General features: G+C 61.1%; 52 protein-coding genes, 2 pseudogenes and 1 riboswitch. Of the genes and pseudogenes, 11 read left to right on the top strand and 43 right to left on the bottom strand.

The genetic code is table 11. The features are described from left to right. The coding region (locus tag C1I89_RS31010) for an LLM class flavin-dependent oxidoreductase (protein ID WP_146196961.1) at positions 1-390 on the bottom strand (390 nt) is incomplete at its 3' end. Between the two features lie 126 nt (positions 391-516). Next, positions 517-622: riboswitch (TPP riboswitch) on the top strand. 53 nt (positions 623-675) lie between these two features. On the opposite strand from C1I89_RS31010, the gene C1I89_RS31005 reads away from it, so the two are divergent. Beyond that, the gene (locus tag C1I89_RS31005; RefSeq protein ID WP_102776099.1) at positions 676-2,127 is read left to right on the top strand and encodes a sodium:solute symporter family protein; all 1,452 of its coding nucleotides are present in this window, start codon (positions 676-678) and stop codon (positions 2,125-2,127) included. A 13-nt stretch (positions 2,128-2,140) separates the two neighbouring features. On the opposite strand, the gene C1I89_RS31000 is transcribed toward C1I89_RS31005, so the two are convergent. After that, positions 2,141-2,569, bottom strand: a complete 429-nt coding sequence (locus C1I89_RS31000) for a VOC family protein (protein ID WP_102776098.1) — start codon at positions 2,567-2,569, stop codon at positions 2,141-2,143. A gap of 184 nt (positions 2,570-2,753) precedes the next feature. Here C1I89_RS31000 and C1I89_RS30995 point away from each other — a divergent pair, with 184 nt between their 5' ends. Further along, entirely contained in the window at positions 2,754-3,431 is a 678-nt protein-coding gene (locus C1I89_RS30995; RefSeq protein WP_102776097.1) for a metallophosphoesterase, read from the top strand. A gap of 29 nt (positions 3,432-3,460) precedes the next feature. Here the strand turns inward: C1I89_RS30995 and C1I89_RS30990 are convergent, their stop codons facing one another. Then, positions 3,461-3,901 carry a type II toxin-antitoxin system VapC family toxin gene (locus tag C1I89_RS30990; protein WP_102776096.1) on the bottom strand — a complete coding sequence of 147 codons (441 nt, stop codon included), beginning with the start codon at positions 3,899-3,901 and terminating at the stop codon, positions 3,461-3,463. Next, entirely contained in the window at positions 3,898-4,155 is a 258-nt protein-coding gene (locus tag C1I89_RS30985; RefSeq protein ID WP_102776095.1) for a FitA-like ribbon-helix-helix domain-containing protein, read from the bottom strand. Before C1I89_RS30985 ends, C1I89_RS30990 begins: the two co-directional genes overlap by 4 nt. Positions 4,156-4,351: 196 nt before the next feature. On the opposite strand from C1I89_RS30985, the pseudogene C1I89_RS30980 reads away from it, so the two are divergent. The 3 genes and pseudogenes from C1I89_RS30980 (at position 4,352) to C1I89_RS30970 (ending at position 5,318) form a co-directional block, all read left to right on the top strand. After that, positions 4,352-4,632, top strand: a pseudogene (locus C1I89_RS30980) (type II toxin-antitoxin system MqsR family toxin). 2 nt (positions 4,633-4,634) lie between these two features. Next, the gene (locus C1I89_RS30975) at positions 4,635-5,036 is read left to right on the top strand and encodes a type II toxin-antitoxin system MqsA family antitoxin (protein WP_102776094.1); all 402 of its coding nucleotides are present in this window, start codon (positions 4,635-4,637) and stop codon (positions 5,034-5,036) included. 69 nt (positions 5,037-5,105) lie between these two features. Further along, positions 5,106-5,318: an AbrB/MazE/SpoVT family DNA-binding domain-containing protein gene (locus tag C1I89_RS30970; RefSeq protein WP_102776093.1), complete on the top strand. Its 213-nt coding sequence runs from the start codon at positions 5,106-5,108 to the stop codon at positions 5,316-5,318. A gap of 219 nt (positions 5,319-5,537) precedes the next feature. On the opposite strand, the gene tnpC is transcribed toward C1I89_RS30970, so the two are convergent. From tnpC to cysQ, 6 genes are all read right to left on the bottom strand, one after another. Further along, on the bottom strand, positions 5,538-7,109 hold the full coding sequence (gene tnpC / locus C1I89_RS30965) for an IS66 family transposase (protein ID WP_026385305.1): 1,572 nt from the start codon (positions 7,107-7,109) through the stop codon (positions 5,538-5,540). A gap of 62 nt (positions 7,110-7,171) precedes the next feature. Next, on the bottom strand, positions 7,172-7,528 hold the full coding sequence (gene tnpB, locus C1I89_RS30960; RefSeq protein ID WP_158218705.1) for an IS66 family insertion sequence element accessory protein TnpB: 357 nt from the start codon (positions 7,526-7,528) through the stop codon (positions 7,172-7,174). Then, positions 7,504-7,842 carry an IS66-like element accessory protein TnpA gene (tnpA, locus tag C1I89_RS30955; RefSeq protein WP_050729651.1) on the bottom strand — a complete coding sequence of 113 codons (339 nt, stop codon included), beginning with the start codon at positions 7,840-7,842 and terminating at the stop codon, positions 7,504-7,506. The genes tnpB and tnpA overlap by 25 nt, the downstream gene beginning before the upstream one ends. 242 nt (positions 7,843-8,084) lie before the next feature. Continuing rightward, a complete protein-coding gene (locus C1I89_RS30950) occupies positions 8,085-8,678 on the bottom strand; it encodes a hypothetical protein (RefSeq protein WP_102776091.1) in 594 nt (197 codons plus the stop codon). Next, entirely contained in the window at positions 8,675-9,454 is a 780-nt protein-coding gene (locus C1I89_RS30945; RefSeq protein ID WP_102776090.1) for a sulfite exporter TauE/SafE family protein, read from the bottom strand. Before C1I89_RS30945 ends, C1I89_RS30950 begins: the two co-directional genes overlap by 4 nt. Next, entirely contained in the window at positions 9,451-10,239 is a 789-nt protein-coding gene (gene cysQ, locus C1I89_RS30940; RefSeq protein WP_181391095.1) for a 3'(2'),5'-bisphosphate nucleotidase CysQ, read from the bottom strand. The genes C1I89_RS30945 and cysQ overlap by 4 nt, the downstream gene beginning before the upstream one ends. 601 nt (positions 10,240-10,840) lie before the next feature. Here cysQ and cysD point away from each other — a divergent pair. The 4 genes from cysD (at position 10,841) to C1I89_RS30920 (ending at position 16,339) form a co-directional block, all read left to right on the top strand. Continuing rightward, positions 10,841-11,767: a sulfate adenylyltransferase subunit CysD gene (cysD, locus tag C1I89_RS34955; protein WP_219929625.1), complete on the top strand. Its 927-nt coding sequence runs from the start codon at positions 10,841-10,843 to the stop codon at positions 11,765-11,767. Further along, positions 11,767-13,143 carry an FAD/NAD(P)-binding protein gene (locus tag C1I89_RS30930; protein ID WP_102776089.1) on the top strand — a complete coding sequence of 459 codons (1,377 nt, stop codon included), beginning with the start codon at positions 11,767-11,769 and terminating at the stop codon, positions 13,141-13,143. Before cysD ends, C1I89_RS30930 begins: the two co-directional genes overlap by 1 nt. Then, entirely contained in the window at positions 13,140-15,092 is a 1,953-nt protein-coding gene (gene cysN, locus C1I89_RS30925; protein ID WP_102776088.1) for a sulfate adenylyltransferase subunit CysN, read from the top strand. The genes C1I89_RS30930 and cysN overlap by 4 nt, the downstream gene beginning before the upstream one ends. Before the next feature lie 78 nt (positions 15,093-15,170). Beyond that, positions 15,171-16,339, top strand: a protein-coding gene (locus C1I89_RS30920) for an IS3 family transposase (protein ID WP_102770881.1) whose coding sequence is annotated in 2 segments (ribosomal slippage) — positions 15,171-15,435 and positions 15,435-16,339 — 1,170 coding nt in all. Because the reading frame shifts where the segments join, the coding sequence is not laid out codon by codon here. 18 nt (positions 16,340-16,357) lie between these two features. On the opposite strand, the gene C1I89_RS30915 is transcribed toward C1I89_RS30920, so the two are convergent. The 18 genes and pseudogenes from C1I89_RS30915 to C1I89_RS30825 all read right to left on the bottom strand — a co-directional run bounded on the left by C1I89_RS30915 (position 16,358) and on the right by C1I89_RS30825 (position 33,387). Next, positions 16,358-19,099, bottom strand: a complete 2,742-nt coding sequence (locus tag C1I89_RS30915; RefSeq protein WP_102776087.1) for a glycosyltransferase — start codon at positions 19,097-19,099, stop codon at positions 16,358-16,360. After that, on the bottom strand, positions 19,077-20,039 hold the full coding sequence (locus C1I89_RS30910; RefSeq protein ID WP_440130677.1) for a Wzt carbohydrate-binding domain-containing protein: 963 nt from the start codon (positions 20,037-20,039) through the stop codon (positions 19,077-19,079). Before C1I89_RS30910 ends, C1I89_RS30915 begins: the two co-directional genes overlap by 23 nt. Positions 20,040-20,288: 249 nt before the next feature. After that, entirely contained in the window at positions 20,289-21,254 is a 966-nt protein-coding gene (locus tag C1I89_RS30905) for an IS5 family transposase (RefSeq protein ID WP_102770808.1), read from the bottom strand. A gap of 73 nt (positions 21,255-21,327) precedes the next feature. Beyond that, positions 21,328-21,699 (bottom strand): annotated as a pseudogene (locus C1I89_RS30900) (ABC transporter ATP-binding protein); the annotation flags it as partial. After that, a complete protein-coding gene (locus C1I89_RS30895) occupies positions 21,689-22,507 on the bottom strand; it encodes an ABC transporter permease (protein WP_102776085.1) in 819 nt (272 codons plus the stop codon). The pseudogene C1I89_RS30900 and the gene C1I89_RS30895, both read right to left, overlap by 11 nt. After that, entirely contained in the window at positions 22,507-23,052 is a 546-nt protein-coding gene (gene rfbC, locus C1I89_RS30890) for a dTDP-4-dehydrorhamnose 3,5-epimerase (RefSeq protein WP_102776084.1), read from the bottom strand. The genes C1I89_RS30895 and rfbC overlap by 1 nt, the downstream gene beginning before the upstream one ends. Continuing rightward, positions 23,049-23,936, bottom strand: a complete 888-nt coding sequence (rfbA, locus tag C1I89_RS30885) for a glucose-1-phosphate thymidylyltransferase RfbA (protein WP_102776083.1) — start codon at positions 23,934-23,936, stop codon at positions 23,049-23,051. Before rfbA ends, rfbC begins: the two co-directional genes overlap by 4 nt. Before the next feature lie 20 nt (positions 23,937-23,956). Next, positions 23,957-24,919 carry a dTDP-4-dehydrorhamnose reductase gene (rfbD, locus tag C1I89_RS30880; RefSeq protein ID WP_102776082.1) on the bottom strand — a complete coding sequence of 321 codons (963 nt, stop codon included), beginning with the start codon at positions 24,917-24,919 and terminating at the stop codon, positions 23,957-23,959. Continuing rightward, positions 24,916-26,493, bottom strand: coding sequence for a glucose-6-phosphate isomerase (pgi, locus tag C1I89_RS30875; RefSeq protein WP_102776081.1), 1,578 nt, complete (start codon positions 26,491-26,493; stop codon positions 24,916-24,918). The genes rfbD and pgi overlap by 4 nt, the downstream gene beginning before the upstream one ends. Further along, positions 26,486-27,544 carry a dTDP-glucose 4,6-dehydratase gene (gene rfbB / locus C1I89_RS30870; RefSeq protein ID WP_102776080.1) on the bottom strand — a complete coding sequence of 353 codons (1,059 nt, stop codon included), beginning with the start codon at positions 27,542-27,544 and terminating at the stop codon, positions 26,486-26,488. The genes pgi and rfbB overlap by 8 nt, the downstream gene beginning before the upstream one ends. Before the next feature lie 3 nt (positions 27,545-27,547). Continuing rightward, positions 27,548-27,856 carry a hypothetical protein gene (locus C1I89_RS30865; RefSeq protein WP_181391093.1) on the bottom strand — a complete coding sequence of 103 codons (309 nt, stop codon included), beginning with the start codon at positions 27,854-27,856 and terminating at the stop codon, positions 27,548-27,550. A gap of 127 nt (positions 27,857-27,983) precedes the next feature. After that, the gene (locus C1I89_RS30860; RefSeq protein WP_102770808.1) at positions 27,984-28,949 is read right to left on the bottom strand and encodes an IS5 family transposase; all 966 of its coding nucleotides are present in this window, start codon (positions 28,947-28,949) and stop codon (positions 27,984-27,986) included. 62 nt (positions 28,950-29,011) lie between these two features. Continuing rightward, positions 29,012-29,806 (bottom strand): glycosyltransferase family 2 protein, encoded by a 795-nt coding sequence (locus C1I89_RS30855; RefSeq protein ID WP_258231556.1) that lies wholly within the window; start codon positions 29,804-29,806, stop codon positions 29,012-29,014. A gap of 298 nt (positions 29,807-30,104) precedes the next feature. Further along, positions 30,105-30,533: a holin family protein gene (locus C1I89_RS30850; RefSeq protein WP_102776079.1), complete on the bottom strand. Its 429-nt coding sequence runs from the start codon at positions 30,531-30,533 to the stop codon at positions 30,105-30,107. Continuing rightward, positions 30,530-30,820, bottom strand: coding sequence for a DUF6127 family protein (locus tag C1I89_RS30845; RefSeq protein ID WP_019484518.1), 291 nt, complete (start codon positions 30,818-30,820; stop codon positions 30,530-30,532). The genes C1I89_RS30850 and C1I89_RS30845 overlap by 4 nt, the downstream gene beginning before the upstream one ends. Before the next feature lie 118 nt (positions 30,821-30,938). After that, positions 30,939-31,739 (bottom strand): host specificity factor TipJ family phage tail protein, encoded by an 801-nt coding sequence (locus C1I89_RS34950; protein WP_219929623.1) that lies wholly within the window; start codon positions 31,737-31,739, stop codon positions 30,939-30,941. Beyond that, positions 31,736-32,536 carry a TipJ family phage tail tip protein gene (gpJ, locus tag C1I89_RS36060; RefSeq protein ID WP_440130676.1) on the bottom strand — a complete coding sequence of 267 codons (801 nt, stop codon included), beginning with the start codon at positions 32,534-32,536 and terminating at the stop codon, positions 31,736-31,738. The genes C1I89_RS34950 and gpJ overlap by 4 nt, the downstream gene beginning before the upstream one ends. 434 nt (positions 32,537-32,970) lie before the next feature. Next, positions 32,971-33,387, bottom strand: a complete 417-nt coding sequence (locus C1I89_RS30825; RefSeq protein WP_102776119.1) for an NlpC/P60 family protein — start codon at positions 33,385-33,387, stop codon at positions 32,971-32,973. Positions 33,388-33,439: 52 nt separating this feature from the next. Between C1I89_RS30825 and C1I89_RS30820 the strand changes: the two genes are divergently transcribed. Together C1I89_RS30820 and C1I89_RS30815 are read left to right on the top strand one after the other, a co-directional pair. Further along, positions 33,440-33,763 carry a type II toxin-antitoxin system RelE/ParE family toxin gene (locus C1I89_RS30820; protein WP_102776078.1) on the top strand — a complete coding sequence of 108 codons (324 nt, stop codon included), beginning with the start codon at positions 33,440-33,442 and terminating at the stop codon, positions 33,761-33,763. Continuing rightward, entirely contained in the window at positions 33,760-34,080 is a 321-nt protein-coding gene (locus C1I89_RS30815; RefSeq protein WP_102776077.1) for a helix-turn-helix domain-containing protein, read from the top strand. Before C1I89_RS30820 ends, C1I89_RS30815 begins: the two co-directional genes overlap by 4 nt. 27 nt (positions 34,081-34,107) lie before the next feature. On the opposite strand, the gene C1I89_RS30810 is transcribed toward C1I89_RS30815, so the two are convergent. The 15 genes from C1I89_RS30810 to C1I89_RS30740 form a co-directional block, all read right to left on the bottom strand. Beyond that, a complete protein-coding gene (locus tag C1I89_RS30810) occupies positions 34,108-34,650 on the bottom strand; it encodes a DUF1833 family protein (RefSeq protein ID WP_102776076.1) in 543 nt (180 codons plus the stop codon). Between the two features lie 2 nt (positions 34,651-34,652). Further along, entirely contained in the window at positions 34,653-36,299 is a 1,647-nt protein-coding gene (locus C1I89_RS30805; RefSeq protein WP_102776075.1) for an RCC1 domain-containing protein, read from the bottom strand. Between the two features lie 56 nt (positions 36,300-36,355). Continuing rightward, positions 36,356-38,008, bottom strand: coding sequence for an RCC1 domain-containing protein (locus C1I89_RS30800; protein WP_146196958.1), 1,653 nt, complete (start codon positions 38,006-38,008; stop codon positions 36,356-36,358). After that, complete coding sequence (locus C1I89_RS30795; protein ID WP_102776073.1) at positions 38,005-38,643, bottom strand: hypothetical protein; 639 nt, start codon at positions 38,641-38,643, stop codon at positions 38,005-38,007. Before C1I89_RS30795 ends, C1I89_RS30800 begins: the two co-directional genes overlap by 4 nt. 40 nt (positions 38,644-38,683) lie before the next feature. After that, positions 38,684-39,163 carry a hypothetical protein gene (locus C1I89_RS30790; RefSeq protein ID WP_102776072.1) on the bottom strand — a complete coding sequence of 160 codons (480 nt, stop codon included), beginning with the start codon at positions 39,161-39,163 and terminating at the stop codon, positions 38,684-38,686. After that, entirely contained in the window at positions 39,160-41,787 is a 2,628-nt protein-coding gene (locus tag C1I89_RS30785) for a phage tail tape measure C-terminal domain-containing protein (protein WP_102776071.1), read from the bottom strand. The genes C1I89_RS30790 and C1I89_RS30785 overlap by 4 nt, the downstream gene beginning before the upstream one ends. Positions 41,788-41,823: 36 nt before the next feature. Then, positions 41,824-42,039 carry a hypothetical protein gene (locus tag C1I89_RS30780; protein ID WP_011886378.1) on the bottom strand — a complete coding sequence of 72 codons (216 nt, stop codon included), beginning with the start codon at positions 42,037-42,039 and terminating at the stop codon, positions 41,824-41,826. Positions 42,040-42,122: 83 nt separating this feature from the next. Then, complete coding sequence (locus C1I89_RS30775) at positions 42,123-42,473, bottom strand: hypothetical protein (protein ID WP_102776070.1); 351 nt, start codon at positions 42,471-42,473, stop codon at positions 42,123-42,125. Between the two features lie 20 nt (positions 42,474-42,493). Next, positions 42,494-43,432 (bottom strand): phage tail tube protein, encoded by a 939-nt coding sequence (locus C1I89_RS30770; protein WP_102776069.1) that lies wholly within the window; start codon positions 43,430-43,432, stop codon positions 42,494-42,496. Between the two features lie 36 nt (positions 43,433-43,468). Beyond that, complete coding sequence (locus tag C1I89_RS30765; protein WP_146196957.1) at positions 43,469-43,909, bottom strand: acyl-CoA transferase; 441 nt, start codon at positions 43,907-43,909, stop codon at positions 43,469-43,471. Next, entirely contained in the window at positions 43,906-44,568 is a 663-nt protein-coding gene (locus C1I89_RS30760) for a DUF6441 family protein (protein WP_102776067.1), read from the bottom strand. The genes C1I89_RS30765 and C1I89_RS30760 overlap by 4 nt, the downstream gene beginning before the upstream one ends. Further along, the gene (locus C1I89_RS30755) at positions 44,565-44,873 is read right to left on the bottom strand and encodes a head-tail joining protein (RefSeq protein ID WP_102776066.1); all 309 of its coding nucleotides are present in this window, start codon (positions 44,871-44,873) and stop codon (positions 44,565-44,567) included. The genes C1I89_RS30760 and C1I89_RS30755 overlap by 4 nt, the downstream gene beginning before the upstream one ends. 4 nt (positions 44,874-44,877) lie before the next feature. Continuing rightward, on the bottom strand, positions 44,878-45,891 hold the full coding sequence (locus C1I89_RS30750) for a major capsid protein (RefSeq protein WP_102776065.1): 1,014 nt from the start codon (positions 45,889-45,891) through the stop codon (positions 44,878-44,880). Between the two features lie 78 nt (positions 45,892-45,969). After that, entirely contained in the window at positions 45,970-46,347 is a 378-nt protein-coding gene (locus C1I89_RS30745) for a head decoration protein (RefSeq protein ID WP_102776064.1), read from the bottom strand. 27 nt (positions 46,348-46,374) lie between these two features. Beyond that, on the bottom strand, positions 46,375-47,269 hold an 895-nt coding region (locus tag C1I89_RS30740), incomplete at its 5' end, for a S49 family peptidase (RefSeq protein ID WP_102776063.1).

The raw sequence follows: 47,269 nt of genomic DNA, 5'->3' as shown, positions 1-47,269 counted from the left end.
GTTGCGCGCTTCGGCGTCGAACATCGAGGTCACCACGTTCCAGCCCATGCGCCCGCCCGAGATATGGTCCAGCGAGGCCACCATGCGGGCTGCATGAAACGGCGTGGAGAAGGTGCTCGAGACCGTGCTGATCAGGCCGATGCGCTCGGTGGCGCGCGCCAGCGCGGCCATGGTGGTGAGCGGCTCCAGGTACCAGCGCGGCCCGTCGCCGATGTTGTCGACCGACTGGCCGTCGGCGAAGAATACGGCGTCGAGCTTGCCGCGCTCGGCGGTGCGGGCAAGCTCCTCGTAATAGCGGATGTCGCCCAGGCGTTCGACCGGGGAGCCGGGGTGGCGCCAGGCGGCGCGATGGTGGCCGCAACCAAAAATGAACAGATTCAGGTGCAACATGGCGGTCGTTTCCGGCGGACCGGAAGGCAGGAAAGGCGGTGGAAGGAGCGGGCGCGCTCCGCAAGCGGCCGAACTTAGCACATAGTCCGCCGCGTTGACATCGCCGCGCCGCTCTCCTAATCTTGCGGCACTTCCTGGGGGAGCCCTGACGGGCTGAGATTCCGCGCCACCGCGGTAACCCTTTGAACCTGATCCGGGTAATGCCGGCGAAGGGAAGGACATCGCAAGACTCGCGCGCCCCTCCCCGGATTTTCCCTATATAGCGGCGCGAGAGGAACGACCCCCATGCTTACCCAACCGATCGCCCTGATGTGGCTGCTGCTGTTTGCGGGCGGCTTCGCCGTGGCGAGCATTCTGTACGCCCGGCGCAAGCGCGGCACGCTGGAAGACTACATCGTCGCCCGCAACAGCCAGGGGCCGGTCGGCACCATTCTGACGCTGATGGCGTCGACGCTGGGCGCATGGATTCTGTTTTCGCCCGCGCAGGCGGCGACCTGGGGCGGACTGGCCGCGGTGGTCGGCTATGCGCTGGGCTCGATGTCGCCGCGGCTGGTGATGATTCCGCTGGGACGACGCATGCGCGAACTGATCCCGCACGGCCACACCCTCACCGAATTCCTGATGGCCCGCTACGGCCGTCCGATGTACGGGCTGGCGCTCTTCATCATGCTGTTCTACCTCTTCATCGCGCTGTCGGCCGAAGTCACCGCCATCGCCAAGCTGGTCGCGATGCTGGCGCCCGTGCCGCTGTGGACGACGGCCGCCATCGTGATGGGCACCACCTTGCTCTACACCAGCTACGGCGGCCTGCGCTCGTCCATCTTCACCGACCAGGTGCAGATGATGGTGATCGTGCCGCTGCTGGTGGTGCTGTGCGTGGTCGGCTGGCAGGCCGCGGGCGGGGCGCTGCCCACCATCGAGGCGCTGCAGGCCAAGGCGCCCCAGCTGCTGGACCTGACCGACCCGATGGGCGTGAAGGCCGGGCTGACGTTCTTCGTCGCCATCCTGCTGACCGGCGTGTTCCACCAGGGCAACTGGCAGCGCATCTACGCCGCGCGCGACGCCCGCTCCATGCGCAACGGCTTTCTGCTGGGCGGCCTGCTGGTCGCGCCGTTCATCTTCCTGATGGGCCTGTTCGGGCTGGCCTTCGTCGGGCTGGCCCCGCAAGGCGACAGCTCCATCGCGCTCTTCAGCGTCATCATGCCGCACGCGCCCGCGTGGTTCGTGATCGCGCTGATCCCGCTGGGCCTGTCGCTGGTCATGAGCACCGCCGACACCGCCATCAGCGCCGTGTCCAGCATCATCGCGGTCGACTTGCGCCGCCTCATGCCCAACGCCAGCTCGCTCACCATGAAACGCCTGGCGCGCTGGCTGGTGCTGCTCATGGCCATCCCGGTGATGGTGGTGGCCTCGCAGGGCTACAGCGTGCTGTATCTGTTCCTGCTGGCCGACCTGCTGTGCTCGGCGGCCGCCTTCCCGGTGTTCTACGGCCTGTTCAGCCGCAAGCACGACGGCTTCACGGCCACCGTGGCCACGGTCAGCGGCCTGGTCGCCGGCCTCTACTACTTCCCCGCGCCGGGCGACAAGCCGACTTTCCTGCTGGAGTCGTTCCTGCTGGCCGCGCTGGTGCCGGTCGCGGCCACGGCGCTGATGCGCTGCCTGCTGCGCGGGCGCAAGGAATTCGACCTCTCGACCCTGAGCGCCGCCGTGCGCCGGCTGGACCAGGACGTCGTCTGAAACCCTGGCCGGTTTAGCGGACGATGCGCACCGAAGCCGCGCTGCGCACGGATACGCCGTGGAACACGGCCTCGATGTTGTTGCCGTCCGGGTCCAGCACGAAGGCCGCGTAATAGCCCGGATGGTAGCCGCGCTCGCCGGGCGCGCCGTTGTCCCGCCCGCCGTGGGCCAGGGCGGCGCGATAGAAGGCGTCCACCATGGCCCGGTCCCGGGCCTGGAACGCCAGATGATGGCGCCCGGTCAACGGCCCCTGTACCTCCTCGCTGTCGGCCGTCGAAACGTACAGCTCGTCCGCCCAGAAATTGCGCTCGTCGGAGCCCCCCAACGGAATCTGCAAGGCCTCGAACACGGCGAAATAAAAAGCCTTGCTGGCGGGCAGGTCCCGCACCACCATCCCGATGTGGTCAATCAGGCGGCCGCGATGCAGTTCTCGTGTTGCCATGAAATGTCCTCGGAGATGGCGGGAGTGATGGAATTTACCAGCGGAGGGCTCCGGCGGCTTTCAATCGCGGTCTGGCCGATGAAATCGGGGCTGGCTTGGCTGGTACAGTGACAGGTACGCAACGAGATCCGCTGTCGCGCTTGCCGATCGCGGTTTCCGCCAAAAGTCCAGGGAATCCAGGCCGATGTCCGCCAGCCCCCGAGTCCAACGCTTTTCCCTCAACACCGCCGGCCGCGATTTCGCCGTGGGCGACGTCCATGGCCATTTCAGCCGGCTCGAATCCGCACTTGCCGCCATCGGGTTCGCGCCCGAGCGCGACCGGTTGTTCGCAGTCGGAGACCTGGTGGACCGCGGGCCGGAATCCGCCGAGGTGCTGGCCTGGCTGGAACGCCCATGGTTTCACGCCATCTGCGGCAATCATGAGCTGATGACCTGGCGGCGGGCGGTGAAGCATCCGCTGCCCGACGTCGATCATCTCGCGCATGGCGGCGCCTGGCTGGACGCCTGCGATCGCGACACGCAGGCGCGCATCGCGACTTGCCTGCAGGCCTTGCCGCTGGCCATCGAAGTCGAAACGCCGGACGGCCTGGTCGGCCTGGTCCATGCGGATTTTCCGTATGACGACTGGCAAGCCATACACGAAGACCGTTTCAGTTCGGAAGACGAAGAGGACTGCCTGTGGTCCATCGAGCGCTACCGCATGCGGTACGCCCAGCCCGTGCGCAACATACGGGCGGTGGTTCACGGGCACATGACGCTGCGCAAGCCGGCGCAGCTCGGCAACGTGCATTACATCGATACAGGCGGCTGGCGGGCGGAAGGGAAGTTCACGCTGCTGGATCTACATACGCTCAAGGCTTGAGCGGACCGGGACTCGGCGCGCTGCGGCGTTTACGGTTGGCCTGGGCTGTGAGGTTCATTCCACGGATTGATGACGGCAAGACCGGCGGTCTCGAACGGCGCGACATCGCGCGTGGCCACGATCAGGCCGTGCGCCATCGCCGACGCGGCGATGTAGCCATCCGCCAAGCCGATAGTTTTGCCGGCCTTGCGTGCACGCACCATAAGTTCGGCATAGGCGCGCGATGCGTCCAGATCGAACGGGACGATGCGGCCGGCGAAAAGCGGCAGCAGCTCGTGTTCCAGGCGCTCTAGAAATATCGTTCGCCGTTTGCTATCCGGCATGACGCGGAGGCCGAACCGCAGTTCAGCGACCGTGATGGCAGAAAGATGGAGCGTTTCGATCGCCTGGGCGTCCATCCAGGCCAACACCTGCGCAGCGGGGCTGGCCTTCCACAATTCCGAAATCACGTTGGTATCGAGAACAATCATTCAAAGCGCAGCGGGTCGGCGGGCGTCTTGTCGCGGACGCGATTGATGGCCTCCGCCTCGACATCGTTCAAGCCGCCGGCTTCGCGCGCGATTGACGCCAACAGAGAACCGAGCTTTACGCGTCCTTCGGGCCGGGCCGCTTGCTCCAGAATGCTGCGAACCTCGGCCTCGGTGCTGCGGCCATGCGTAGTCGCGCGAGTACGAAGGGCGCGGTGCACCTCGTCGGGGATGTTGCGGATGGTGATAGAGGCCACGGCAGGGATCCTCCATAAAGACGTCGGTGATGTCATTTTAGGAATTTGACATCATCGCGGCAAGGCAGCTAGCCCAGTGCGGCTTGTCCGTATCGGCAGGTAATGGACGAAGCGCAGGCGCTGATCGATCGGAGGCGCCGTTACATAGCTCATTAACCAACTTGCTAAAATAAACCTACTAGGTTAGGATCGGTCTATGGAGAAAGGAAGCCCACATTGCAAGCTGCCGGTCGTCAAAGCTTTGGTGGCTGCTGGCAAGGTTCGCACCACGTATTCGGCAGTGAGCGGTGCGGCGCAAATGGGGCTTGGGACGTGGTGATGGCACTCACGCCAGCGGACTTCTATAAGAGCATGACCACCCATGCCGATTACAAAGTATGGCAGGACGTCTACCGGCCGAGCACGCAGGCGGGCGACGTGTACCTGAAGCTGACGGTCATTGATGACGTGCTGATCGTGTCCTTCAAGGAGCTATGACTATGAAATGTCCTGCTTGCGGCGCGGCAGAACTGATCCACGACACCCGCGACCTACCCTATACCTACAAGGGTGAAACCACCGTTATTTCAGCGATCACGGGCGACTTTTGCCCGGTATGCGGCGAGGCGATTTTGGGAATGGACGAATCGGCACGCACCAGCGAATTGATGTTGCAATTCAATAAGCAGGTGAATGCTTCCATCGTTGATCCCAACTTCATTGCTCGTGTGCGCAAGAAATTGCACCTTGACCAGCGTGAGGCTGCTGAAATCTTTGGCGGTGGCGTTAATGCCTTCTCACGCTATGAGAACGGTAAGACCAAACCGCCGCTGGCTTTGGTCAAGTTGCTCAAGCTGCTGGATCAGCACCCTGATCTGCTTAACGAAGTTAGAGCGGCTTGATCTTTTATGTGATCATGTTGCCGGCCTGCTGTCTGGATATACAATTTTTTGTATATCTAAGAAAGGAGTCTGGCGGTTCGTCTCCCCGCCAGCATCGTTGAGGCGTTGGAGTTGCGCGAGGGAGACGATATCGAAATCGAGATTGCCGTGGACGCGCCCCGGACCTTCGGGATCCGCAAGAAGCCCGGCGCCGAAGCGCTGCTCGAGCGGCTGCCCGCCTTTCGCGGCAAGCTGCCCGCCGATTTCAGGTTCGACCGAAATGAAGCCAACGAACGCGGCTAAGGGCAGGGACTTTCTGGACAGCAATGTTGTGCTGTGCTTGCTGTCGGCCGATACCGCCAAAGCCGATCGGGCGGAAGGCCTGCTTCGTCGGCGGCCATCGGAGCGGGATGCCAGACGCTTTATACCGTAGACATGAACCACGGCTAGGTCTTCGAAAACCGCCTTTCCTTTGCGAAACCCGTTGTAAGCGCCTGCTGAACACACCCTTGACGGTTCTGCTTATGCAGCAGGTTGCCACCGATGCGGCAGCAGCTCAGCGATCTGGCTGTTTTTCTGCGTGGGCAGGCGCGTGAGCACGTCCTTCAGATAGGCGTACGGGTCGTGCCCATTGAGCCGCGCCGACTGGATCAGGCTCATAATGGCGGCCGCACGCTGCCCGCCGCGCAGCGAGCCTGCGAACAACCAGTTCGAGCGCCCGATCGCCCAGGGCCGGATCTGGTTCTCCACCCAGTTGTTGTCGATCGGTGCATCGCCATCATCAAGATAGCGCGTGAGCGCCTCCCAGCGCTTGAGGCTGTAGTCGATGGCGCGTGCGGTACCCGAGCCATCGGGCACGCGCTGGCGCTGCGCGATCAGCCATCGATGCAAGGTCTCGGCGATCGGCCTGGCGCGATCCTGACGTATCCGCCTGCGCTCGTCGGCAGGCAGGTCGGCTACGTCCCGCTCTACGCCGTAGAGCGCGCCGAACAGATCCAGTGCCTCTCCGGCGATCTGGCTCTGGTGGCTCGCATGCAGGTCATGGAACTTGCGCCTGGCGTGCGCCATGCAGCCAAGTTCCTTGATGCCGGCAGCGAAGCCGGCCTTGTAGCCCACATAATCGTCGGTCACCAGTTTGCCGCGCCAATCTTGCAGGAACGTGCGGCAGTGCTCACCGGCCCGGCTTGGCGCGAAGTCGTAGAGCACTGCACGCAGGCTGTCGAACGAGGTCGGTGTGTATGCCCACAAGTAGGCCCGGTGCGTCTTGCCCGCGCCCGGATTGAGCATCTGCACTGGCGTCTCGTCGGCATGCAGCACGGGTTTGCCCAGCACCTCGGCCTTGAGCGCATCGACCAGCGGCTGCAACCGCAGCCCGCATACGCCGACCCACTCGCCCAGCGTCGAGCGCGGCAGCGCCAGACCGGCGCGCGCAAAGATGCCTTCCTGGCGGTATAGCGGCAGGTGGTCGGCGAACTTGGCCACCAGCACCTGCGCCAGAAGTCCCGCCGTCGGGATGCCCTTGTCGATGACCTGCGCGGGGACCGGCGCCTGCGTGAGCGTCTCGCAGTGCTCGCACACCCATTTGCCGCGGATGTGACGTTCGACCGTAAAGACGCCCGGCAGGTAATCCAGCTTCTCGCTGACGTCCTCGCCGATGCGCTTCAAGCCGCAGCCGCAGCGGCACGTCGTGGACGCCGGTTCGTGATGGATGTCGGTGCGCGGCAGTTCGGGCGGCAACCGCATGCGGCGCGGCGCTTGCGGCGGCGCAGGCTTGGCGGATATCGCCTCGCGCAGCGCGTTGACTTCCTCTTCGATAGCCGCCATGTCGGCATCCATCGTTTCTTCCAGAAGGCTTGCCTGCGCAGGGTTCAGTTGCTCGCTGCGCTTGCCGTAACGCCAGCGCTTGTACAGCGCCAGCTCCTGCATGAGCTGGTCGATGTGCGTCTGTTTGAAGTGCAGTACGCGATCCCGCTCGGCAACCACCGCATCGTGCGCCGCTATCTGGGCGTCACGCGCGGCCACCTCGCCCATCAGGCGTTCGGCCAACGCGCGCAGTTGCTGTGCGTCGAGGTGATCCAGGGATGCGGTACTCATGGCCCACAGTATGCCGCAGGGTTCGCAGCGGCGATATTGGCGTCTTGCCGGATTGTCCGGCGCTACAACACCGAGATCGCGCCTGCCGCGCCCACATGCTGCCAAGGCAGGCCCAGCACCAGCGCCTGCCACTGCTCACTGTCGACCGCGACGTGTGGGCCGCGCAGCGCATCGGCCCACACGAACTTGCCGCGGTTCAGCCGGCGCGCGGCCAGCCACACGCCGATCCCGTCATGTACCAGCACCTTCATGCGGTTGGCGCGCCGGTTTGCGAAGCAATAGGCGTGGTGCGGACGGGCCGAACCGAACACGGCCACCACCCGGGCCAGTGCCGTCTCGGTGCCGGCGCGCATGTCCAGCGGCTCGGTGGCCAGCCAGATCGCATCGACACGGATCACCGCAGCCACTCGCGTAGCCACGCCACACATGCGCCCGCTTCACTCACGGGCCATTGCACCGTCGCTTGCGCGGGACCGCGCGACAAGTGAATCTCGATGTGACGGCCTGACGAGGGCACCGCAGGCAACGCGACCGGCACGAACGTCGGCGCTACAGGGGCCTGCCGTTCGGCCTGGCGAATCCACTTATGCACCAGGTTCGCGTTCACGCCGTGTGACAGCGCCACGCCGGCAATGGAGGTTTCTGGCTGGCTGCACTGGGCCACGATCTGGGCCTTCAGCGCCTTCGGATAAGACCGACGCTTAGGAACCGGCGCTAATTCTGTCTTCGACATGGTGTCCACCTAAAAGTGGTGGACACTATCGAGGACAACGCACGCGCTCAATATGTGTTCGCCGGGCGCTTACAACCCGTTTGCATAGCGCGCAGGCTCCAAGGCCCGACAGCGCAAACAAAAAAGCCTTGGACCACTTAGCGTGTGTCCAAGGCTTTTTGTCTGGAATTTGGTGGTGGACTCTACCACTCTGTCGAACTTTCCTCAATAACGCCTGCGGGTTGGTGCGGAAGCACGCGGAGTCATGCGGCCTCAGCACCCTTCGCCAGCTTGCCACGAAGCCAAGAGGCAAAGCGCTGTTCGCACTGCTGCAGCAAAACATCCGACAACCGCTGGAGCGCGTCGGCGCCGGTCTTTGTCAGCGCATCCGTTCCAGTCGGCGTGAAGCTACCGTGAGCCACCATGACGCGCAGGGCAGTGGCCGCAACTCGGACATCGTCATCGCCCGCCATAAACCGAACGAGCCTTTGCTTCAGGCGCGTGTCGGAGAAAACGCCACTAGCGTTTCCGTTGGCGCGCGCCAACGACTTTCTCAATGCCACAGCCAGCTTCGGGTCTTTGATTTCCCAACCGGCCACCTTTTCATTTGTCGCTTCGCGAAGCAGTTCGGCGGCACTGTAAGCCGCCAGCAAACGCAGTCCAGCGGTGTAGCCGTGCAGGGCCTTTTCGCTGTACCCATGTGCATGCACGGCTTCGAAGTGCGCAGCCAAGCGATACCTTGCGTAGAAGCGGTTGAAAATCGTTCGGGTTTCGGGCGAGCAAAAGCTGCTACCGTCAGCGCGACAGGTTGCGCAGAACTGTTTCCACCCGACCACATGATGAGTATCGACCTTCATACAAGAACCTTCACACCTGCCGCCATCAACACCAATGCCAAAGCAACCTGAACCGCTCGGCCCGGGATCCTCCTAGCCAGAAGGCTTCCCAAAAGCACGGTGGGAATGGATCCCACCAACAAACTGGCCAGCATCCACCAGTCCACCATACCCGCGAACAGATAACCCAGCCCAGCCACTACTGCCAAGGGAATGGCATGCACGATATCAGTCGCCACCAGCCGATGTGGTGTCATCCGCAGGGGGTATAGATAGAGCAGCATCACGCTGCCCAGCGCGCCCGCCCCAACCGAAGTAAGCGCTACACACAGGCCCAAGACGCCGCCCGACATCACTGTGAGCGCCGGCTGAGCAGCCTTGAATTGCTCGGGCTGCCCAATGCGTCGGCCTCGGGCATACGCCACCAGTTTGGGGGCACCCAACAAACCGATGGCCGTGATCAGGACCACAATCCCAATCGCCTTCGTCAACCAATCCACCTTCGCAACCTGCGCACCTAGGCTGACAATCACCACGATCAACAAAGCCATGGGCAGGCTGCCCAGCCACAGGCGTTTGGCGACTTGCCAGTCGACATTGCCATTGGTGTGATGAACCCTGGCCCCCACCAACTTGGTGATCGCTGCAAACCATAGGTCCGTGGCAATCGCAGTCGTGGGCGATACACCAAAAAAGATCAGCAGGATCGGCGTCATCAGAGCACCGCCACCAACACCGGTCAATCCCACGACAAATCCAGTCAGGGCGCCGGCCAAGGCGTACGCCACATCGATCATGCTGGAATCAAAGCCGTATCGCGGGTGGCAATAAAGGAGGGATTGAGTACATCGGGCTTGCCATACAGCAACGGTTGGCCATGAAGATCCACGACCGCGCCCCCTGCACCCTCCAACACCGCCTGGGCAGCCGCAGTGTCCCACTCACAAGTGGGTGCCAACCGAGGGTAGATGTCGGCCTCTCCCTCGGCCACCCGGCAGAACTTGAGCGAGCTACCTGCCTGGACCAGATTCACTTCACCCAGGCGATCAATCATGGCTTGGGTTGCTTCGTTCAGGTGGCTTTTGCTTGCCACCACACGGCACGCTCGACCTTCCGCAGCAGGCGCCACATTTATGGCGACCGATTGATCGCCTTTGCACCGAAACGCACCCAGCCCGGTACTCCCCCAGTACAGCGCATCAATGGCAGGGGCATACACCACCCCGAGAGTTGAACACCCCTCCTCAATCAAGGCGATGTTGACCGTGAACTCCCCATTGCGGGCGATGAACTCTTTGGTGCCGTCGAGTGGGTCAATTAACCAGAAACGTCCTGCGCTTTGACGGTAAACCAGCGACGCAGGGTCTTCTTCAGAAACAACTTGGCAACCAGGCAGCAGGTGGGCCAGGTGCGTGGCCAGTACTCGATGCGACGCTAGGTCAGCCTCGGTCACCGGGCTGGCATCCGCTTTGTGGCTCACTTCCGCCGATTCGCGTCGGTAGATCGCCATGATGGCGTCTCCGGCTGTGCGGACAATTGGAAGAAGTTGCGCTAACAGGTCTTTGCGGTCGAATTGTCGCATTACGCGTTTTATTGTGGTTAAATATGCGCGACCATCTTAACACAGCAATGTAATACAAGTTCACATGGCAAAAAAGCAATCCGCGACAAATCATGAGCCCGAGTTGCTTGGCTTGGACGCCCCACACGTCTGGGACACCGAGCTTGCTTTCGCCCACCTACAAGCACTGGGCGAAGCCGACACCAAACGAACGACCGAGCGGCGCCTGAACACCATGGGCCTGCTGCCGCAGGAACTGACGCCCGATTTGCTGCTCGACGAGCGCGATCGATCACCCAATCGATTGGTTCTTGAATGGGCCATCGAGCAGGCCCGCAAACGCCGCGACCGGGTGCTGTTTGCCCAGTTGCATCCCTTGCCCAGCGGGCAACCCTGCCTGCACGCCAACGACGCGCGCGGGGCCCGCTTCTGGTTGCCGTTGGCTAATCTGAACGATGCAGCCGTTCATCAAGCGCTGATCGACCTGCAACGCCACATCGGCAAACCCATTGCTGTGTTCCCGCACGGTGCGTTGGTGGCGCACTTGCGTCACACGAGCAGCACCACCGGCATCCAACTCTGCCCACAAGCCTACCGTCCACTATTGCCTGCGGGCTGGAGCCTGAATGGCAACGCCAAACCCGACCTAGCACCGTCCCCCCACCTCAAGCGGCTGGAAGCAGAGAGTATCCACATCATCCGCGAGGCGGTTGCCGAAGCGCAGAACCCGGTGATGATGTATTCCATCGGCAAAGACAGTGGCGTCATGCTGCACCTGGCACGCAAGGCCTTTTACCCAGCACTTCCACCGTTTCCGCTGCTGCACATCGACACGCGCTGGAAGTTCCAAGAGATGTACCTATTTCGGGACTTCATGGCCCGCGAAAGCGGCATGGACCTGCTGGTGCACACCAACCCTGATGCGATCGAGAAGAACATCAACCCCTTTGACCACGGCTCTGCGCTGCATACCGACATCACCAAAACCGAGGCCCTGAAACAGGCGCTGGACCATTACAAATTCGATGTGGTGTTTGGCGGTGCCCGCCGCGACGAAGAAAAGTCCCGCGCCAAAGAACGGGTCTTCTCCTTCCGCACGTCCACCCACAGGTGGGACCCAAAAAACCAGCGCCCCGAGCTTTGGAACCTCTACAACACCCGCAAGAGCCAAGGCGAGAGCATACGCGTGTTCCCCTTGAGCAACTGGACCGAACTCGACATCTGGCAGTACATCTACCAGGAGAACATCCCTATGGTACCGCTGTACTTTGCCAAGCCACGGCCTGTGGTGGTACGGCCCGAGATGATCATGATGGTGGACGACGAGCGCTGCCGCCTGCTGCCGGGTGAAGAGTTGCAGATCAAGAAGGTGCGCTTCCGTACCCTGGGCTGCTACCCGCTCACCGGGGCGGTGGAGTCCGAGGCCGAAACACTGGAAGACATCCTGCTCGAACTCATCCATGCCCGCCAGTCGGAGCGTCAGGGCCGCAAGATCGACACCGACAGCGCCGGCTCCATGGAAAAGAAAAAACAGGAAGGCTATTTCTGATGGCTCGCCCCAAACACGTGGTCATCATCGGTGGCGGCTTCAGTGGCGCGCTCACGGCCATCCATCTGGTGCGTGGCTGCACACCGAATCGCCTACGAATCACACTCGTCAACCCCACCCCAGACATCGGCCGTGGCCTGGCTTATCGATTTGACGACGACAACCTGTTGCTCAATGTTCCCGCAGGCAACATGAGCGCATTTCCAGATGAGCCCGGCCATTTCGTGGCCTACTGCCAGCGCATCGACCCCTCACTGTCGCAGGGTTCTTTCGTCTCGCGTCGGCTCTATGGCCATTACCTGCACGACCTCTGGTCAAAAACCCAGGCGGCCCACCCAGGTGTGATCAATGTGCAGGTCGACCAAGCGGTGGCATTGACTCGCTCGCCGGGCGAGGCAGCCTGGGAAGTAGCACTATCCAGCGGTGAGAACTTGCACGCCGAGCAGGTGGTGTTGGCCCTGGGCCATCAGGAGCCACGGTTTCCCATACCTTTAGACCCTGAGGTGCAGGCGCGCGTGATCGCACCTTGGGATTTCGATGCCATGCACCGTTTACCGAGTGATCAGCCGGTAGTGGTTGTGGGCACCGGGCACACGGCGGTCGATACCTTGTTCTGTTTGGCCCAATCACCGCAGCGTGGCCCCGTGTATCTGCTGTCGCGCCACGGTCTGTTGCCGCACAGGCACCGGCTCACGCCTAGCGCGCCCAAGCCACAGGCATTCCCTGAGTATCTGCGTGATGTGCCACCCACGGTTCGGTCTTACACCCGGGCCTTGCGCCAACACCTGAAAGCACTGACCCAACAGGGAGGTGATTGGCGCGATGCCTTGAACGAGCTGCGCCCGCACACGCCTCAATTCTGGCAATCGTGGCCAGCGGCCGAGCAGCGACGATTCTTGCGACACCTGCAGGCCTATTGGGATACGCACCGTCATCGGCTCGCACCCATGGCCGCCCAGCGGCTGGATCAACTCTTGGCCGAGCGTCGGGGTCACGTCATCGCGGGGCGGATTACCAGCATGAGCCAACACGCCGATGGAGTTGACGTGACATATCGGGCCAGGGGGTCACAGCAGGTACACACGGTGCGGGCCTGTGCCGTTGTCAACTGCATCGGACCCAATACCGACATACAACGACACGCCAATCCACTGATGGCGCAGCTACTCAAAGAGGGGTTAATAGCGCCGGATACCCATGGCCTGGGCCTGTGGGTCACGCCAGACCTTCAGGTCATAGACACCCTCCACAATCCCGTTCAGGGCCTGTGGTACGTGGGCCCGCTGCTCAAGGGAACCCTCTGGGAAGCGACCGCTGTACCCGAGTTGCGCTTGCATGCCCAACATCTTGCACAAACCCTGCTGCATCTGCCATGAACAAAGCCCCCTCCAAAGCCACACGCCAACCCAAAGCACCCGCGGCAGGCAAACGCCCGTCGATAGATAGGCACCACAAAGCCGCCACCATCCACGACTGGATGGCCCAGCAAGCCCAGCAGGATTTGCTGCGCTTCATCACGTGCGGCAGTGTTGACGATGGCAAAAGCACCCTGATTGGGCGCCTGCTGTGGGAATCACAACAGGTGTTTGACGACCAACTCACCGCTCTGCAGGCGGACTCGAAACGGCATGGCACCCAAGGACGGGATATTGACTTTGCCTTGCTGGTCGATGGCCTGGCGGCTGAGCGCGAACAAGGCATCACCATCGACGTGGCCTACCGCTTCTTTGCCACCCCCCGGCGCAAGTTCATCGTGGCCGACACACCAGGGCACGAGCAATACACCCGCAACATGGTGACGGGTGCCTCCGCAGCCGATCTGGCGGTGCTTCTGATCGATGCGCGCCAAGGCGTGCTCACGCAGACCCGCCGCCACGCCTACCTGGTGTCGTTGGTGGGTATCAAACAGGTCATCTTGGCTGTCAACAAGCTGGACCTGGTGGGCTACCAGCAAGCGGTGTTCGACGCCATCGTGGCCGATTTCCACACGCTGGCCCAGCCGCTCGGCTTCACAAGCATCACGCCCATTCCCTTGTCGGCCCTGAGAGGCGACAACATCACCGAGCGCTCACGGCACACCCCCTGGTATCAGGGGCCTACCTTGATGGGTTGCCTGGAGACACTTCCCATCACCCAGCCCGTTCACAACAAAGTTGTGTTCCCGGTGCAGTGGGTCAACAGACCGAATGCCAACTTCCGGGGCTTCAGTGGCACGCTTGCGGCGGGGCAGTTGTCGGTGAGCGACTCAATCCGAGTCACCGCGTCTGGTCAGACGGCGACTCTGTCGCGGATGGTCACAGCGGACGGGGACCTGCCAATTGCCTATGCCGGCGACGCTGTCACCCTGGTGCTCGACAGGGAAGTCGATGCCTCGCGTGGCGACGTGTTAGCCCTGGCCGAACAACCCCTGGAGATGACCGACCAGTTCGAGGCCACGCTCGTGTGGATGCACGATGAACCCGGTCATATGGGCCGTGCTTACGAAATGAAGCTTGCCAACCAGTGGGCCAGCGCCAGCCTCACCAGCTTGAAATACCGGGTCAATGTGAACACCCAGGCGCACGAGTCGTGCAAACAACTCACACTCAACGACATTGCCGTGGCCAACCTGGCGCTGAGCAAGCCTCTGGTGTTTGCCCCCTATGACGAAAACCGCACGCTGGGCGGCTTCATTCTGGTAGACAAGTTCACCCACGCCACGGTGGCGGCAGGCATGATCCGCCACAACCTGCGACGCGCGCAGAACGTACACCGCCAGGCACTCAGCATCACCCGTGAAGACCGGGAACGCCTCAATGGCCACAAAGGCAAAGTCATCTGGTTCACCGGTCTGTCCGGTTCCGGCAAATCCACCCTTGCCAACGCCCTGGAAAAGGAGCTGCACGCCCAGGGCAAGCGCACTTACATCCTGGACGGTGACAACATCCGGCAAGGGCTGAACAAAGATCTGGGCTTTACCGATGCCGACCGCGTCGAAAACATTCGCCGTGTGGCCGAAGTCGCCAAGCTGATGATGGACGCGGGTCTGATCGTGATGACCGCATTCATCAGCCCCTTCAGGGCCGAGCGCGAGATGGCGCGGGAACTGATCGGTGCCGAAAACTTCATCGAGGTTTTTGTGGACACACCGCTTGACGTATGCGAGCAACGCGATCCGAAAGGCCTGTACAAAAAAGCCCGCAGTGGGCAGCTACCCAATATGACGGGAATCAATAGCTCCTACGAACGACCTCTGAACCCCGATTTGGTGATTAACTCAATTGTTACAAATAGAGAGGACTGCGTGACACAAATCAGCCTCTATCTTGCGGGCGCTTACACATAAGGCGTCGCCACAGATGGTCTGCCCCCTGAAAAGTGGTCCTCCCTGAAGTAGGCTATTGAGCCGTAGGAGGACGTTGGAATGCCCCAGAAGAAGCACAAACCCGAAGAGATCGTGGCGAAGCTGCGCCAAGTCGATGTTCTGTTGTCGCAAGGTCGTTCTGTCGGAGAAGCGGTCCGTTTGATCGGCGTGACGCAGTTTACGTATTACCGGTGGCGCAAGGAGTTCGGTGGCCTGAAGGGTGACCAGGTGAAGCGGCTGAAGGAGCTCGAGAAAGAGAATGACCGGCTGCGCAAGGCGGTCTCGGACCTGACACTCGAGAAGCTGATCCTGAAAGAGGCTGCTTCGGGAAACTTCTGAGCCCCGCTCGCCGTCGCCGTTGCGTCGATCGTGTCATGGCGAAGTTCTCCGTCTCGGAGCGGTTTGCCTGCAAGGTTCTCGGCCAGCATCGTTCGACCCAGCGCAAAAAGCCGCAAGGCCGGCCCGATGAAGAGGCGTTGACCTCCGACATCATCCGGCTCGCTTCCCGCTATGGCCGTTATGGCTATCGCAGGATCACGGCGATGCTGCGGTCTGAAGGCTGGACGGTGAACGCCAAGCGTGTCGAACGGATCTGGCGGCGGGAGGGGCTGAAGGTTCCCCAGAAGCAACCGAAGAAGGGGCGGCTCTGGTTGAATGACGGATCGTGCATCCGGCTTCGACCCGAGCATCCAAACCATGTCTGGTCCTATGACTTCGTCGAGGGTCGGACCCACGATGGCAGGAGATTCCGCATGCTCAACATCATCGACGAGTTCACCAGGGAATGCCTTGCAATCCGCATCGATCGCAAGCTCAACTCGACCGACGTCATCGACGCCCTGTCGGACCTGTTCATCCTGCGTGGTGTGCCCGGCCATGTCCGTTCCGACAACGGCCCGGAGTTCATCGCCAAGGCTGTACGGGAGTGGATCGTAGCCGTCGGCGCAAAGACAGCGTTCATCGAACCTGGAAGCCCTTGGGAGAACGGCTACTGCGAGAGCTTCAACTCGAAGCTCCGCGACGAACTGCTCGACGGTGAGATCTTCTACAGCCTCGCCGAGGCCAAGATCATCATCGAAGCCTGGCGGCGGTACTACAACACCGAGAGGCCACACTCGTCGCTTGGATACAAGCCACCGGCACCCGAGGCCATCATCTGGCCTGCGCCAGCAAGCGGAGCAGCACCGTCATCTGCCCAGGCAATAGCCCCAAGGCCGATCATGAACTAAGATTGAAACCGGACCACCCTATGGGGTCAGGCCACCCGGCATCTGAGCAACCGGCTCCACACTGCCGGCTTGCCCCCGGCGTTCCAGTGCATCGACACGCACGCGGCGCGAGGCTTCCAGCACATAGGGCTTGGCGCCGATGTCGGACGCTATCGAGGCGGGAATAATTCGCCAGTGGTATAACACTTTAGCCACGTGACTGATACGGCTGGTGTGCTCGGACACGCGCAGCACAAAGTCCCAATCCTGGCAACCATCATACTGCGAACGCAGGCCACCAACTTTCTCCAGAAGGTTACGGCGCACACAGGAAACGTGGCAGGTGAACATAGTGCTCATCATGGTATCTGGGGACCAGTCCGGCTTAAAATGCGGCTGGACGTAGTTGCCTTTCTCGTCGAGCTTGTCTTCATCGCTGTAGACAAAATCCGGCTGTTCCCGGTCGATGCACAAGGCCAGCTCATACAGGCAGTCGGGGGTGAGCTCGTCATCGTGGTCCATGAAGACAATGAATTCACCCTGTGCCGCATACAGACCGACGTTGGTGGCCCCGGCGATCCCCTGATTTTTATCCAGAAGCTTTAGCTTGACCTGTGGATGATCGATCACCGCGAGAGCAGCCTTAGTCACCTCGTTTGGGCTAGCATCATCGACCAGAATCAATTCCCAATTCGGGTACCACTGGGCCCGCACTGATGAGATCATGGCCTCCAGTAAGTCCGGTGCAGTGTTAAATACAGGTACCACGATACTGAAGCAGGGACGGCTTGTGAGTGCCGCCAGACGTGCTTCCAAGTCAGCAGGCTTTTGCGGGGTGATGTAGGTGTAACTGCCCGCTACCGCTTCCAACGCATAAATGCCTTGATGATCCCGCGTCAAAACTTCCCGATTAAATGTTAGGGCAACATCCCTGGGTACGCTATTACTTGTAGCGACCGCCGATAACATATGCTTTCGCATGTGTATTCGCTCTAGGATACCCCGGAGACCATTCTGTCTCCAAGCTTTTAATGTACGTGAAACTAAGGACGGCACCGATTCAGTTCGTAAAAAATGCCGTAGCACCTGCCAAGTAAACATCAAATTGTGGCCGCTTTTCGCTGTTGAGCGCACAACAGCACCAACACAACGAATTGGTACACTTAAACGCCAACTGGTTGAGTTACGAAGTTCTGTGACTGTTTGGTGATATCGACTAATCTGCCCTTCTCGGTCGGTCACCGCTTGGCGCAGACTGGTGATCTGCACGTCACGGTCAGTCACCGCTTGACTCAGGCTGGCGATCTGCCCATCTCGCTCACTCACCGCTTGACTCAGGCTGGCGATCTGCCCATCTCGCTCACTCACCGCTTGGCTCAGGCTGGCGATCTGCCCATCTCGCTCACTCACCGCTTGGCTCAGGCTGGCGATCTGCCCATCTCGCTCACTCACCGCTTGACTCAGGCTGGCGATCTGCCCATCTCGCTCACTCACCGCTTGGCTCAGGCTGGCGATCTGCCCATCTCGCTCACTCACCGCTTGGCTCAGGCTGGCGATCTGCCCATCTCGCTCACTCACCGCTTGACTCAGGCTGGCGATCTGCCCATCTCGCTCACTCACCGCTTGGCTCAGGCTGGCGATCTGCCCATCTCGCTCACTCACCGCTTGGCTCAGGCTGGCGATCTGCCCATCTCGCTCACTCACCGCTTGACTCAGGCTGGCGATCTGCCCATCTCGCTCACTCACCGCTTGGCTCAGGCTGGCGATCTGCCCATCTCGCTCACTCACCGCTTGGCTCAGGCTGGCGATCTGCCCATCTCGCTCACTCACCGCTTGGCCCAGGATGGCGATCTGCCCATCTCGCTCGGCCACACCAGAACTAAGCAGATCAACCAGTCCAACTAGAGGCTGTATTCGGCTAAACTTCGATTCCCAGCGATCAAGCTGCGATAAACGATCAAAATTCTTATCAGCCTCGACGTTCCTAGCCACATCAGAAATGGCTGTGTAAATCTCTTTCGCCAACTCAACCGCTGCGCTATCACTCCACACATCTTGAGGTAAGTAGAAAGAATGACGCAAGTCTTCAGACAAAAAATCACGCAAAAAGGCGGCTTGGTCAGTGGTGTCAACAGTGGTTTTCAGAAATCCTGCTAAACGCCCTATTGTCTTTTGTGGTTCCGCGACAAATGCGTCGTAATCGACTAATATGCGCGAATCCTCTGAAGTTTCGCGCAGGCTAGTCAAAACATGAGTAATCCAAAGCAAATAGGATCTTTCCGGCGCGAGTCCATCGCGCTTGGCAAGTGAGTCGGCAACGCTGAGTGGATGACGAACGGCAATGACATATCGAGCTTCAAAGCCACCCACTTGAAATACGCGCAACCAAAATGGCAATAGCTTTGCTGTACGTGGATCCTTAAAACCAAATATTTGCCCAGGCTGTGACTTTTTTCGCAATAGCTGTATAGCTTCTTTTAGATAGCCTTGTTCACATAGGCGATCAACATCACTGCTTTTTAACAGACGAATGCTATGCCACGCATGCCCAACAGCACTCAGCAGGCGTTCATTGAAATTGACAATATCCAGGTCTTCAAAAAATCCCTTGTCATTATTGCCAGGAACAGCTGGCATAAGTCGACCACCTAGTGAAACACCAACAGCTTGAAGCGCGCGAGTCACTGTGCTAGTACCACTCCGGTGCATTCCCAGCACCACAACAATAGGCTGATTCATGAAGCTCATACTGACTTCTTTAGATGCATTCATGGGAAACATTTTCAATTTTTGGTACGCAATTAAAATCAACTATGCCTGTTCCCAAAGTGGCTAGCTCGGAGTTAACTCGAAACATGGCAACATCAATTAGCCGATGCAGATAGGTTTCACTGCCGTTGAGATCACCAACCACACCAGCATTGAGGAAATACACGCCAGGATTCAGCCGGCAGCCAAATGCAAAATCAACTACATAGACGCTACCGCCGGTGACAAAAGGCAGGCTTGTTCGATTAGAAGCCGCAGATGCAGCGCCGCCCAACTCCACTCCGCTGGTGGTTTTGATCAACATACCAAACCGTACATTGCTTGCAGGCTGTTCGAACCTAACCCGGTAGCGATAGTGATAAGTTTTGCCACGCGTAAGTTGGTTAACCCGCTCGCCAAATTCTGAATAGATACCCGGGTCTTCAATGAATGCACCATAAGACTCGTACACAATGGTACTGGTCGGCTTGAGATGTGGGTCGTAGCTGTCGGCCAGTTCTTCTGCCGCTGGGCTCACGTGCGCATCTAGGTCATGGTCCGCATTAAATTTGAACGCCTCGTCCGTCAATAGGGCGTCATACTCGCCCAGCTTGTCGACACGTCGAACTTCCTCCCGAATGCTCTGTCGCTTCTCGCTGGGTGCATAAAGAAGTTTTTGGTAGCGCGCCACCATTTGTTTTGGTAAGCCCATGGCCAGACGCTCACCAGTGTCAATCAGCAGAGCACGGTCACACAGCTCCACCACGGTACCGCCAGAGTGGGAAACAAATAGTATCGTTGCACCTGCCTTGCGGATAGTCTCGATACGTGAAAAACACTTCCGCTGAAAAAGCTCATCACCGACAGACAGTGCCTCATCAACTACTAGAATTTGAGGATCTACATTAATGGCCACCGCAAACGCCAAACGGACCATCATGCCGCTGGAGTAGGTCTTCACCGGTTGATCAATAAATTCGCCAATCTCTGCAAAGGCGGAAATTTCATCGAACCGGGCATCGATTTCATCGCTGCTTAAACCAAGAACTGCGCCATTCAGATAAAGGAAGGTCTGAAGAACTCGATTTCAAACATCCAAAAATCGACCTCATGACCAAAGTATTCAAAAATGGTTAAAAACTGCTCAAATCATCGCCACTTTCGGGTTGTTTGCACCCCGATCAGGCCCGTTTTCGGGCCTGTTGGCGCTTTTTGGGCGCACTTACCCTGCCACCGCCGTCAACGGGCGGCGTGCCATCCAGATATTGGACAGCGTAAACAACATTTTCAAATGCGCAGTGTTCTTGGCCAGTCCACGGAATCTGACTTTACGAAACCCGAATTGGCATTTGATGACACGAAACGGATGCTCAACCTTGGCTCGAAGACTGGATTTGGCCCGCTCAATGTTTTGCGTCAAACGATCAATTGCGCTGTTACCCAAGGCGCGCCGTTTGCCGGGGCGCATGGCAATGTGCCAGGTTACGTCACGCCCTTGGTGCTCGGGTCGTTTGTCTACGCCTTGATAACCGGCATCGCCAAAAGCCAACGTTTCTTCACCATGCAGCAACGCAGCCGCCTGAGTAACATCATGCTCATTGGCAGCGGTGCCCACCACCGTGTGGACCAGCCCGCTGTGAAGATCAACCCCAATGTGGGCCTTCATCCCAAAGTGCCACTGGTTTCCCTTTTTGGTCTGATGCATCTCGGGGTCCCGCGTGCCGCTGGCGTTCTTGGTCGAGCTGGGTGCATCGATAATTGTGGCGTCCACAATGGTGCCTTTGCGCACCTGAATGCCTTGATCCTGCAACAGCAGGTTGACCGCCTCAAGCGCTTGGTCGGCAATGTTGTGCTGCTCGAGCAGATGACGGAAGTTCAAAATGGTGGTCTCGTCCGGCACACGACCTCCAGGCAGTTTGGCAAACTGGCGCATCGAAAAGCTGTCGTACAGCGTCTCTTCCATGGCCGGGTCCGACAGCGAAAACCACAGTTGCATGAAGTAGATGCGCAGCATCGTTTCCAGCGGATACGGTGGACGACCGATGCCCGGTTTGGGGTAATGCGGATCGACCAGATCGGCAAAGAGCTTCCACGGCACCGCACGCTCCATCTTGGCCAGAAACTTCTCACGGCGCGTTTTCTTGCGTTTGCCAACGTACTCGGCTTCGGAAAAACTCAACTGGCTCATCGGGTTCACTCGGATCGGACTGTTTTCAATAACTTATATTCTGACAGGTTCGTTGGACTTGTTCAGAGGTTCCATAAACATTTTCTCGCCCGGTGAACTCGGGGTTAAACCCAGAGCCCAGCTCCAGCAATGCTGCAATCCGGCCACGGGTTTGAATGCTGCCGCTAGTGGGGTTCAACGTGCCGCAGATCATCTGCAGCAAGGTGGATTTGCCGCTGCCGTTGCGGCCGATGATGCCAACGGTTTCACCTTTCTTGACTTCAAAGCTCACATCCTTCAGCGCCCAGAACTCGCGAAAATATTGCCTGGGCTGCATGCCGATGGCACGCTGCAAACGCGGCAAGATCATCTGCTTGAGCCGGTCACGGGGCTGGTCGTAAATGTGATAGCACTTACTCAAACCGTCGACCTTGATGGCGATGTCGTTGTCTTGCTCAGAGTACATCGGCAAACCCCTTGCGCGTCTTCTGAAACCAGGCAAAGCCCAACCAAGCAATGGTGAAAGAAGCCACCCAATACACCCCGAGCATGGCAAAGTCGGGCACGTTGCCAAAATAAAGCACCGCCCGTGCTTGCTCAATTACCGGCGTTAGCGGATTGAAGTACAACAAATGACGGTATGCCTCAGGCAATGCCGTGGCCGGGTAAAAAATGGGGCTAAGGAACATGAGTACCGTTGTGACGACACCAATGAATTGACCCACATCGCGCAGGTACACCCCCAGCGAAGCCAGTGCCCAGCTCAAACCCATGATAAAGAGAACGAGTGGCAAGATGATCAGCGGCAGATAAAGTGCAGTGGGGTGCGGAATGCCAAACAAAACCCCATAAGCCAGCAGCCAGACACCAAGGCTGATGGCACCGTGGAACATGGCCGAGAGAAGCGTAACGAAGGGAAGGATCTCCAGCGGGAAGACCACTTTCTTGACGTAATTGACGTTGGAAAGAATCAAACCCGGTGCGCGGTTGATGCATTCAGCAAACAGGGTAAAAATGATCAAGCCGGCAAAGAGCACGAGGGCGAATTCGGTTTTGGACTCGCTGCCAGCTGTCCAGCGCGCGTTGAACACTTCGCTGAACACGAACGTATACACAGCCAGCATGAGTATGGGGTTGAAGAAAGACCATAGCAAGCCAAAGAACGAGCCGCGATAGCGGCCTAGCACTTCGCGCTTGGCAGAGGCTTTAATGAGTTCGCGGTGGCGCCACAGGCTGGTCACCATTTCGCGGGGGCTGGCAGAAAAATGCTGCATCAGGCAAACACCTCGGCGGCGGTGAGTGAGGCGCCCTGTTGGTCTTTGGCCGAGAGCTGAGGCACCAGACCGGCAGGCCAGTGGATGCCTACGGCGGGGTCGTTCCACGCCAGGCAGCGCTCAAAGGTGGGGGCGTAGTAGTCGGTGGTTTTGTACAGAACCTCGGCCGTGTCGCTCAACACCACGAAGCCGTGGGCAAACCCCTCGGGCACCCACAGCTGGCGCTTGTTGTGGGCCGAGAGCACTTCGCCCACCCACTGGCCAAAGGTGGGGCTGCTTTTGCGCAGGTCTACCGCCACGTCAAACACCTCGCCCTGCACCACGCGCACCAGCTTGCCCTGAGGTTGCTGGATTTGGTAGTGCAGGCCGCGCAGCACGTGTTGGGCGCTGCGGCTGTGGTTGTCTTGCACAAACTGCACGGGCCGGCCAATGGCCTCTTCAAACCGGGCGTGGTTAAAGCTTTCAAAGAAAAAACCGCGGTCGTCGCCAAAGACTTTGGGCTCGATGAGGACGACGTCGGGGATGGCGAGGCGTTGCGCGTTCACGTAGGGTCGCTTTCTTTCAAGATTTGCAGTAAGTACTGCCCGTAGCCATTCTTGATGAGCGGCTGCGCCAGGCGCGCCAATTGCTCTGCATCGATCCAGCCTTGGCGGTAGGCAATTTCTTCGGGGCAGGCCACCTTGAGGCCCTGGCGGCGCTCGAGCGTGGCAATGAACTGGCTGGCATCGAGCAGGCTGTCGTGGGTGCCGGTGTCGAGCCAGGCGTAGCCTCGGCCCATGGTTTGCACGTTGAGTTGCCCACGGTCCAGATAGGCCTGGTTGACGCTGGTGATTTCCAACTCGCCACGGGCGCTGGGCTTGACGGCCTTGGCGATGTCGACCACCTGCGCGTCGTAAAAGTACAGGCCGGTCACGGCGTAGTGGCTCTTGGGTTGTTTGGGCTTTTCCTCAATGCTGATGGCCTGGCCCTGGGCGTTGAACTCGACGACGCCGTAGCGCTCGGGGTCGGTCACGTGGTAGGCAAACACGGTGGCGCCATGGGTGTGTGCGTGGGCCGCTTGGAGCAGGGGCTGAAAGTCGTGGCCGTAGTAGATGTTGTCGCCCAGCACCAGCGCGCTGGGGGCATTGCCAATAAATTGTTCACCGATGATGAAGGCCTGCGCCAGCCCGTCGGGGCTGGGCTGGACGGCATATTGCAGGTTCATGCCCCACTGCGAGCCGTCGCCCAGCAGTTGCTGGAAACGCGGCGTGTCTTGCGGGGTGCTGATGACGAGCACGTCACGCATACCCGCGAGCATGAGGGTGCTCAACGGGTAGTAGATCATGGGCTTGTCGTACACCGGCAGCAGTTGCTTGCTGATGGCCAGTGTGGCGGGGTGCAGCCGGGTGCCCGAGCCCCCGGCGAGGATGATGCCTTTGCGTAGGGTCATGCGTTTGTATCCCTGAGTCATTACAAAATTTCTTGAAGCATCCGGCCAACGCCCTGCTGCCAGTGCGGCAGGTGCACCCCGAAGGTGGACGCCAGCAACGTGGTGTTCAAGCGCGAATTGTGCGGCCGCCGGGCCGGCGTGGGGAAGGTGTGCGTAGGCACCGGATCGATGGCCTGCACTCTCCAGGATGCATGGGGTTGCAACTGCTGGGCCTGCTCGATCACGAACTGGGCATAGCGGTGCCAGGATGTCTCACCGCTGGCCGCCAGGTGGTAAGTGCCCTGCCCTTGGCCGGTGTGCAAGACCTGCCGCAAGGCGTGCGCAGTCACGTCCGCAATCAGCTCTGCGCCTGTGGGCGCACCAAACTGGTCGTCAATCACCGTCAGTCGCTCGCGCTCCAGGGCCAGCCGCAGCATGGTCTTGGCGAAGTTGCCACCGCGCGCGGCATAGACCCAACTGGTCCGAAAAATCAGGTGCTGGCGACAGGACTGGAGAATGCGTTGCTCGCCTTCGAGCTTGGTCAACCCATACACATTCAGTGGGCCAGTGGCATCGCCTTCCTGCCAAGGGGTGTGTCCACTGCCGTTGAAGACGTAGTCCGTGCTGTAGTGCACCAGCCAGGCACCCACCTCGTGCGCGGCTTGCGCGAGCACGCCAGGGGCTTCGGCATTGAGGCGATGCGCCTGGCTCACCTCGGATTCGGCTTTGTCCACAGCGGTGTAGGCAGCGGCGTTGACTATGATCAGCGGGCGCAAGGCGTGCACGGTGCGGTGCAGGCCTTCCAAGTCGCTCAGGTCGCCGCAAAGCGGGTGATCGAGCAAGGGCAGGCCTTGCCAAGCAGGGAGATGGGCAAGCTCCTCGGGAATCAAGCCTGCACGATCCAGAGCGATCAGACAACCCAAAGGAGCCAGGCTGCGCTGCAATTCCCAGCCGACCTGGCCGTTTTTGCCGAGCAACAGGATACGGGTGGAAGATGGACTCATGAATGTGCCTCTGAAGCGACACAGGCTGCATTCAAAAGCCCAGCGGTAGATGCATCAAGCTTTTGCCAATGGCCACCGGGTACACGCTGCAGAATGTCCTTGGCCAGCAATTTGCCCAGTTCAACACCCCACTGGTCAAAGCTGTTGATGCCCCAGACCACACCACTCACAAAGGTGCGGTGTTCGTAAAGCGCCAGCAACGCCCCCAAGGCAGGTGGGTTCAAAGGCCCATCGAGCAACAGGAAGGTGCTGGGGCGGTTACCCGGAAAATCCTGATGGCCTGGCAATTGCCCCGGGCCTGCTTTTGAACCCCGCATCAAGGCTTGGGCTTGCGCAACAGCGTTGGCCAGCAGCGGTGTGTGGTGGCCTGGCAATGCATGTTCGGCCTGGCTGGCCGCCACAAACTCCACCGGTGTACGCTGCGCCCCCTGGTGCAGCCACTGAAAGAACGCATGCTGTCCATTGGTGCCAGCCTCGCCCCACAGGGCCATACCGGTGGCATAAGCCACAGCATCACCGTTCTGTCGCACGGTTTTGCCATTGCTTTCCATATCGAGCTGCTGCAAATAGGCAGGCAAGCGGCGCAAGCGGTGGTGATAAGGCGCCACGCAGCGCGAAGGCAAATGCAGGAAGCTGCTGTACCAGACGTCCAGCAGGCCAAGCAGCACGGGAGCATTCTGGGCGAGCGGCGCTTGGGCAAAGTGTGCATCCATGGCGGCCGCCCCGGCCAGCAGTTCCCGAAAACCTGCTTCCCCAATGGCGACAGCCACGGGCAAACCCACGGCAGACCACACAGAATACCGGCCACCCAGGTCAGCCGGCATGCGCAGGATGTGTTTGACACCAGCGGCCTGTGCAACATGCGGCTTGGCGGTAATGGCCACGATGCGATCAGCGGGGTTGATGCCGCTTTGCTGCAGCCAGCCAGTGGCTGAACGCAGGTTTTGCAGGGTCTCAAAGGTGGACCACGATTTGGATGCGGCAATAAACAGCGTGTGGGCGGGGTGGCAAAGTGCCAAGGTTTCGGCTAGGTCGTGCCCATCGAGGTTGGACACGACATGAATGCGCAGTTGGGTGCGCCAATAAGGCCGCAATGCTTGCAGCGCCAATTCTGGCCCCAGACTGGAACCGCCAATGCCGATATGCACCACGTCGTGAACAGTCTCGTCGGCCCGTATGGTTTCGGCCATGGCCAGCATGGCGCTCAAGTCTGCGCAATACTGTGCTATAGCGGGTGATGCTGGTTCGCTACCCGAAGTAAATGCCAAGCGCAAAGCGGCATGAACCGCTGCCTGGTGCTCAGTCTGGTTGACGATTTCACCGTTGAGCAGTTGGTTGCGCCTCTCAGGCACGCCCATTTGCATGGCCAGTGCCAGCAACTGCTCAACCACCGGGGCTTCCCACAGGTTTTTGCTGAGGTCGACCAGCATGTGGGGCGCACGCACGCTGTGCTCCTGAAAGCGCTTGGGTTCAGTGGCAAAGGCCTGACGCAAATCGAAGCCAAGCGCATAGCGGCCAGCTAACCGTTCCAACGCCTGCCATGCAGGCGTGGTTTGCGGGTTCAAGTCAGCCATAATGCCTCTGCACCCAATCCCTGTAGCTGCCGCTTTGGACGTGCTGCACCCATTCGGGGTGGCTCAGGTACCACTGCACCGTCTTGCGGATGCCGGTTTCGAAGGTTTCGGCGGGCTTCCAGCCCAGTTCGCGTTCGATCTTGCGTGCGTCGATGGCGTAGCGCCGGTCGTGGCCAGGGCGATCGGTCACGTAGGTGATTTGTTGGGCGTAGGGCTGGCCATCGGCACGCGGGCGCAATTCGTCGAGCAACTGGCATACGGTGTGCACGATATCGATGTTGGGCTTTTCGTTCCAGCCACCCACGTTGTAGGTCTCGCCCAGGCGCCCGGCTTCCAGCACGCGGCGGATGGCGCTGCAGTGGTCTTTGACGTAGAGCCAGTCGCGAATTTGCATGCCGTCGCCGTAAACCGGCAGCGGTTTGCCGGCCAGAGCGTTGACGATCATGAGCGGAATAAGCTTTTCCGGGAAGTGGTAGGGCCCGTAGTTGTTGCTGCAGTTGGTGGTGAGCACCGGCAGGCCGTAGGTGTGGTGCCAGGCGCGCACCAGGTGGTCGCTGGCGGCCTTGCTGGCGCTGTAGGGGCTGTTGGGCTCGTAGGGGTTCGTTTCCGCAAACGGCGGATCATCCTTGGACAGGGTGCCGTACACCTCGTCGGTGCTCACGTGCAAAAAACGGAAGGCGTTTCTTTCGGCTTCGGGCAAGCCGCACCAATAAGCACGCACCGCTTCGAGCAGGCGGAAGGTGCCGACGATGTTGGTCTGTATGAAGGCCTCGGGGCCGTGGATGGAACGGTCCACGTGGCTTTCGGCGGCGAAGTGCAGCACAGCCCGCGGACGGTGCTCGGCCAGCAGGCGGTCCACCAGCGTGCGGTCACCCAGGTCGCCTTGCACGAAGACGTGGCGCGCATCGCCCTGCAGGCTGGCCAGGTTCTCCAGGTTGCCGGCGTAGGTGAGTTTGTCGAGGTTGACGACGGGCTCATCGCACAGGGCCAGCCAGTCGAGCACGAAATTGCTGCCAATGAAGCCGGCACCGCCGGTGACGAGAATGGTCATGCTTCAAATCTTCCCAAAAATGGCAGCAGCAATCAGGCCCAGATTGCCAAATAAGGTTTGGCGATAGATGCCACTGCGTTTCAGGCGAATCAAACGCGGAATCAAACTCATCTGACGAGCCTTAGCAAAGCGCTCCAGCGTTTCACGATTCTCTGGCGTGAGCTTGTGCTGCAATTTGCGCAAACCAGCGATGTTGCTGTCGTTCCAGTTCTTGAAACGGCCTTCCCACAGCATGCGTATGCGTTTGAAACGCGCTGCCCAGGTGGCATTCATCCCCACTAGGGAAGGTCTGAAGAACTCGATTTCAAACATCCAAAAATCGACCTCATGACCAAAGTATTCAAAAATGGTTAAAAACTGCTCAAATCATCGCCACTTTCGGGTTGTTTGCACCCCGATCAGGCCCGTTTTCGGGCCTGTTGGCGCTTTTTGGGCGCACTTACCCTGCCACCGCCGTCAACGGGCGGCGTGCCATCCAGATATTGGACAGCGTAAACAACATTTTCAAATGCGCAGTGTTCTTGGCCAGTCCACGGAATCTGACTTTACGAAACCCGAATTGGCATTTGATGACACGAAACGGATGCTCAACCTTGGCTCGAAGACTGGATTTGGCCCGCTCAATGTTTTGCGTCAAACGATCAATTGCGCTGTTACCCAAGGCGCGCCGTTTGCCGGGGCGCATGGCAATGTGCCAGGTTACGTCACGCCCTTGGTGCTCGGGTCGTTTGTCTACGCCTTGATAACCGGCATCGCCAAAAGCCAACGTTTCTTCACCATGCAGCAACGCAGCCGCCTGAGTAACATCATGCTCATTGGCAGCGGTGCCCACCACCGTGTGGACCAGCCCGCTGTGAAGATCAACCCCAATGTGGGCCTTCATCCCAAAGTGCCACTGGTTTCCCTTTTTGGTCTGATGCATCTCGGGGTCCCGCGTGCCGCTGGCGTTCTTGGTCGAGCTGGGTGCATCGATAATTGTGGCGTCCACAATGGTGCCTTTGCGCACCTGAATGCCTTGATCCTGCAACAGCAGGTTGACCGCCTCAAGCGCTTGGTCGGCAATGTTGTGCTGCTCGAGCAGATGACGGAAGTTCAAAATGGTGGTCTCGTCCGGCACACGACCTCCAGGCAGTTTGGCAAACTGGCGCATCGAAAAGCTGTCGTACAGCGTCTCTTCCATGGCCGGGTCCGACAGCGAAAACCACAGTTGCATGAAGTAGATGCGCAGCATCGTTTCCAGCGGATACGGTGGACGACCGATGCCCGGTTTGGGGTAATGCGGATCGACCAGATCGGCAAAGAGCTTCCACGGCACCGCACGCTCCATCTTGGCCAGAAACTTCTCACGGCGCGTTTTCTTGCGTTTGCCAACGTACTCGGCTTCGGAAAAACTCAACTGGCTCATCGGGTTCACTCGGATCGGACTGTTTTCAATAACTTATATTCTGACAGGTTCGTTGGACTTGTTCAGAGGTTCCCTAGGTTGCCAGCATGCTGCCGATAACGCAGCGATGGATAGCTGTCGTAAAACACTTTGCCGCCGCAGCCAGAGACGATCATGTAAGCCCACCAGTCATGGGTAATCACTGGAGTGTCTTCTCCAGCTTCGCGCAGCAGCGCACGGGCCGCATTGTTGAAAACCATGGTATTTCCACCACCAATGTTTTGCATGAGCGCATTGGCAAAGCTCGGTGGCTTGGAAAAGAGCGGGGACAAACCGATCTCATTGTTTTCGGCATCGACCAGTCGGGTTCGCGAGCAGTAGAGGGCGGGAATATTCTCAGGAACAGTTTGAAGCCAACGAACAGCACGCTCCAGCTTGTCAGACTCCCATACATCGTCCTGGTCAGAATAGGCGTAATAATCCGCCTCGATACTCGCTCTGCAGGTCAGTGAAAGGAAGTTCGCAGCAAACCCCTCGGCTGGCCCGAAATGGATGGAAAGACGACCTGCAGGCCACTTCTGTTGGTAGGCCTCGAGGATTGAATGCGTATCGTCTTTAGATCCGTCGTCTGAAGCCCAGACTTCCCAGTTTGAGTGAGACTGGGCCTGAAAAGAATCCAGTTGCTCAGCGAGGTAGTGCTGACCGTGGTAGGTGCAAAGAAGGATTGCGACCTTGGGCAAGGCATTATTGATTTCGTGCAGAGCGTCCTTTTCAGGCATAGCTACCGCACCCGCGACAGTGGTTTCGCGGTCGGGGTGACTCTTTAAAAAGTCATTATTTGCTACAACACCAATGCCTATCTGATTGAGTTGATTCATCAACCCGCCTCCACCTGTGAAAACCCCCGCTCGCAACGCCCAGACAGCCATCTGAGACGCCCGAATTCGGGGGGGGGGGGGGTACATCGCAGCCTCCCTAAAGGCCACAAACACCCTGCCACTGCTTCAAAATTATTATGGCAAGTATACCATCCCCATTGCTTACCGACAATGTTTACTGGTAGGCGCTGGCTGGTTCGCACAAACGACAAAAGACCCCGCCTTCAGCAGCCTCCCTAGAGGGAAGCGGATGAAGACGGGGTCGATGGATGATGTTTGCTGCAGCCGCTGGCGTAGCCTACCTGGGCACACCGCGCCATTTGTCGAAGCTGCGTGCACCGGTGTAGCCGAGGTAGCCTGCACCGAAGAGCCACCATAGGCTTTCCGGCACAGCATTGAGCAGCTTAGAAAGGTTTTCAGCAGCCTGAAACACCTCGGCGGGCCACCAGATGCCGATGATGCTGCCGATCACCGACAGCAGGATCACGCCGTAGATCACGTACAGAAAGGTCGGGCGTGCCCGACTGGTCCACGGATCCGCCGAGTTGGCTTCGGCCAGGATGGCCGAGAGGCTGACCTGCATTTCCTGCAAGGCCTGCTGACCTTCGGCCTGGAACAAGGCGAGCTTGGCCTGCTCGCGCTGGGCCGGATCGGGGATCAGGCGATCGATCAGTTTGGCACCGGCTTCAAAGACGCCGGGGGCCAAGGTGGTGAAGATTGGGCTCATTGCGGGCCTCCGAAGAGTTTGATTTTGACGATGGTGCCGGCCAGGAGCGCCAGCACCAGACCGGTGACCAGCATCTTGACCAGCGTGAGACCGGCGGTTTTCTTGGCCTCGTTGAAGGCGTCGAGCAGATTCCTGAGCTCACGGATGTCGTTTGCGGCATCGGGGCCATCCAAGCCGACATCGGACAAGGCGTGACGCGCCCCACGCTCGGCGGCACGTTCCAGCAGGGTTTCAAATTCGTCATGGGGCATGACCACCATGCCATCCATCAGGTGGGGTTCGTTCATCTTCTTTCCTTTCAGATTGGGGCGGTGCTACTGTCGACACTGCCATCGGCGCTGTGCACTGCCGGGTGCTCGGCCACACAGGTGATTTCCACCTGCTCGCCACGCGGGCGCACCGCGATCACCCGGGCCAGCAGGCTCCATTGCTCGGCCACCCCGAAGGCAAAATGGGTGCGCTCGGCCGACAGGCCGGTTTCGATGGGGATGTCGGGCAGGTCGGCAAAGACCACTTGCTGCGCATCACTGCCTGGTGCCACCGCATGCGGGCCGCTGACACCGCCATCTCGTCGGCGCAGGGCCATGACGTGTGGTGTGTGCGGTATGTGCGACTGCCCATCCGTGAAATGGACAGGCTCGGACAGCGTGGCGGTGCNNNTTCATCGGGCTTCCAGGTGCGGCTGCTGAAGAATTCCACCGTCACCGCGTCCGCCGTCTCTTCGCCCGGCATCACGTACTGGATCTTGAGGCTGTTCTTGACGATGTTGCGCGGACTGAAGAGTGCCACCGGTAAGCTTCTGGCCTCATCGCGCACTAGGCGCACAATGCCGCCCTGCAGGAAGGGCACTGCCCGACCACAGCGGGCGACCCGGGTCAGTGCCTCCCAGACCGTGACCTGCTGGTCAAAGACGCCATCGAACTGATCGCCCCGGCTGGCCCAGACCTGATCCAGTTGCGCCAGTGCGACGAGATCGATCCGCGCATCGGGCAGCTTGGCCCCGTANGTCCACGGATCCGCCGAGTTGGCTTCGGCCAGGATGGCCGAGAGGCTGACCTGCATTTCCTGCAAGGCCTGCTGACCTTCGGCCTGGAACAAGGCGAGCTTGGCCTGCTCGCGCTGGGCCGGATCGGGGATCAGGCGATCGATCAGTTTGGCACCGGCTTCAAAGACGCCGGGGGCCAAGGTGGTGAAGATTGGGCTCATTGCGGGCCTCCGAAGNTGGCGCGCATGCGGATGGCGAGCAGCGTGACGTTGTCTGGGAAGGTCACGCCACCCGCTAGGTAGCCCCGGGCCTCGCCCCAGCGCACCTCGTGCCCGGCACGGGAACTGGTGCTTTTCGTGTCCAGGCGCGTGGCACGCACTTCGTATCGCCCCGCAGCGACGGGATAAAGGTACGTACGCCGCTGCGGCGTGGTCGTAGCAGCGGTCAGGCTCTCACTGCCCAGCGTGAACCAGTCGTTCAGTGGCTCGCCCTCGGCATCGATGGCTCGTGCTTCGACCTTCCAGCTGGCACTGCGGCTGTCCAGGCCGCCGGCGTCATTGGCGTAATACAGTCCGCGCGGCAACAGGATGTCGATGCCGATATGGGCGACTTCACTGTCGGCCGGGTTGATCGCAAAGCCACCGGTCCAGGTGCCGGGCAGCAGTTCCTGCCCGGCGACCTCGGGGGTAGTCACCACATCCGGGTTGAAGAGCGTGACCGGACTGCCGGGTGGCACGATCTGGTAGGTCACTTCCTCGAACGAGGCAATGGGCGTGTCTTCGATACGGAGTTGCTCGATGTCGTATTCGCCCAGGCCAATGCAATGCAGTTGGTGCAGGTACTGCTCGTTGCCTTGGTATTCGCCATAGGGCGTGGCGGCCAGGTCTGGATAAACCAGATGGTGACCATAAATCACTGGAATGGGTTGGGCCAGCCGCGCATAGTTGCCCTGACCTTGCAGGCTGTAGGTGGGCGACGGCTGCGCCAGACTCCCGCCCGACCCCGCAAAGGACGGCATATTGGGCGTGGGCAGCGGGACCAGAGCGCTGACCAAGGCGGAACCTGCCGTCATGATGATGGCCGAACCGACCGCTGTGGCCAGGTTGCCGCTGAATCCCAGGCTGGCGCCCAAGGGGCCGCCATAGACGGTCGCGACCACCATCACCGCGATCATCAGAACCGTGCGCAGGGGGTTCTTGCCGCCACCGCCACCGCCCCCGCCTTGTGGCAAGGTGATGAAGAGCAGCACCCCATCGATGGGCGTGACCGCCCAGTCGGCACGCAGCACCGGTGCGCCGTTCTTGATGCAGACGGTGGGCTGGTCGAACTCGGCAATGCCCTGGGTGACCAACCACTGACGGATGGTCTGGCCGGGGTGGGCCACCATCACTTCGCGCTGACTGGGCTGGAAGGGGTTGCGCAGCAAGATCACTGCGCCCTGATTGGCTTCGCTCACGACGACTCCACAAATCGATAGAAGCCCTCGACTCGCCAGCCATGCAGCAGGAGCTCGGGCAGTTTCTGGAAGACGACCCCCGCATCCTTGACTGCATGCAGCACGCCGCCCCCATCGACTGCCAGCCACACACCGACATGCACCGGGTAGCGGGATTGACGCAGCAGCACGGCATCGCCTTCAGCCGGTTGCGCCACGGCCACCCACCGTTGCCGCTCCGGGTGGTCGCGAAAGGTGGTCATCACGGTGCGCAGGTCGTTGGCGTCGACCGGGATTTCGGGCAGTTCTCGGCCGAAATGGTCACGCTGGATAGCAAGGAACAGCCCCCAGCAGTCGAACGCTTCTGGTCCACGCGCACCGGCGTGCCAAGGCAGCCCGATGTAGTGGGTTGCCCAGTGGACGGACGAACTCATGTTGATCCAAAACTGATTTGACATGGAATCACTATTTCACTAATATCGACGCATGCAGACCAACTTCAAACGGCCCTTTGCCCAGTACGTCAAGAAGGCGCACAAGCCCTTACGACTGGCAATTGAAGATGAGGTGGAGGTGGTGTGCGAGGCGCCGGAAGTGGGCGAACTCAAAGTGGGCGACTTGGCCGGCATCCGGGTTCACAAGTTCCGCTTCAACCGGCAGGAATACCTGATGGCCTACCGGCCACCGGTCAAGAACGCGCCCGTGGAGTTTTTGATCATCGATTTCTACCAAGTCGGCGTTCACGAGAACTTCTACGACGAACTGAAACAGTATTTGCGACATGAGAAGCAAACGGGAGAAACACCATGAACCACGCGCTCACTGCCGAGGACCTCTACACCGAGATGAAACGGATGCCGAGCACCGAGCGGGTTCGGTTTTTTTCTCTACTGGCCAGCAACGCCTTTCGGGAAGACGACTTCACCCACGATCAGGTGTTTGGCGAAACGCACCAGGAGCCCTTTTCGACCTGGGAAGCGGCCGAGTATCTGGAAGTTTCCGTGCCGACCCTGCGCCGCTATGTGCAATCGGGCAAGCTCGTCCCCAGCCATGTGGTGGGGCGCAACCAGATGTTTTCTGCGCAAACCCTGCGCGCGTTCAAGCGCAGTCGCGGGTCGCGCGCATAAGCACGGCGACTTTGCCGATTTCCTCTATCAACGGGTCAAGCCTGGGAAGGTCTTGGCGGTGTAGCTGATGCCCGGAAACGCCTTGTTGCCCACGTCCAGCATGCGCGCCCGACCAGTGATACGAAAGATGTCAGCCTCGACTTCCGTGAGCACCAGGTGGATGGGCGGATCCATCTGCGGCCCTTCCACATCAGTGGACAGATACGGCCGGTAAGTGACCTCGATCACCGACTGCGACTCGGCCGCCGCATCCAGATGCCGGACGATTTCGCGTGAGACGTTGTCGAGTGTCACTGTGATTTCTGGCACGGGCATGGTGTCGACGGGCGGCAAATCCAACTCAAAGCCCATGGCCACGAACTGCACACGCTCGCCGGCTTGCAGCGGGGCTTGAGATTCCAGCCGAGCCCACAGATCACCGGTGTCGCGCACCACCCGAATGGCAACCAACTGACCTGCGTCGTCGACGAAGGCCGGATGGCGCAACTCCAGCGTATGGAGGATGATCTGGTCCGAAGGCGCGCTGGCGTAGGCTTCTTTGATCGCTTCAGATAAAGCAGCGTTGGGCATGCTCAGAACACCACTGGATAAGGCACGAAGCTCGCCTCGTCATCGTCTTCGGGCAACTGCGACTCGCCCGCATAGCCCGACTGCAGCAATTGCCCGTCGTCGAGCAGAAACCCCGTGCCTTGCTCGGAGCTGTAGCCGTAACTGCAAATATCCACGACTTTACGGTGGGCGATCGGGACGAGTTCCGGCAGGCTGCGACTGGTCGTGTCGCCCAGGCCCAGTGCGCCGTTGCCGTTGTAGCCACAGGCGTAGACACTGCCTGCTTGGGTCAGGAACAAGGCGTAGTTGAACGAGGCCGATCCGCCGCAGACGATTTTGACGATGGTGCGCGGCAAGGCAGACACCTCGGTGAAACTGAGCACATCGGTGGTGATGCCCAGCCCCAGGTTGCCGTGGTTGTTGCGCCCGCTGGCCCACACCGAGCCGTCCTGCTTGATGACGAAGGCCTGCGGGTTGGCACCAGCACCGGTGAAGACATCGCGCACGTTCGTGGCGACCAGCACCACGCCTGTGACCGTGGTAGCTCCCGTGCCACCGACACCGTTTTCTGGGGTGCCCCAGTAGTAGAGGTTGTGATCGACGTCGATGGCAAAGCACCCCTTGTAGGCGGCCACCACATCGCGCAACACGATGCCGTTGTTGGCAAAGTGCGGCACCAACAAGGGGATGTTGTTCTGCGCGGTCACGCCGTTGCCGAGTTGCTGCTCGGCGTTGTAGCCCCAGGCATAGAGTTGGCCAGACGCAGTGAGGGCGTAATAGGTGGTGTAGCGCTCACGCCCACCGGCGATCTTGACGATGTCGCTCAAGAGCGGCACCTCGATCAAGTGGCTGCGGTTGGCGGTGTCCCCCACCCCGACTTGACCGTAGGCGTTGTAGCCGCAGGCGTGGACCTTGCCGTCGGCCGTGCGCACCAGCGTCGATGGATAGCCCTCGGTACTCAGCAGGCTGGCGACCTCCACCACCTGACGGCCGTAGACCGAGTTGGCCGGGTTGTCCGAGGTGCAATAAGGCACGGTGCTGGCCACCGTGGTTCCATTTCCCGAGGCGCCGTAGCCGTCCGTGCCCCAGGTCCAGAGCTTGCCATCCACGTCGATCGCCCAGCTCAGGCTGCTGTAGGCGAGATAAAGTTTTTCGATAGGGGTGGCACCGAAGGGGAAGGCGGCCCGCGAAGGGTAAGAGCGATCGGCGGCATTGGCCCCCGTGCCGTGCATGTAGGCGCCGTTGTCACCCCAGAATCGCACCGAGCCGTCTTCCATGACGCAGGCCCCTTTGCGGTACGAGGTGTTCACCCCCTGCGGCAGGGCCTTGACGCGCACGCCCGAGCGGCTTTCCACCGCGCCCCAGGTGGGCAGGCCACTGGCCTGGTCGATTTTGAGGACCTGCCCAGACTGCCCGGGGCTCAGGGCCGCGAGTTGCTGGCCGTCAAAGTAGATGAGGTCACCTGCCGTGCCAGCCACGTTCAGGCTGCCTTGCGCAAAGAGCTGCCAGACTGCCGCATCGCTGCCGGGCAGTACCCCGAGCGTGCCATCGACCAGGCACACCCAACTGTCGCCCTGATGGCCGACGACGTCCTGGCGCGCATAGGCTGCGCCCTCGGCATACGGACCTCGCCAGCTGAAGGCGATCTTGCCTAATGAAACGGTACCCATGATTGGCTCCAGAGAGTGTGTGTGTTTGATTGAGAAGCGACGTTCAGAAACGAACGTCAAAAGCGGATGATTGAGGGGCTGAAGCAGTGATCGCCGTCGTCGTCACCGCACTGATTGCCCGCACCCCAGGACAGCACCTGGCCACGGTCGTTGAGGGCGTGCACGGCGGCATTCACATCGCCCGCGCCATAGCCCACATAGCCCGAGAGGCTGAAGTCGATGAGGGGGCGCTCGCTGCGCACAAACCCGGTCGCGGGCCCCTCGGTGGCCACCCCATTGCCGTGCAGGCCAATCTCGTTGCGACCCCAGACCACCAGGCGCCCATCGCCACGCAAGGCCAGCCCCAGGCTGCCATAGCGACCCGCCGTGGCACGCAGCTTAGTGACACCGGTCAAATGCTCACCCCCAATGGGCAGCCAGGTCGTGGTGTTGCCCGCGTCCGAGGCAAATCCGTAGCCGCTGTAGCCGCGACCCATGACGCGGCCGTCCTGCATCAAGGCAATGCCCCGCAGATAGCCGCCATTGGCGAAGTAAGCGTCGGCCACGCCGGTCAACAGCGGGTTGTCGACCAGCGACTGGGCGTAGCCGGCCGTGGTGCCCATGCCGGTGTTGTCCGGGGTGCTGTGCTGGACATACAGATTGCCGGACTCGGTGATCAAGCCATGCACGCGCCGGTAGTCCAGGGCGGCACCGGCCGCATCGAAGTTGCGCAATTCGCTGCTGATGACCTTGCGCACACGCTGCCCGCCCAGATCCAGGCGCAGGTGACGTGGCGGGGTGTCGCCACCCAGGAAGGCCGCGCCCGACTGACCACTGGCCCAACAGTTGCCGTCGTAGTCGATCAAGTGACTGGCCGCGTAGTAGGCGCCGTTGAGGTAGGCGGTCTTGATCGGCACGTCCTGGGTAAAAGGCACCAAGGTGGCCACATTGGTGTTGGACGAACTGGCCAGTCCCAGGCTGTTGTAGCGGTTGTGCCCCCAGGCGTAGACGCGCCCCTGATCGTCCAGCGCCATGGCTTGGTAGTACGCGTAGAAATCGCTGCCCAGAAACAGATTCACGATGCGGGTGGTCTCACCGATGTCGCAGCGCCCATTGAGTCGTCGCGGCACCGGGGCGGCTCCTGTGATGCCATCGCCAGAACACAGATTGCCGGTGTTGTCACCAGAGAACCACAACCCGCCCTCGGCATCGATGTAATACGTGTTGGCGCGATTGGCCAGCACCTTGACGATGCGCGGTGTCCCGGATGGGAAGGCCACGCGGGACGGGAAGGTTCGGTAGATGTCGGCCGTGCTGCCCTCACCGAGCTGACCGTTGATGGCACGCCCCCAGCCACGCACCGAGCCATCGGTCATCACCGCCATCATGTGGTAGTTGCTCGGCATGTAGTGCGCACCGCTGTCCTGCAGGGTTTGCATGAGGGACACCGCCACCGTGCCGTTGCGGTCCTGCGGAAAGCGGAATTCGATCCCACCCTGATCGTTGGCATGCAGCACCATGCCGCCAAAGCCACCGACCGAAACCCCACCGGTGAGCAAGTGGCCTTTGAGCGTTGCATCCTGCTGGCCAAGCGCAAAGGGTTGCGGCTGGCCGTGGCGCATCACCCAGGCGCCACCTTCCTTGAAGACCACATCCCCATCCCGATAGCTCAGGTATGGCGAGTAGAGGCCACGCCAGCGGTAGCCCAGCGCCGATATATCTAGGTTCACAGTTGCACCTCCAGGGCGTTTTGATGGAGGGCAAAGGTCACCCCTTCGGCCAGAGTCCAAGCCAGGAAGTCTTGCGCATTGAAGTTGGCATCTCGTCCCTCCGTCACCAGCAGTTCAGATCCGTCGCTGGAAAGCGCGAACCCATAGAAGCGAGGCAAAGCCGCGGTGTGGACCAGCTCGTAGCCGGATTCATCGACCTTGACCTTCAGCAGCATCCCGCGTGCGCCAATCAAGGAGTCCGGCAGGCCCACTGCGAGCAGCCGGGCGATCACCTGCTGCAGCACGTCTTCGGCGTCCACCAGGATCTGGTTGCCGCTGGACTGCACCTGGTTGAGCACGGCAGTGGTGTCCGCCACGCCTTGGTCGGCCGAGGCTTGGGCACGGTCGGCTTCGCTGGCGGCGAGTTCGGCCGATGTGAGCGCGTCTTGCGCGGCGGCCTGGCTCTGGGCCAGCAGGCCGTCGGCGGCCAGGTTGATGCGGGCATCGGCGTCCGCCAGCAGCTTGGCCACGGTGGCGACCGCACCACCCTGGGTGGTCACGGTCTGCGCGGCGGTGCCGTGCACGATGGTGTGCAACAAGGCACTGTCGGCCGTGACCTGCGCGACCGCTTGATGCAGATCGGTTTGCAGACTCATAGAGGGGGCTCCAGGAATGGGATGAATGAATCAGGTATTGCTAGGCCGGCCAGCGAACCGGCAAGGTGCCGTGCACCAGTTGGTGCAGTTCGCTGCTCATGGCAAAGAGGTCGTCGGCGGAGAGCTCCAGCATCAGATTGAGCGCGCCTTCATCGAGCGTGGGCCGCTCGCGGATTTCCAGCTCGCCCTTGACGTCCCAGCGCCGGGCCGAACGCAGCTGGGCTTCGAACTGGCGGGTGAAACGGGCTTCGTGGGGCAAGAGACCCAGGCCGCCGAGCAAGGTGATTTCGAACCACTGCCCGCCCTCATCGGCGTGGTACTTGTACCAAGCCTCGAACAGGGCAAACTCGAACTCGCTGAACAGCCAGCGCACGGTGATGCGCGTGGGCGTTTGCCGAAACCGGCGACGCTGGCGTGCCGGACCCGACTCCATGTCGGTGCGCAACACCGCCTCTTGCGGGGTCAGGCCATAGCCTTCGACCGAGGGCAGCGGCAGTGTTGTAGGCCAGGTGATGTTCATCGCATCGCCCCTGCGGCGGGGTTCAATCCGTAGCGCCGCTCCAGCGTCGGCGCCAGCCCGGAGCCTTGCGAGATCGACCGGGCCATGCGCGCTTCCATTTGTTCGACGATGACATCAAGCCGGGTGCTGCCATCGGGCTGCTGTTGTTGCTCGACGCGGGTTTCCACCCCGCTGGCGCGGTTGATCACGTTCACTTCCACATGGACTTGGGGTTTGGTGGCAACGGCCCCACCCAGTGCCCGCAATTGCCCCGGCGTGAACACCGCCTCCCCTTGTCGGGCGATGATCGGCACTTCGCCCGAGACCAGGCCCCCGGTATGGAAACGACGCGCACCGGCAAACAGGGTGGCACTCACCTGACGCGATGGCAGGCCGTCGCTACCGAGCAGGCCCCCGCTGTGCGCGATATTGGCGTTCACGCCCATCAGGTCACCGGAGCCCAAAGGCAGCGCGGCACTGGCCGCCGGCGCAAACAGGCTCATCGCAAAGTTCGCCAGCGGCAAGGTGATCGCGCGCTGGATCTGGATGCGGATCAGGTCGCTGATGATGGAGTTGGCCAGGCTGTTGAAGTCCAGCTTGCCGGTCATCACAAACTGGGTGAGCGCGTCCTCCATGGATTTGAAGGCGCCCGTCACCGCGCGTTCGGCCTGCTTGGCGGCATTGGTGGCGTCCTCGATGTAGGTGCGCAGCGCCGCCTTGGCGCCGAACTCGGTGCTGCGCTGGTATTCGGCGTTGGCCCGAATGAGGTTTTCCATGATGGGCAGCTGACGCGCCAGTGCATCGTTGATGGCTTCGATCGTCTGGGCGCGCAGATCGGCGTCCTGGATCTGGCTGGCTTCCTTGCGCGCGGCGGTGGCGGACTTTTCGAGTTCGTTGCGGGCTTGCAGGACGGCACGTTCGCTCGCCGACAGATCCAGCATCTCGCGCTGCAGTTGCAGGGCTTCGATGCGCTGACGATTGCCACCGATCAGCCCCTCGGTGATCTTGCGGGCGGCCGCCTCTTCCTTCTCGTAGGCCTCGAAGGCTTTGTCTTTTTCCTTCTGGCGCTCGATGGCTTCGAGCACCTGGATGTACTGCTCGGCTTGCGCCGCCACCCCCTGGTAGCCCTTGGCCTCGATCTGCAAGGCGCGCGCACGCAGCTCCGCCGCTTCGCCTTCCTGGGTGCGCAGGAGCCGGGTGCGCAGCTGGTTGAGGAAGGCCTCGCCCTCATCGGGCTTGGCGGCAGCCGACGGCCTGGCAAATGCGCTCAGATCCAGATTGGCGGGCGGCCGGGGCGCACGGGGCACCGTCGGCAGGAAGCGGTCGTAGATGGCCTGAACTTCCCGGGCCTGCGCTTCGGTGTCGAGCACAAAGCGCTGGCCCATGACGCGCACTGTGCGACGCTGCTCGTCAAAGAAGCGGGCCACGCGATCGGTATAGCCCGGGTTCTGGTTGATGTTGAATAGCCGGTCATTGGCGGCACGCACATAGTCGTCACGTGCCGTTTGCAGTTTGGCGATTTCGGCATCGATCGCCTGGGCATCGAACCCATAGTTCTTGTAGAAGGTCAGCAGTTCGGTCTTGAACCAGGTCTCGATGTCCTTGCCCACCACCGACAGGCTGTCAAAGGGCTGGGCGATCACGCGCTTCAAGAGCACCGCTGACTCGGCGATGAAGGCCAGGCCCGAGGCGACGGATTCCAGAAACGCCAGCGTGGCCTCCCGGTTGGACGTGATGCGCTGCAGCTCATTGCTGAAGCTGCCCGTCTCTGTCTGCGCCAGGATCACCTGCTCGGTGAAGTCGGCCAGCACCGGAATGACGGCCGCGCCGATCTGGCGCTGCACGCCCTCGAAGATGGCCGAGAGACGCGTGAGGTTGTCGTTGAAGACTTCAGACGCACGCGCCACGTCTTCTGACATCACCAGGCCCAGGCGCTGCGCTTCTTCCATCAGCGCGGTGATGCCCTCTCGCCCCTGGTTGAGGAAGGGGATCAGGTTCAACCCTTCGCGGCCAAAGAGCTTGATGGCCAAGGCCGCCTTGTCTGCGCCGTCGGGCATGTCGGCGAATTTTTCGGCCAGATCCAGCAAGACCTGCTCGGTTGGCCGGATCTGCCCATGGGCGTCGGTGGCCGCCACACCCAGCGCCAGCAAGGCCTTGCTGCCTTCGGCGCCCTCGAAGCGGCTGTCAAACAACGCAACAGACAGGCGCTGCAGCCCCTTGGTCAGCCCTTCAGTGCTGACGTCCGAGAGCTTGGCGGCGTAGTCCAGCGCCGTGAGCGCTTCAACCGAGACACCGGTCTTTTGCGAGAGCTTGAAGAACTCATCGCCCACACGGGCCACGGGCATGACCAGGGCGGTGATGCCCACGCCCAAGGCGGCAATGCTGGCGCCCGCCATCAAACCGGCGGGGCCGAGTTTGCCCAGGACCGAGCCAAGCACGCCAAGCCGATCGGTGGCGGCCTGCAGTTGGAACTTGGCATCGTTAGCGGCAGACGACAGCAGTTTCAGACCCCCAGACGCTGGTGTGGCCGCCGCCTCGATTTTCTTGAGCGAGCGCTCCCCCTTCTCACCAATCTCGGACAGCTCGGCTTTGACCTTGCCGCCGTCGACCACGGACAAGCGGATGGAGAGGTTGCGTTCGGCCATGGGAAGAAGAAATCCGATATCGGGTGAATCGTGGGTCTATGTGTCTTGTTGCAATGTGCTCATCAGGCCCGCCTCGACCGCCGGGAAGAGATCGATTGCCGTCGCGCGATCGAGCCCCGTGCACTCGCAAGCCAGCATCCAGGCATTGAGGTCGAGCCCCACCACACGGCCCTGCGCCATGCGCAACTGGCTGGCACAGATGTCAATCGCACTGGCGGCTTGCCAGCCTTCCAGGCTCTCGGGCGCGTTCATGGCGTACGGGCACTCGGGACAGGGTTCAGGGCAGGCGCTGCAATAGCTCGGCCCGCCACCGAAGTGCCACGCGGTGCGGGCCTTCAGGCGTTTTTTTCGGAGTCCAGCGCGTAGAGGCCGGCGAGGTATTCGCGCTCGAAGGCATCAGCCAGCAGCCAGTGCTCCATCAGCGCTGCGACACCCTCAGGCGTGACAGGAGCCGGTTTGCCCTTGTCGTCGGCCACACCTTCCCAAGCCAGCACAGCCAGCTTGGCCAGTTCCGTGATGAGCGTCGCGGTGCGCTCCCCGGCCGCAGCGGTATCTGTGCCGGCGACTTTGGAGGCGGCATGGCGCGCGGCCATGACGAGCGCGGTGGTGGCCGGACGCACCTGCAGGCGCACGCCAGCAGCCAGCGTGATCCAGTGCGGCTCACGCGGGAGATTGAGTTTGATCATGAGAAACCTCGGTCGGGTGATCAGTAAGAAGAAACGTCGTTCACCAGTTCGACGGTGAACATGCGCGCCATGCCGGTGGCCTTGGCGGCTTGCCACTCGAAGGTGGCCTGAATGCCGCCGGGCCCGGAGATGGACAGCTTGGGTTTGGGCAGATACACCTCGTGCGCGATGAAGGTCAGTCGGTGATCGGCATCGATCGCGTAGCCGAAGGTCAACTCCAGCGGCGTGTTGTTCGTGGCGGCATCGATCAGCGTGGTGTCGGCAAAGCGCACCTCCAGGTTGCCGGTGAGGCTGGCGACCGTCGGATCGGCTCCATCGATCTTGCCGTCCGAGCGGATGGTCTCGATGCGCTCGAGGTTGTTGGCATAGGTCAGCTGCGCCGAAACCACGTTACCCAGCGCCAGGCCTTCTCGGAGGATTTGGCCCTGGAACTGATTGAAGCGCTGCAACTCCAGCGTGCTCGGGGTGTCATCCAGCGTGGCGGTGCGCCGCACTTCGCCCTGGGCCACCAGCCCCACCGTGGCGTTCGCGGCTCCCGAGCGGGCAAAGCCCACCTGCAGGCTGTTGACCATGACGCCGGAAGCGACGAACCAGGCAGGGATGTCTGGCAGACCCGTTTCCAGCGTCAGGCTGGGCAGGCTCGGCTTGCCAGAAGTGAAGGTATGGGTCGCCACACCAGTCCCCACCGAGGTGGGCTCGCCCAGCAAGGCCTTGAGCCACAGACCGATGTGCCGCACGTCCAGCGGCACGACCATGTCGCCCTCGACCTTGATCACGTCGCGGATCGGGGCACTCGGATCCCGGCCAAGGCCGATCAGGTCGTTGGCGATCAGCCCCTGCTCAGAGCCGAGTGAGGTGGATACAAAGGGCAGCTGCCAGTAGCCATCTACCGGGGTGCTGCCATAGGTGGATTCGAACGCGGCCAAGAGGCTGGCGTTCGCGCCGTAGGCACGGGCCATACAGTACTCCTTGTGGATGTGATTTGAGATGTGATTTCAGGAAAGCGGTCCGGCACTGCTGTAGTGCAGGACCACCGGCAGCAGACAGGCCTTGATGCCGCTGGTCCCATCGGGGGCCAGTTCATCGAACTTCGGCTGACCGATTTCGGCGTACTCGACGACACCGGCGAGCGTTCGGTCGGCTTCGATCAGTGTGGCGAGCTCGGTAAGCAGGCCATCCATGCGTGAATCACGCGCAGCGGCATCCGGGTCGGCGACAAACAGTTCGATGGCCACATGGTGCTGCCAGTGGTAGGTCAGCGGCGAGAGCGACACCTCGGGCTCGCCCATTTCGCCGTCGCGCAGGATGGCCATGGCGTGGTCAGCTATGCGCTCAGGTAACGCGGCGTTGCGTTTAACCGTGGCGCCTGAGGTACCCAGGGACAGCTGGCCCAGCAGGACGAACAGTGCGCCGATCGCGTTTTCTCTTTGGCTCATGACGCTGCCCCTTTGCGGTCGGCTTCATCGAAACGGTTGGCAATGCGCTGGGCCAGCGTGCTGATCCACCGGCGCGAGCTGCGGTCGATGTCGAATTTCTTCTTCAGGGTCACTTGGGGCACGAGCAGGAACATCGGGACCGTGACCAGCCCTCGGCCAGTGGTCTGGGCCTTTTGTGAGGCGGCGGAGAAACCACCGCGTTGGCCTTGGCGGGCGCGCTGGTTTTCTGCGACGAGAAGGGAGGGTTTGCCTCGACGGTAGATAAAACGCAGGCGCTGGCCGCGAATCTTTTCCCAAAGACCGGGGGTCATGCGTTTGCCGCGTGGGCCTTTGCCGGCAGCCGGCAGCGGGATCGCCAGCCAGAACCCATCCTTGGAACGGATGGTGGCCCCCTGATCATGGGCGCCGACGATGACGGGCGCCCGGCTATAGACCAGGCCTGCGGCCTTGATGCTCAGTTTGCCTTTGGGATAGACCTCAGCGCGCCAGGTGTTGGCCAAGCGCTGGCCGAGGCCCGCGCCGGTGACCTGGCTGCGCAACTCGGTCTTGAGGCCATCGGTGGCTTCACGGATGGAATGCGTGACCGCCTGTTCAGCAATGCGCACTTCATCGGCCAGCATCTGATCCAGATTGCCAGCAAGTGCCGCTATGAGCTTCATAGCGGTGCTCCAGTCAGCGTCCAGATCAAGCGGTCCCGATCCGCCAGGGGTTCACCCACCACCTGGTAGGTCTGGCCGGCAACAGTGAAGCGCTCGCCCTCGCGGGGAGATGCAACGTCACGAGCCATCACATCGAAGCGGTGGGTGGCCAGTGCCAACCGGGTGTCGCCGAAGGACTCGACCACATCGGCCTGTTTGGCGATGAATCGCGTGGCGATCACGCGACCATCGGCCAGCCGGTAGGTGCCGGGCACCCCCAACCGGGCAAACAGGCGCGAGACCGCGCGCTCAAACGCAACTGGCATCGGATCAGGCGGTTAGCTTGATCAGCACGCCCGGGCGGTGGCACATGGGCAGCGGATTGCTCTGGGTGTGCAGATCGGTGCCACGGTCGAACTGGCGAGGAGCCTGCTTGGCGTACAGCGACTGGCCCAGCGTGTTGACCGTCTCGTTGAAGTCGGCCGGGGCGAAGTAGGTGCCGAAGGTATCGACCGTGCCGAGCGGAAAGGCATGGGCTTCGCCCGCAGTAATGAAGCGGCGGGTACCCAGATCCCCATTGGCCTGCAGGTAGGCGGCTTGGCCCCGGTATTCCTCGAAGGTGACCCCGGCGTAGGTGAAGCCCGAACGCACGTCGTTGATCAGAACCGCACCCTGCTGCCAGTTGGTGTAGGCGGTCTTGACCTCCTTGTGGGTGGTCAGTGCCCGGAAGAATTCTGGTGAGCAAAGCACATGCACACCGGTCATGAATTCACCCTGCAGGGCGTCTTCAATCTTGGTCAGCAGGTCGTAGCAGTGGCCCTTGACCTCGCTGTTGGCATTGGCCAGATCGAAGTTGACCGATTGCGGCGTGATCTGGAATTCGGTGAACAGGTTGCTGATGACGCTGCCATCGGCATCCAGGATTTCACCCTTCAATGCACCCATGCGCAGGTGCTCCAGCGTGATCGCGTGCTTGTTGCGCATGGTCTCCAGGTGACGAGCGAGCACGCCGGAGATGGCTTCCATCTCGGTCTCGGAGCCGAAGGCACGGATGCCCTGGACCTCTTCGGGCAGGACCACATCGTCGTGCGGGATGTGCGGAATGACGAAGGAGCGCAGTTTGCGTTTGCCACGTTCACCGACCGTGCCGGGCGAGCCAGGCGGCTTGGTGGGCAGCAGGTTGAGCTTACCGGCGTACTCCTCGACGATGATCTGGCGGGTGCGCACCGGCTTGGCCGGGAACAGGTTCAAAGCCTCCAGGCGGCCATAGCGGTTGGGGATGAGGTTGATGGCGGCGGTGAGGCTGGCCATCGAGAATCCAGGGTTCAGAAACGGGTTGTTCATTCGAGGCTCCAGAAATGACGAAACCCGCGCAAGCCAGACGGCCAGGCGGGTTCGGGGGAATGGAAAAACGGATGGTGTTTACGCGGATTCACGCACCAGCACACCGCGCTCGGCCAGTTGCTGCTCGTAGGCCATGCGCTGGGCGCCGGTGAGGGAAAGCGGCCAGACCAGCGCGGTCTTGGCCACGATGGCGTGGCGCACGATCAGGATGGCATCGCCGCGGTCGGCATTGGTGGCATCGATGGCGTTGGCGAGCACCCCGATTGCGGACTCGGTACCGTCTGTGGCGGCCGGGTCGATGGCGTAGTGCTTGCCATCGCTGGCGTTGCGGCCGAGTACCGTGCCCAAGGGCAGGTTCTGGCCAGCGGCGATGGTGGCGACGTCACGCGAGTAGCGGTTGGGGGCTTCGTACTTCAAGAGGTCGCCGAGGTTGTTTTGTTCGGTGATGGAGGTCATGGTTCAGTCCTTTCTGGGTCTGGTGCGTCAGGCCTGGGCCGTGAGTTTTTTGACGGCGGCCACTATGGGTGAGGCTTCTGGGCGGTCGATGTTTTGCGTGCCAGCATCCACGGTGATGGTCGAGCGGATGTCATCGGCCTCAGACCGTGCCGCACGGGCGTCAATCAGGACGCGCCGGACGTCAGCTTCGGTCTTGCCGGCGGCGATGAACTCGGCCGCGCGGTCGGGGCAGCCGGCCAGCAGACAAACCTCGGCGATGGCCTGGGCAGCCTGAGTCACCTCTCGGCGGGCTTCAGCCACCAGCACGGCAGCTTCGTCGGTGCTGATGGTGTCGTTAGGCTCGATCACTTTCTCTTCTTCATTCATGGTCATTTCCTTCTTCAAGGGTGCCGCCTCAGCACGGATGACGCCCCGCACCTGAGACGGCGGATGGTTACGGGCGTTGAGATACGAGTGGAATTCGCTGAGGGTGGCCTCCAACGTCTGGAGGCCATCGGCCAGTCCTTGGGCCACAGCATTGCTGCCGAAGAAGAGTCCAGCCTCGGTGGCGCGCACGGCATCAACGTCCAGGTCTCGCATCGCAGCCACGTGCTCGGTGAAGATGGCGTAGAGCCGATCCACTTCGCCTTGCAGCTCGGTCTTGGCAGCATCCGACAAGGGCTCGTGAGGCGAGTAGTCGTTCTTGTGGGCGCCCGCCGTGATAGCGGTGAACCGATAGCCGTCCTTGGCATCCTTGACTGACTGATCGACATGGAGCGCAATCACGCCGATGGATCCGACCCCACCCGTTTCCGTCACAAACAGCCGCTGGGCGCTGGCGGCAATCGCATAGGCCGCTGAATACGCGGCATCGTTGGCCACCGCCCAGACGGGTTTCATGGCTGCTGCCTCGCGCACACGACGGGCCAACTCGAAACTGCCC

This window comes from Achromobacter pulmonis (genome assembly GCF_002885955.2).
Taxonomy (GTDB): Bacteria; Pseudomonadota; Gammaproteobacteria; order Burkholderiales; family Burkholderiaceae_B; genus Achromobacter; species Achromobacter pulmonis_A.
This window is presented reverse-complemented; position numbering and strand designations above follow the sequence as displayed.

Excerpts from the sequence above, each read along its gene's own strand:
- C1I89_RS30755 (WP_102776066.1), bottom strand. The coding sequence starts at position 44,873 with ATGCCAGTTGCGTTTGAGCGCGCGGTCTCGCGCCTGTTTGCCCGGTTG.
- C1I89_RS30795 (WP_102776073.1), bottom strand. The coding sequence starts at position 38,643 with ATGAGTCTGCAAACCGATCTGCATCAAGCGGTCGCGCAGGTCACGGCC.
- C1I89_RS30785 (WP_102776071.1), bottom strand. The coding sequence starts at position 41,787 with ATGGCCGAACGCAACCTCTCCATCCGCTTGTCCGTGGTCGACGGCGGC.
- cysQ (WP_181391095.1), bottom strand. The coding sequence starts at position 10,239 with ATGCGACAATTCGACCGCAAAGACCTGTTAGCGCAACTTCTTCCAATT.
- C1I89_RS30805 (WP_102776075.1), bottom strand. The coding sequence starts at position 36,299 with ATGGGTACCGTTTCATTAGGCAAGATCGCCTTCAGCTGGCGAGGTCCG.
- C1I89_RS30950 (WP_102776091.1), bottom strand. The coding sequence starts at position 8,678 with ATGAAGGTCGATACTCATCATGTGGTCGGGTGGAAACAGTTCTGCGCA.
- C1I89_RS30820 (WP_102776078.1), top strand. The coding sequence starts at position 33,440 with ATGCAGACCAACTTCAAACGGCCCTTTGCCCAGTACGTCAAGAAGGCG.
- C1I89_RS30905 (WP_102770808.1), bottom strand. The coding sequence starts at position 21,254 with ATGAGCCAGTTGAGTTTTTCCGAAGCCGAGTACGTTGGCAAACGCAAG.
- C1I89_RS30990 (WP_102776096.1), bottom strand. The coding sequence starts at position 3,901 with ATGATTGTTCTCGATACCAACGTGATTTCGGAATTGTGGAAGGCCAGC.
- C1I89_RS30845 (WP_019484518.1), bottom strand. The coding sequence starts at position 30,820 with ATGAACGAACCCCACCTGATGGATGGCATGGTGGTCATGCCCCATGAC.
- C1I89_RS30915 (WP_102776087.1), bottom strand. The coding sequence starts at position 19,099 with ATGTTTCCCATGAATGCATCTAAAGAAGTCAGTATGAGCTTCATGAAT.
- tnpA (WP_050729651.1), bottom strand. The coding sequence starts at position 7,842 with ATGTCGAAGACAGAATTAGCGCCGGTTCCTAAGCGTCGGTCTTATCCG.
- rfbB (WP_102776080.1), bottom strand. The coding sequence starts at position 27,544 with ATGACCATTCTCGTCACCGGCGGTGCCGGCTTCATTGGCAGCAATTTC.
- C1I89_RS30945 (WP_102776090.1), bottom strand. The coding sequence starts at position 9,454 with ATGATCGATGTGGCGTACGCCTTGGCCGGCGCCCTGACTGGATTTGTC.
- C1I89_RS30765 (WP_146196957.1), bottom strand. The coding sequence starts at position 43,909 with ATGAGCCAAAGAGAAAACGCGATCGGCGCACTGTTCGTCCTGCTGGGC.
- C1I89_RS30895 (WP_102776085.1), bottom strand. The coding sequence starts at position 22,507 with ATGCAGCATTTTTCTGCCAGCCCCCGCGAAATGGTGACCAGCCTGTGG.
- C1I89_RS30825 (WP_102776119.1), bottom strand. The coding sequence starts at position 33,387 with ATGAGTTCGTCCGTCCACTGGGCAACCCACTACATCGGGCTGCCTTGG.
- C1I89_RS30995 (WP_102776097.1), top strand. The coding sequence starts at position 2,754 with ATGTCCGCCAGCCCCCGAGTCCAACGCTTTTCCCTCAACACCGCCGGC.
- C1I89_RS30865 (WP_181391093.1), bottom strand. The coding sequence starts at position 27,856 with ATGTTTGAAATCGAGTTCTTCAGACCTTCCCTAGTGGGGATGAATGCC.
- rfbA (WP_102776083.1), bottom strand. The coding sequence starts at position 23,936 with ATGACCCTACGCAAAGGCATCATCCTCGCCGGGGGCTCGGGCACCCGG.
- pgi (WP_102776081.1), bottom strand. The coding sequence starts at position 26,493 with ATGGCTGACTTGAACCCGCAAACCACGCCTGCATGGCAGGCGTTGGAA.
- rfbD (WP_102776082.1), bottom strand. The coding sequence starts at position 24,919 with ATGAGTCCATCTTCCACCCGTATCCTGTTGCTCGGCAAAAACGGCCAG.
- C1I89_RS30815 (WP_102776077.1), top strand. The coding sequence starts at position 33,760 with ATGAACCACGCGCTCACTGCCGAGGACCTCTACACCGAGATGAAACGG.
- C1I89_RS30760 (WP_102776067.1), bottom strand. The coding sequence starts at position 44,568 with ATGAAGCTCATAGCGGCACTTGCTGGCAATCTGGATCAGATGCTGGCC.
- tnpC (WP_026385305.1), bottom strand. The coding sequence starts at position 7,109 with ATGAGTACCGCATCCCTGGATCACCTCGACGCACAGCAACTGCGCGCG.
- C1I89_RS30810 (WP_102776076.1), bottom strand. The coding sequence starts at position 34,650 with ATGCCCAACGCTGCTTTATCTGAAGCGATCAAAGAAGCCTACGCCAGC.
- C1I89_RS30860 (WP_102770808.1), bottom strand. The coding sequence starts at position 28,949 with ATGAGCCAGTTGAGTTTTTCCGAAGCCGAGTACGTTGGCAAACGCAAG.
- C1I89_RS30930 (WP_102776089.1), top strand. The coding sequence starts at position 11,767 with ATGGCTCGCCCCAAACACGTGGTCATCATCGGTGGCGGCTTCAGTGGC.
- C1I89_RS30770 (WP_102776069.1), bottom strand. The coding sequence starts at position 43,432 with ATGGCCCGTGCCTACGGCGCGAACGCCAGCCTCTTGGCCGCGTTCGAA.
- cysN (WP_102776088.1), top strand. The coding sequence starts at position 13,140 with ATGAACAAAGCCCCCTCCAAAGCCACACGCCAACCCAAAGCACCCGCG.
- C1I89_RS30750 (WP_102776065.1), bottom strand. The coding sequence starts at position 45,891 with ATGAACAACCCGTTTCTGAACCCTGGATTCTCGATGGCCAGCCTCACC.
- C1I89_RS30780 (WP_011886378.1), bottom strand. The coding sequence starts at position 42,039 with ATGAACGCGCCCGAGAGCCTGGAAGGCTGGCAAGCCGCCAGTGCGATT.
- C1I89_RS31000 (WP_102776098.1), bottom strand. The coding sequence starts at position 2,569 with ATGGCAACACGAGAACTGCATCGCGGCCGCCTGATTGACCACATCGGG.
- C1I89_RS30775 (WP_102776070.1), bottom strand. The coding sequence starts at position 42,473 with ATGATCAAACTCAATCTCCCGCGTGAGCCGCACTGGATCACGCTGGCT.
- C1I89_RS30975 (WP_102776094.1), top strand. The coding sequence starts at position 4,635 with ATGAAATGTCCTGCTTGCGGCGCGGCAGAACTGATCCACGACACCCGC.
- C1I89_RS31005 (WP_102776099.1), top strand. The coding sequence starts at position 676 with ATGCTTACCCAACCGATCGCCCTGATGTGGCTGCTGCTGTTTGCGGGC.
- C1I89_RS30850 (WP_102776079.1), bottom strand. The coding sequence starts at position 30,533 with ATGAGCCCAATCTTCACCACCTTGGCCCCCGGCGTCTTTGAAGCCGGT.
- C1I89_RS30855 (WP_258231556.1), bottom strand. The coding sequence starts at position 29,806 with ATGAATCAACTCAATCAGATAGGCATTGGTGTTGTAGCAAATAATGAC.
- C1I89_RS30745 (WP_102776064.1), bottom strand. The coding sequence starts at position 46,347 with ATGACCTCCATCACCGAACAAAACAACCTCGGCGACCTCTTGAAGTAC.
- C1I89_RS30790 (WP_102776072.1), bottom strand. The coding sequence starts at position 39,163 with ATGAACATCACCTGGCCTACAACACTGCCGCTGCCCTCGGTCGAAGGC.